The sequence below is a fragment of the Cohnella sp. SGD-V74 genome (assembly GCF_003001675.1).
In the GTDB taxonomy this organism is placed as follows: Bacteria; Bacillota; Bacilli; order Paenibacillales; family Paenibacillaceae; genus Cohnella.
The window spans coordinates 115,343-173,013 of sequence record NZ_PVYW01000017.1; the positions used below are offsets into that span (position 1 = coordinate 115,343).

The following is a 57,671-nucleotide window of genomic DNA, read 5'->3' on the forward strand; positions in this document are numbered from 1 at the left end:
CCAGCTCCGCGGTCAGCTCGCGCATTTTCTCCAAATAGCCCGGCTTCGGACGAATGCATCCGTTGTTGCACATGATCGGCTCCGAGATGACGGCGGCGATCTCGTCCTTGCGCTCGCGCAGCGTCCGCTCCAGCGCATCGAAGTCGTTCCAGGGAAGAAGCACGACGTCCTGTAAGCTGAGCTCGCTCTGCCCTCCCGTTCCGGGCGGCACGCCTCCCGCTGCGGCTGCGGCGGCGGCCTGCTTCATATCCGGACTCGGGAAAGAAGTGAAGATCGCGTCGGACCAGCCGTGGAAGTGACCGTGGAAGCGGACGACCTTCTGCCGCCCGGTATACGCTCGGGAGAGGCGCAGTGCCAGCATGACCGCTTCCGTGCCGGAGCCGCTCAGCGCCACCCGGTCGGCACACGGGAGCGCTTCGACGAGCAGCTTGGCGAGCTCGATCTCGCCGGTGTGCTGCAACCCGAACGTCGCGCCGCGCTTAAGCGCCTCGCCTACCCCTTCGGCCAGCGACGGATGGGCATGGCCGAGAATGAGCGGTCCGTACGCCAGCAAATAATCGATATACTCGTTGCCGTCCTCGTCCCGGACGCGCGGACCGCTGCCCGATACGGCGAACAAAGGCGTCGGCTTCATCGCCGCCCGAAGAGACGACGCAACGCCTCCGGCCAAATAAAGCTTCGACTCGGCAAGCAACTGACGAGACCTATCCGTTTGAATAGACATGAACGATTCCTCCCCCTATTTCGTACGCTTCGTTGTCTGTATCGGCCTTGCCCAAGCTGCCCCCGCTCTTGTTGCCGAAATCCAGCGGATAAATCGGCCTGCGGACGCTGCGGTACTCGAAATGCGCAAGGTTTGCGCTGCAGCATCCGGGCGAATCGACGTGAATGGCCCTTTTCGCGAATGGGCCGAAAGCGGTCTGCCAAGCGATCGCCGACTTGGCGACAAGGATATGGAAATCGTCCGGGTGCAGGCCAACGCTGCGAATGTGACCCAAATCCCAGGGCGCGACCCGCTTCTCCGTCAGCACGATCGTCAGCCGCCCGCATTCAAGCACAGCGGTGCGGCCCATGTCGGCCTGCTGGCCGGTCATGTAAGGCCCGATGTGGCGATACCTACCGTCGAACAGAAGCCTTACCGTTCCCGCTACCTCCACAGGACTGCCGTGAAGATCGTCGCTCTTCCCGCCGACCGCGCCTCTGAACGCCGCTCCGACTCCCGCTTCGTACGCGCGGCCGACCGCCTCTTCGTCGCGGATGACAATCAGCGCCTTGCGCGGAACGTTCGTCAGCCGCGCCAGCAGATGGGTGGCGTCGCCCGGCGCGCCGCCGCCGACGTTGTCCGAGCCCTCGGCCAGCACGATCGGTCCCTCCGGCTCGGCCAGCGCCGCCTCAATCGCATCCCGCGGCGGCAGATGACGCAGCGCGAATTCGTCCTTCAGGCGGACGGCCAGTTCGGCCAATTCCGCCGCGCAGCGCTTCGCCAGTCCGGGATCGCCGTCCGTCGTCACGACGAACGCCATCCCCGCGTCCGGCACATCGCTGTAAGGGAATCCTCCAGCCACAGTAACGTTCAGCACGCCGGGAGCGCCCTCCAGTTCGAACGCCCTGTCCATCAGCCGCTTCATGGCGCCTTCTTCCGTCATCATCGCCTGCGGCACGACGAGCATTCCGCTATGCGCATAGGCTCGCACTGGGGAAATCTCTCCGCGAATCCTGCGGACGAGCAGTCCGAACGCCTCCACGGCCCGCTCGTGCATATCGATGTGCGGATACGTGTCGTAACCGACGATCATGTCGGCCAGGCGCGCCATCTCCGGACTGATGTTGCCGTGCAGATCGATCGTCATGGCAATCGGATAATCGTCGCCAAGCCTTGCCCTCAGCCTTGCCAGACACTCGCCCTCGAAATCCGCGTACTGCTCCGACGCCATCGCCCCGTGCATAATCAGCACAAGCCCATCCGCGCCGGGATCGATCGAAGCCGCGACGTCCCCGATCAGCGCCTCGGCCGCCGCCGACTCGACCATCCCGCTCGGCGTAGCCGCCGTATACAGCCCGGGCGCAAGCGTCGCCCCGTGCTCCCGGGCCGCGTCGATGACGCCGCCCATCGAGGTGCGCGTCCCCCCGTACCGCAGACGGAACGCCTCCTCGCCAACGACTCGTTCGCCCGCAAAATTCGCGAGTCCCGTCCGTCCTGGGGCGAACGTATTCGTTTCATGATAAATCCCCGCCACGGCAATCCGCAGAGCCATTTCTCCCCACTCCCCGGCCACATTCATGTCTCCCACTTGGTTTTATTCATTAAAACCAATGTTTCATTATAGTGAACATATCATAGCCTCCATCCGCTTGTAAATGCTCATTTAACAAAAAAGCGGTCGACCATTGGAGAGTATCTACTCGCCGTGGACGCGGCCTATCCGATGTTTAATCTCCCATGGATAGAAAAACGCTCCGCAAGTCGAGCTTACGGAGCGATCGATTCGTCAAGTATTCGATTAAGCGCGGGCTGAAGACGGTCCGCAATCGTCTGGAACCCGAGGTCGGTCGGATGGACGCCGTCGACCGTATAATCGGCCTCCCGCTCTCCCAGCAGCTCCTCGCCGTCCTGAAAGTAAATCCGGTCGTCACCTTGCGCGCGCAGCAGCCGCACCGTCTCCGACGCGAACGCTCTAAGCTCCATCCTCTCGCGAAAATGCTCCGGCTTCTCGCCCTCGAACCCGTAGCGGATTTTGGATACGACCAGCACGGGAACCCGCGCATGCCGCTCTCGATAAATCCGGATAAACTCGGGAAGCGCAGCCTTGTACTCCGCAATAGAAACGTTGGCCTCGTAATCGAGCACGAGCAGCCCCGGGTTGTCGATCTCGGCGATCAGACGGGCAAGCTCCGACTCCCCTTTGCCGTTGCCGGAAAAACCGAGATTAATGAACTCGTACGGAAGCCTGCGGCTCAAAATGTTCGGATAAGCCATGCCCGGCCTGGAGGCGCAGCCTCCCTGGGTAATCGAGGTGCCATAGCAGATGATCCGCTTGTTCAACCGATAGGCGGAAGGGACGATCGCTTCCGCATCGGGATCGAGGCCGATCCAAACCTCTTCCACGCCTTGGTAGAGAGGAAAATGAATCGCCACGCTGCGCATCCGCCGATCAAGCCCTTCGTAAAGAATGCTCTCATACTCCCTCTGCGACGGGTCGAAAGAGGCGACGGAAATGAACGTCCGGCTTCCGAACTCTCCTGTATAGCAGTCGAAGCCGTTCTGGCCGGTCGCCGGCATATGGTACATATTGGCCGGTCCGGCAAGCCGGGTGCGGATGGAGAGCCGGGTCGAGTCCGTCCGGAAATGGATTTGGCCGCCGGCCGTGCAGTCCGCCAGCAGATCGACCGCCTCGCGAAGCGGCAGCCGGGAGTCGCCGGGCAACCGACGATACCTTCTCTCCTCCCCGAACCATGCAAATCCGGTCACCTCGAACGGTTGCTGCAGTGGAGACAACCAGCGCAATCGATCCGAACTTTGCTCCTTCAGGCTCATGTTGGGGTCCAGCCGAATCGCGTCGATCGGATGATCGGGCACGCCCATCCGTGATCACCTGCTCCATGTTTATTTTTGCGGAACGCGAGCAGCCGGCCGAAGCTTGGACGTCAAGTCCGTAAGCGCGTCGATAACGCGGACAACCCGCTGCCTTACTCCGGCATCCGTCGGAGAGCCGTCGGCTCCGAACTGCCGCGCGCTTCCGCCGAGGGACAGCCATTCGGGACTGTTGATGCCGTGCAGGTTGCGAACGATCGCTTGCAGCTGCGTCAGCGAGCTGACGCCGACCGCCCCGCCGGACGAGCTGACGGACAGCACCGCCTTGCCCCCGACTTCGTTCGAACCTAAATAATCAAGCGCGTTCTTGAGCACGCCGGAGATCGATCCGTGGTACTCCGGGGTCCCCAGAACGATGGCGTCCGCTTCCGCCACGGCGCGGATCATGAAGGATGCGCGCTCGTCCGGCGTCTCGTCGTCCGGGCAATAGAGCGGCACCGGTTTGTCGTAAAGGTCCACGAACGTCGTTTCGACGTTTTTGCTTCTGAACACGTCCTCCATATGTTTCAACAAGAGCGTGCTCGTCGCGTTTTTTCTGTTGCTTCCTGCGATCAGTACGATTTTCATCCTGCATCCATCCTTATTCTGCGATTTGGAAGTTCTTGCTTACAGATTACCATTCGCAAGAGCGTCGCAAATCGGCTGATCGTAGCTTGGCGCGTCCTTAATCCGTCGTACGACTTTAGTCGTAGATTCGTCGATTAGATCGGGTCAGATCAGATCATGCCAAGCCGTTCTTGACGGCGAACAGCGCAGCCTGGGTGCGGTCGGCCAGCCCCAGCTTGGACAAGATGTTGCTGACGTGCGTCTTGACCGTTTTCTCGGAAATGCCGCAAGCGGCGGCGATCTCCTTGTTGGACTGCCCCTGGGCGATCAAGCCCAGCACCTCCGCCTCCCGCTCGGTCAGCTTGTCGGGCATGGCAGCCGAAGGAGAAGCCGGCGCGGCGACATGGGACATCAACTGGACGGCCGCGTTCGGATCCAACTGCGGCACTCCTTGGGCCGCTTGGCGAATCGCCTCGGCGATCCGCTCGGGGTCCGTGTCCTTCAGCAAATATCCGTTTGCCCCCGCCCGGATGGCGGATACGACGTAATCCTTCTCGGAGAACGTCGTGAGCACCAGTACGGTCATCCCCGGATGCTCGCCGCGGATTTGCTCCGTCGCTTCGATTCCGTTCATGACGGGCATGATCAGATCCATCAGCACGACGTCGGGATTCAGTTCCCGCGCCAAAGCTATCGCTTCCCGGCCGTTGGCGGCCTCCCCCACAACCTCCAGATCGGGCTGCAAATTCAGAAAATATTTCAGCCCTTGGCGCACGATCGCATGATCGTCCGCCAAAAGCACGCGCCGCTTGGAGCCGGACATCGCGCTTGCCCCCCTTTCTTCTTCATTATATGGGAAGCCTGACGATTACCTTCGTCCCTTGACCGGGTCTGCTCTTGATCGTCACCGTTCCTCCCACGGACTCCGCTCTTTCCTTCATGGTCAGCATGCCGTATTTCAACGGGCTTGTCGACTCGCCCGCTTCCATTCCCGGGCCGTCGTCCGAAATCGTCATGCACGCTTCCCATTCGTTGTTGGACAGCTCGATCGAAGCCGCGGACGTGCCGGAATGCTTGCTCACATTGTTCAGCGCCTCCTGTCCGATGCGCCAGAATACGTTCTGCAATCGTTCCGGCAGCTCCTGGAACTCTCCGCAGCGATAAGACACGCGCAGTCCGATCTGTTCGCCGTACCGCTGCAAACCGGTGAGGAGACCCTCCTCGATCCCCGCCGGTCTGAGCTGACGGATCATTGACCGCATCTCTCCGATCGCCGATTGCGACAATCGTTGAATCTGCTCCAAAGCCTCCCGCGTCCCTTCGGAAGCGTCGGGAAGCGCTTGAGTCAACCCGCGGGCATTCAAGCTTAAAGAGAACAGCATCTGGGAGACCGAATCGTGAAGGTCCCTGGCGATGCGGTTGCGCTCTTCCCAGCGGGTCAGCTCACGGCTCTTCTCGTTCAGCCACATCGTCTCCAGCGTGAGCGCGATGTGCGCGGCCAGCGCCTCCAGCGCCCCCGCGTCGATCTCGTCGAATGCGTCGTATTCCGGACTGCCGGACGCCAGAACTCCCCATACCCTGCTTTTCAGCAAAATGGGCACCGCCGCTCCGCTTCGCCATTTTCCCCCGAACCGTCTGCCGGATTGCGACATATCGCCCCACATCATCGGCCGATGATGGTCGAGCACGCCCCGGATCGCTTCCTCGGGTACGACTTCCGGTCTTCCTTTATCCTCTCCGACTGCCCCTTCGCCCGCGTATACCGCGCCGCGCTTAAGGACGGAAGCTTCGTCGATATACAAAACAAGACCAGGCCACCCCATCCGCTCGCCGGACAACCGGATCATTTCCTCGATCGAGTCCTCCGCCGGCTGCATCGCCGCGAACTTCCGGGAGACCTCCCCCAGCCTGGTGAACAGATCCGCCCTTTTCCGCTCCTTGCCGAACAGGCGAATCCGGTGCAAAGCCGTCCCGATCTGATAAGCGATCCCCTGCAGCAGCTCAAGCTCCTCGTCAGTAAAACGGACCTTGCCGGGCGAAGCGACGTTGAGAATGCCGAACAGCTCTTCGCCGCTTCTTAACGGAATGGAAGCGTGATGGGTGATGCCGGCGGTATCCCCGCGGCGCAGGCGGATCGAGTCCTCGATTCGCTTGCAATTAAGTATGTTCACGGCCTGCCTCAGGCGCCCGTCGCGAAACTTTTCCACGCACCAGCAGGTTCCGCTTCTCATCGGTTTCCGGTCCTGAACGAGCAGCGCCGGAGGCAGATTGGCGTCCGCCGCGAACCGGTAGCGCCTCGCTTCCGGCTTCATCAGGAAAATCCAGCCCGTCTCCAGCCCCGTCAATTCCAGCAGCTTTCTCAACACGATGTCCAGCATAGGTTCCATCTCGTACGCGCCGTTAATCGTCTCCGCGATTCCTCTCAGCAGCTCAAGCCTCCGAATCGGAGTATGCTCCACATCGATCTCTCCTAGATTAAGACTACTTGCAGTATTCGCGAAAAGAGCGGGTTAATCCTCCCGGACATGCGAAAACGCCTCCCCGGACAAGTCCGGGAAGGCGCGAAACCGTTAGCGGCAAACGTTCAATAACCGAGCGCTTTGCGGGCTGCCGCCCATTTTTTGTTCAGCGCGTCGTAGGCGGCTTGCAAGTCTTTGGCGACGATCAGCTCTTGAATATACTTGCCTCCGAAGAAGTCGATCTCCGCTTTGTTGGCGATTTCGTTGAATTTCGGATCTCCGGCGACCTCCTCGAGGAAATTCGGATTGTGCGATTTGAATTCGGCCAGCTGCGGCACTTCCGGAACCGCGTTTTTGTCGACGGGCATGAAGCCGTTGGAGCCGACGTAGCCGGATTCCTTCACGAAAAACTCGATGTATTTGAATGCGAGCTCCTTGTTTTTGCTGTTTTTGCTGACTCCGATAAAATAGTCCGGACCGAGCGGCGCGTTAAGCTTGCCGCTGTTGTCGTACGGGAAAGGGAAGAAGCCGATGTCCTCGGACGCCGCTCCCGCTCCGATGACTTGCGGGATCGCCCAGTTGCCGAGGAAGTACATCGCGGCTTTGCCGGACGCCACCTCGCCTTTGGACATCTCCCAATTGTTCGTCGCGAGGTCTTTTTCCACCCAGCCTTCCTGCACGAACTTGCGCGCGATGTTCATCAATTGTCCCCAAGGACCGTCGATCGCGAACACTTCGTCTTTCGTCACGAACTGATCGAAGTAGAGCATGTCGCCGGCCACATATTTGACCGAGCCTTCCGCCCAGCTGCCGATCGGCCATTGCGCCCCGTAGTTCATGTACAGCGGGATGATGCCAGCGTCTTCGAGCTTCTGCGCCGCCGCGTAGAACTCGTCGAGTGTTGTCGGCGCTTTGTCGACGCCGGCTTGCGCGAACGCCGTTTTGTTATAGATGATACCCTGCGTGTTGACGCCTGTCGCAAGACCGTACCGCTTGCCTTCGTGCGCCTTCAAGTCCGCGAAATACATATCCTGCGTCAGTTCGTCCGGCAGCGGCTCGTAGTAGTTGGCCAATTCGCTGTTCGGCAGCGAGGCGTCGAGCATGTTCACGTCCCCGGCTTCTCCCGTCGTCAGGCGCACCTTGATGTCCTGCGCGTAGTTCGTCATCGCCTCGTATTCGATTTCCGCTTTCGGATACTTTTCCTTGAACTTCTCGGCGTACCGATCGAGCGTTCCGTCATTCAGCAAGTCGGTGCGATGGGTCAGCACTTTGAGTTTGCCGCCCAGCTCCTCCGCCGCTTGGCTCGGGCTGGCTTCGGCGCTCTTGCTCGGACTGGCGCTCGGAGAAGCCTGCGTCTCCGAATTGCCGCTTCCGCCGCCGCACGCGGCAAGAAGACCGGCTGCCAGAACGAACGTCAACCCCGTCGGGATCGCTTTTTTCATCTTCATCTTTCGTTCTACCCCCACTCGAAATGGTTTTGCGGCGGTCCGGTCCGGCTAAGGTCGTCCGGTCCGCGGTGTTATCGCTTACATTTCCTAATTATAAGCACTTTCCACTCAATGGAAATGTACTCTATTTGCTTTTATTGTCGCACTTTATGCTAACAAATGACTAAAATAGGGTGACAAATGAGGATGGGGGACACATGCTCGTGGGGCGGGCTTATTGGGTGAGCCTGCGGGGCGGCGGGGGCAATACGCACGCGGGACGGGCTTATTGGGCGAGCCTGCGGGGCTGCGGGGGCAATACGCACGTGGAACGGGCTTATTGTGAGAGCCTGCGGGGAGACGGGGGCAATACGCACGTGGGACGCGCTTATTGCGCGAGTCTGCGGGGAGACGGGGGCAATACGCACGTGAGACGAGCTTATTGCGAGAGTCTGCGGGGCGGCGGGGGCAATACACACGCGGGACGCGCTTATTGCGCGAGCCTGCGGGGCGGCGGCGGCAACATGCACGTGAGACGAGCTTATTGCGAGAGTCTGCGGGGCTTTTGGGTCTCTAACATCTTCAGACGAGAAAGCCCCCTCCATCGGACGAGGTCCGGGAAGGGGCTCTGCGAGGAAGCGATGATGAATCAGCGATTCAGAAACGCGTATTCCGGGCGCTTCATCAGCTCCAGATTGCGTTCGATCAGCTCGGAGCGCTGCTCGACGCAAGCGCGGGAGCGAAGCGGATCGGAAGGCGTGTTCACGCAATAGTCGACGAGTTGTTCGACCGACGTCTCCGCGACGTGGCAGCGAGTGTCGGAGGACGCGTAATAAATGTAGACTTTGCCGTCGTCGTCGGCAATGACGCCGTTGCAGAAGATGACGTTCGACACGTCGCCGACGCGTTCGATTCCTTCCGGAGCGATCAGATGTCCGCCCGGCGCGTAAGTGACTTTGTCCGGCGCCGCCAGATCCGTCATGAACGCGTAGACGACATAGCGCAGTCCGGCCGCCGTATTGCGCACGCCGTGGGCGATGTGCAGCCAGCCCCGATCCGTTCTGATCGGCGCCGGTCCTTGCCCGTTCTTCACTTCCTTGATCGTATGGTACGCTTTCGCGTCGACAATCGTCTCGCGGTCGATGACCGCCGGATTCATGCTATCGGACAACCCCCAGCCGATGCCCCCGCCGGCGCCCGTATCGATGAAGCCGTCCTGCGGCCGCGTATAGAATGCGTATTTGCCGTTCACGAACTCCGGATGAAGCACGACGTTGCGCTGCTGCGGGGACGGCGTCTTCAGGTCGGGCAGCCGCTCCCACGACTCCAGATCCTTCGTGCGAACGATGCCGCCCTGCGCGACCGCGCTCGACGTGTCGCCCTTCGGAGCGTCCGGATCTTTGCGCTCGGTGCAGAACAGGCCGTAGATCCAGCCGTCTTCATGCTGCACGAGCCGCATGTCGTACACGTTGATGTCCGGATCTTCCGTCTCCGGAAGCAGCACCGGGTATTCCCGGAACCGGAAGCCCCCCGTCGGCCGGTCGCTCTCCGCGACGGCGAAAAACGATTTGCGGTCGGCGCCTTCCACCCGCGCCATCAGCACGTACTTGCCGTTCAGCTTGATCGCGCCCGGATTAAAAGCGGCGTTGACGCCGAGACGCTCCAGCAGCAGTGGATTCGTCTCCGGATTCAGATCGTATCGCCAATGGATCGGCGCGTGCGCCGCCGTCAGCACCGGCAGCTCGTACCTCGCATAGACGCCGTTGCTAGCTGCGGGGCGGTTCTCTTGATGAATCAGCGCTTCGTATTCGGCTGCCGTCTCTTTCAACTTGGACATAAATTCGCTCATGATACCGATTCCCTTCTATTATGAGGATTGCGATTTCTTCAAGCGATTAAAGCACGCGCTCCAACCGCTCCAACGCTTCCATGCAGGCTCGGGCGTTGTGGTACGGACATTTCCAAGGACCGGCTTTGTCGTGACCCGGCACCGGCTCGCCCGTCCGCATTACCTGCCAATGCCATTCGCCATGCTCGCCGTCCCGGATAAAGCCGCGAATGAACGCCCAGCTCGCTTTCGCCGCATCGAGATACTTCTGTTCTCCCGACAACTGACAGGCGTTCAGGAATCCGACCATCGCTTCGGCTTGCGGCCACCAGTCCTTCGAGTCGTCGAGACGTCCGTCTCCGTGCAGTTCGTTAAACACGCCTCCGTCTTGATCCACGCCTTGCTCCAGCGTTGCCCGCGCCATTTCGAGCGCTTCCCGCCGAACCCGCTCCGTTCGCAGCGAATCGCCGAGCACGTCCGCGGCTTCGCACAGCAGCCAGCTTCCTTCGATGTCGTGCCCGTACGAGACGTCTCCCGACTTCGACACCCACTCATCGTCGAAAAAGAGCCGGAAATGGTGCGTACCCTTATCCACGATTTTGTCCAGATGAACGTCGATCAGCTCCGCCAGCTTGACCCGCAGCCCTTCCGGCTTCCATACCCGGTACAGGTTCGTGTACGCTTCCAGCACGTGCAGATGCGTGTTCATCGACTTGCGCTCGTTCAAGTCCTTGCCGCTGAGCGACAGGTCGGCCGTCTCCGTCCAATCCCGCGCGAGCGCTTCGACATAGCCGAGGCGAACCGGATCGTAGGCATGCTTCTCCAGCAGCCGGTACAGCTCTTCGGCCCGCACGAGCGCTTTGTCCGCGCCGGTCGCCCGATAGTACTCGGCTAATGCGTAGATCGCGAACGCCTGGCCGTACACCTGCTTCTTGTCCTGCGTCGGCGAGCCGCTGGCGTCGATCATCCAGAACAGGCCGCCGTGCAGCGGATCGGCGAACCGTTCCAGCGCCTCGTATGCGCGGTCCGCCATCTCCAGATAAACCGACTCCCCGTATATCCGGTAAGCCGACGCGAACGTCCATAGAATGCGCGCGTTCAGCACGAGCCCTTTGTCCGCATCGGCGACGATCGTCATGTCGTCGCGAATCTCGCCGACGAAGCCGCCGTGCTTGTCGTCTTGGGCGTGACGGATCCAGAATCCGAGAATATTGCTCTTCAACTCCTGCTCCAGCTCCGACCGCCACCGTTCGCGCTCCGCGGCTAGCTCCGCCTGATCCTCGCGAAGCGACTCGTTCGAATAATAATCCCGCACGATCGCTTCCGCCGGCTTGCCGTACATGCAGTAGTCGTCGTTGCCGTAAGCGTCCGACGCGTCATACAGCTTGGCCGGCCAATCCCACAGCATGAAGCCCTGCACCCACGGGCGCTGACGGCATGCGGAGAACATCGCTTCGTAATAACGCGCCTGCTCTTCCCCGGACGGAGCGCCGGGCAGCGACCAATCGTTCGGCTTCAAGCTGGAGCCGACGCGGCTCGGACAGCCCGCCTCCATGAAGAAAAACGGCTTGCCGTGCTTGCGGACGACCGCCTCGATCCGGTCCAACTGCGCTTCCCATTCGCCGACCGGATAGTAGCCGCTGGAGGAGATGACGTCGACCGCGTCCCACCACGCCAGCCGATCCTCCTGGTACTTATCGCAGTTGTACGTGACGATGCCGCTGTACAGGGCGCGCACGTCGGCAATCAGCTTCCGCCACTGCGCTTCCCTCGCGTCGGCCTGCACCATTTCGCAGCCGACGCACAGCATTTCGCAGCCCTCTTCCTCGGCTATTCGCGCATAATGCGCGATAAACGCGCCGTACGACGCGAACCACTCGGCCCAGCTCGGCTCCCCCGGCACCTCGTCGGCGAAAAAACCGATATGCGCGCGCCAGGTTCCGTCCGCGCAGTTGACGACCGGCTTCAAGCAGACTTTGAGCCCCAGCGCCTTGGCTCTCCGGATGGCGGCGCGCACCTCGTCGTCCGTAACGGTAGGCTCGTCGCGGAAATGGATCTCCGTCGACTGTGCCGTATCTTGAAGCGCGCCCAGCGCAAGGGCAACCCAGCTTACTCCGAGCTCCTTCATCCGTTCCATCGAGAACTCGGCTTCCGGTCCCGTCCATGTCCCGCGCACGCCCGTCCAGCCCCAGGTCATTCCGTTGATCGTCTCGTTCCAGGCGGACATTCGATCGGCTCCTCCTTTGTTAGGCAATTTTAATTTGTTAGCTAATTGTTTCTTTATTTATAATAACAAAACAATAAATTTAGATCAATTGCCGCATAAAAAATAACCTTGGAAGACGCAAACCAACCAAGGTTATCCACATTACGATTCACCGCTCGTTTCATCATTCCATTCGCGACACCGGAGCAAGCCCAGTCGACTGGCGCAGCACGAAATCTCCCGACAGCAGTATTTTTTCCTTCGGCCCGTCCGGGTGATCGATCCGCCACAGCAAAGTGTCCACCGCCCGCCGGCCGAGCGCTTCCTTGTTGACATGGACCGTGCTCAGAGACGGATCGGACAGCGCAGCTTCCTCGATGTTGTCGAAACCCGCCACCGAGCAGTCGTCCGGCACGCGAACGCCCGCTTTCGCCAGCGCGGTCATGACACAGAAAGCGAGGGAATCGTTGGCGCAGACGAACGCCGTCGGCAGCGAACCGGAAACCTTCATCTCCGCCGCGATAACGCCCAAGCGCTCCGTCAGCTCCGTCCGATTCTCTCCTTCCAGCTCCAGCAATGCCGGATTCTGATGAAGCGGCACGCCTTGCTCCTCCAGCATCGAGCGGAACCCGAGCCATCGATCGAAGAAGCTGCGGGCGTAACGAACGCTGCCGACGAACTGGAAGGAACGATGCCCGTTGCCGAGCAAATAATTCGTCAGCCTGCGCTCGCATTCGTAGTTGTTCATGAACAGGGCATCCGAAGGGATAAGCGCGTCCTCATGGTCGACGAGCACGAACGGAATGCCCAAATTGCGAACCTCGAGCAGCAGTTGGTTGGAGATCAGCCCGACGCCGACCAGGCCGAGCACACCGTCCGGATTGATCAGCTTCGCGAAGTTGTCGGTAATATGTTCGGTGACGATCATCATTCCGAGCCGCCGCTCCTCCAGCGCGCCCGCAATGCCGTCGATAATTCTGCCCCAATACAGCGACTGGCGGTTTTGCTCCCGTACGTTAGGGATGAGCACGATAACCGTATCTTTGTCTCCGGTCCGTTCCGCCTTGTCCGACTGCGCCTTCAGAGCGGCCGTCTTGGCCCGCTTCTGCGAGAAGTAGCCGAGCTGCGTCGCCGCCTGGATGATTTTTTCCCGCGTATCCCGGCTGACTCCGGACTTCCCGGACAGCGCCTTGGACACGGCGAACTTCGATACGCCGATATGATCGGCGATTTGCTGCATCGTGACTTTGCTGGACATCCGTTTGTTCACATCGCTTTCGACCGTTAGGCATAGATAACAAATTCATTTTTGTTATCATAACACAACTTTGTTCGTTAGCGAAGCTCGCTACTTGACCGCCCCGTTCGTCACGCCGGAGAAAATATAACGCTGCATGAGCAGGAACACGATAACAGTAGGAATGAAGATCAGCAGAATACCCGCCGAGATGACGTTAAGCTGCGCCGCGTTCGGACCGACGAAATCGTAGATGGCGGTGGACACGACTTTCAATTTCCGCGAAGGCATGTAGAGGAACGGAATGTAGAAGTCGTTGTAGATCGAGATCGTCTTCAGAATAATAAGCGTCGCGGTAGCCGGTCCGAGCAGCGGGAAGATGATCGACCGGAAAATGTTGAAATACGACGCTCCTTCGATCATCGCGCTCTCGTCCAGATCGCGCGGCACGCTTTTGATGAATTGCATGTAGATCGTAATTTGCAGCACGTCCGCTCCGATGTACAGCAATATCGGCGCCCATATCGTGTTGTACGCTCCGATCGCCTGAACGACGCCGAACGTGGCCACTTGCGTCGTGACGAGCGGAATGACCTGAATGAACAAGTACAATCCGAATATCGGCTTGCGGAGCGCGAAGTCGAACCTGCTCAGGCAGTACGCGACCATCGTTCCGATCAGCACGTTGCCGGCCAGCGAGAACAGCAGCACGACCGCGATATTTTGAAAGCCGAGCCCAAGCCGCCCGATCTCGAACACCCGAGCGAAGTTGTCAAAATTCAGCCAGTCTGCCGGGAAAGCAAGACCCGACTGGTAATATTCCACCTGAGTCTTGAACGCGCCGACGACGACCGAATAGATCGGAAACAGCACGATCAGAACGGCCATCGAGAGCGACAGGTACTTCAACGTCCGAACGACGGCGGATTCGTTGCGCTTCATGATCAGTCCGCCCCCTTGAACACGAATTTGCGCTGGACGAAGATGATGAGCATGACGATGAACAGCAGCAGTACGGCCATCGCCGACGCTTTGCCGAAGTTCTGGTACTTGAACGCCGTATCGACCGTCTCGATGACGAACGTGGACGTTCCGTTCGCTCCGAGCATGATGATGTACGGGATATCGAACGCCTCCAGCGCGCCGGTCAGCGTCAGGATCAGCATCAGCTCGATAACGCGCCGTATGCTGGGCAGCGTAATGAACCGGAAGCTTTGCCACCCGGAGGCGCCGTCGATGCTCGCGGCTTCGTACAGGTCTTCTGGGATTGACTGCAGAGCCCCGATGAAAATGACCATGGACAGGCCGAAATATTTCCACATCGAGATGAACGCGAGCGAAAAGTTGACGATGTCCGGATTGCCGAGCCACGCCTGCTGCCACGACCCGAGCCCGATCGCCTCCAGCACGACGTTCAGCGAGCCGTATTCCGCGTGATACAGGTTTTTGAACATGATCGCCGTCGCCACGCTGTGCAGCACGTACGGTAAAAACAGCAGCACCCGGAAAACGTATCTCCCTCTCAGCTTTCCGTTCAGCAGGACGGCAAAGTAAAGCGCGACTGCCGTCTGGACGAGCCCGCCGATGAAGTAGTAGGCGTTGGCGCGAAAGGCCCGGAACACTTCCGAGTTGGAGAAAATATCCCTGTAATTCGCCAGTCCGATAAACTTCTGATCGAACCCTACCCCGTCCCAATCGGTGAGGCTGAAATAAAACAGCGCCGCGGCGGGATACAGCGAGAAAGCCGCCATCAGCGCCAGCGGGAGGGTTAGAAACCCGAACAGGATGAGGTATTTCTGCGTTTTGTAGCTAAGGTTGAACATAGGCTTTCCTGCCCCCTTTCCGATGTCGTCCGCGGATGCACGATCCTGAGGAAACGCTTTCAATCCCCATCATTATAAAATGAAACGTTCAACCGTTTAAGGGAATACGTTTGTTTTCCTTGTCTTATTTTGGGATAATTTTCACCTAACTCTTCATCCGACTGTTCGCTTGGTCTTCATCTAACTCTGTCCCGAAACTCTTTAGGCGTGCTGCCGGTCGCTTTTTTGAACGCTTTATTGAAATAAGCCGGATCCGTGTAACCGACGAGTTCTCCGACCTCGTATGTCTTAAGTGACGGACGCTCGCGAAGAAGCGCCTTCGCACGCTCCATGCGCACGAAGATGAGATAATCGGTAATCGTCTCCCCTGTCTCCGTCTTGAACAGCTTGCTCAAATAACTCGGCGTGAGAAACACCGCCTCCGCGATTTTGCACAGCTCGATTTCCTCGGCATAACGTTTGGCGATATACGCTTTGACCGTCTCGACGACGCGGCTTTCTTGCCGCTGCTCCCGCAAACGGCGGAACTTCTCGTGAACGGCGGCGAAGAAAGCGGCCGCGCACGCTTGCCGGTCCGCGTAACGGCGCGGATCGAAGGCCTCCTTCTCGCCAAGCAGCGCGAAGACACCCTCGCAGCCTTCCCGCAGATCCTCCCAGGACGGATAAGCCCGCATCCACTCGCCCCACCATCCGACCAGCGCCTCATGCACGCCGTCCCAGTCCGATATCGACAACGCCGCCCGGCTCGCGCGATCGAACAGAACGAACGGATGAACGGACGGCTCGGCCGCTTTCTCCAGATGCAGAAAATCGGCGAACGCGTGTCGGCCCGGTTCGAACCAGGCGCGATGCAGCGCCGCTTCCGCCTGTTCGGCCGCCTTCGGCAGCCAGATCGGCCCGCGGAACGGCTCGCTGGCGCCGACGCGCACATGGCGCAGAACGGACATTCGCTGCATCAGCGTCTGCCCTTGCTCGCGGATCGTATCGTAATGGTCGGTCAGCCGAATCGAGACGATAACCGTCGTTCCGCCGCCGAACTCGAGCGACGTCCACGGCCGACCGACAACGTCCAGCGCGCCGTGCAGTTCCTTGAGAGGCGCGGCCGGCTCCGTCCTCACGCGCACGACCGCGTAAGCTTCGCGAAACAGCGGATGGTCCTGCAGCTCCTTCGCCGCTTCTTCCCGAAACTGTCCGGGCACCGCCTCTTCATCCGGCACGAGCAGCAGCCGGAGCCGTTTCTCGAAATCGGCCGCGCTGCGCTCGGCTTCCTCTTCGATCGCCGCATGCATGCGCGCGAGCATCTCGGACAGCTCCTGCGGATCGACCGGCTTGAGCAAATAATCTTCCACGCCGTAGCGCATCGCCTGTTTGGCAAACGCGAAGTCGTCGAACCCGCTGATGACCGCGCATTTTATCCCGGGAAACTCTCTGCGCAGCTTGTCGATCAGTTCGAGACCGCTCATGCCCGGCATTTTGATGTCCGTTATGACGAGCTCCGGCAAGATGCCCGCCTCAATCTTCTCGAACAAATCCGCCGCTCCCGAGCATGCGGCTGCCACTTCGTATCGCTCCCCCGCTTGTTCGATCAGCTTCGCAAGCCCGCCGCGAATTCGTTCCTCGTCGTCTACGACCGCAATTTTCATAACGTCTTCCCCTTTCCGATTCCAGCTTCCGCAAGAAATCTAACCGTTACAGTCGTCCCCGCTCCCGGCTCCGCATCCACCTGTAAGCCGTATTTCTCCCCGTAGCGCAGCTTCAGCCGTTCGTGCACGTTGCGAAGTCCGATGCCGCGGGGATCGTCCTCCTCGCCGGCGGCGGACATGCGGCTCCACTGCGGCTCGTCCAGCTTGCCCCTTAGCTGCCCGAGCGCTTCTCCGCTCATGCCCGCTCCGTTATCGGAGATGGTGAACCGATGTTCCTGCCCGTCACGCTCGTAGCGGATGCTGATATGCATCACCGGTTTGCCGTCCTCCAGCCCGTGGTACACCGAATTTTCCACGATCGGTTGAAAAAGCAGCTTCATGACCGGAAGACTGCCGTCGAACGGCTCCGCCGGCAGCGTCAGCGTAAACCGGTTGCCGTAACGGTAATTCAACAGCTGAACGTACAGCTTCAGATGTTCAAGCTCCTTCGCGGCGGGAACCGTCTCCATGCCGCCGCCGATGCTGTACCTTAACAGCTTGCCAAGCAGATGCGTCATATCGCTCACTTCCGCATCGTCGTTCATGACCGCGGTCATCCGGATCGATTCAAGCGTGTTATAAATAAAATGAGGATTGATCTGATTTTGCAGCGCCTTAAGCTCCGCCTCCTTGTTCCGTTGACCGGCCGCGTAGACGTCGTCGATCAGCGTTCGGACGCGAAGCAGCATCCGGTTAAACGCGCTTCCGACCAGTCCGGTCTCGTCCGGGCGGCGAACCGGGAACGTCACGTCCAGATTGCCGGACTGCACGACTTTCATCAGCCGCACGAGCGAGCGCAGCGGCCGCGTCACCGCGATGATGAGCACGAGCGAGATGAGCAGCGCGAGCAGCACCGCCGCCAGCGTCGTCGAGAGCGTCAGATTGCGCGTCTGAACGGCGCCGGCCATCAGTTCGCGTTCGGGCACCGTGATGATCATTTTCCACCCTGTCTCTTCCGACCGCTTGTAGATCGTCAGCATCCGCCGTCCGTCGACGACGGCATGGAAGCTTCCTTCCGGGCCGGACGCCTGCTCCAGCAGCTCCGCATGCGGATACGACTGGGTCAAATACTTCTTTTCGCTGTCGAAAATGACCCGTCCCCGTTCATCGACGATCAGCGTCGTTCCGATCGTTGTCTTGTCCAGATCGCGCACGATGTTTTCGATAACCGTAATGTTCGCGTCGACCGCGATCATGCCGAGCGATTCGAAGGAGGTGTCGATGATTTCCCTCACGACGGTGAATACGTACCGCCCGTTGTTCGGCCTCCCCGACACTTCCTGCGTGCTGACGAGAATCGGATAGCCGTGCCCCTCTCTCGCCAACTCCTTCCACTGCGGGTACATCTGCGCGAGATCGCCCCTCACGCCGCCAGATTTGAGCGCGAAATACGAGTGTCCGTACCGGTCGAACAAATAAACGGAATTCGTTCCTTGCTTGATGTTGTTCATGAAGTAAATGCTGCTCTCCGCTTCCCGCTGAATCTCAAGCCTTAGCAGCTCTTCTTCCGGCAAAATGCTATCGGGGACGGTCCGAGCGGCCGACTCCTGCCCCTCGGACCGTTCCGTCTCGTCGCGCTGCTCGTAAAAAGCGTTCGAACGCTTCAGTCCGGTGCGGATCTCGTCCAAATACGAAGGAATGATCGATATTTTTTTCATATCCTGAATATAGTCGTCCAGCTTCGAAATCATCGCATCGGACAATTCAGATACGTAACTGACCGTGTTCGCCTCGATCGAATCGGCATAGCGTTCGGCAGATATGTATCCGATCACCCCTACCGGCAGCAGCACGAGAAACAAAAAGACGATGAACAGCTTCCGCTCCATCCGTCTGGCCGGCCACTCGAACAGCTTGGCGAGCGCTCTGACAATCGTCGGCATAGGCGCACTCCTGTCCGCGAATGTTTTTTTCGTTTCTATCATAGCATAACTTTATGCTAACAAATGATAGATTTCGAGTCTCACGCCGCTCGTATCGGGATTAATATATATGAAAAGAAGTCGTCCTCAAGTCCGTTTTACGGACCGAAGGACGACTCTTGCTTATCTTATCCTATTTTCTCCACCTTCAGATTTGTGTGTGAAGGAATGATCTCGGGCTGCTTCTTCCACCTCATGGAATGCCCAATGCGTCTCTTTCACATCTGTAAACGCTGGTGTGCTCACTTCATACAATGGACCTCGGTCAAACATGCGGTTCATCGCTTTGACGGCTTCGGCGCGTGTGAGATTTCCGTTCGGACGGAACACTCCGTCCTCATAGCCATCCAGAATTCCCGCTTGCTTATTGGCCGCAATCTCCAATACCGCCCAATGACCTGTGATATCCGTAAATGCCGTAATACTGTCTTCCTCAGTTCCTAACCTAAATTGTTTATATCGCGCTGCGATTGCCGCCATTTCGGCGCGCGTGATCGCTGCGTTCGGGTTAAAATCCCCTGCAGCGTCCCCTCTCATCAAGCCTTGCCGCTTCACATATTCAATCGCTCCTGCCGCCCAATGAGAGGCCGATACATCGGAGAACGGGGCTGCTGCCGCTTTTTTCGAGTCATCAACCCCCAGATTTCTGGCGATCATCGCCGCGATTTCCGCTCGTGTCACGGTACGGCTTGGCCCGAATGTTCCGTCTGCATACCCTCGAATATACGCTTCGTGGAAATTCACAGCAGGCTCTTCCACATGAAGAATCGTGAACGTACTAAATTTGCTCACCTCAAACTCGATACCTGGCAAACCATTCTTGTATTCTACGATTTTCCCTTTTACTAGACGCTTCTCCCCATCACTGTGCTCAATGAAGACCTTGAGTTCATCCAAGAATGCTGCACGCTCCGCTGCATTCGATGGGAGCTGAACATCACGCAAAGGTAATATAAGGGTGACCGGCCGATTCGGCATGTTCGTTTCAATCGTCATAGGTCTTGCAACGACAGTCACCTTGGCATCCTTTGCCGATTCTCTAACTACCCGTTCCGATCTTGCACGATTCTCTACTTCTTGCCGCTGCGATTTTTCCTTCAACGGAATGACGCGGAAGTATAAATCCTCTTCAACAGTATCCATGGATCGATGCGGGATTAGAAGCCTTATATTTTCTGTGAATATTTCAAGGCTCACATTTTTATGAAACAATTCTCTTATTGCTTCTCTTAGAAGGTTAACACCAACTTGAGCGACTCTGTCCTCTTCGTCCGGAATCATGATGCGAGCCGTCGTTTGACCCGCTTCTGCAATACGCTGCGCCGCTTCTCTCGCTCGATCGGGCGTTAATGTGACCTCATCTCTTACTCTGCCGCTTGGCTCGGTAATACGGGTAATTTGCGTTTGCATGACCGTTGTAGCCGAGCCTACATCCCCTGTTTCTACCGGTACGTTGATGATCTGGGCGGCCGGCTGATCGGATGAGGATGAATCATCACTTGGCCTTGTAATGTCGATCGTATACCTTTTCATCTTTGTTCCATCGTAGGCTGTGACAACCACATCGATCGTATTTCGTCCCGCATGCAGCGGGACAGTTGTTGCAACGCCGCTTATCGCGCTTATCCCGTTCACTTCCAGACTTGCGCCCCCGCTTGCTGCCGTGGCTGTTACATCCACACTGTTTGCCGATCTTCTTACGTTAGTCCGATAGTTGACCGTATCTGCTGCGAACGCCGGGCTTAATGTCCCCTCACTCAGCGTCAAGCCGCTTAAATTGGCATTCACAACCCATTTCAAATAGGGATACCGTTCATTCTCTTCGATCTCCCAGATGTTATCGAAGTCCCAGCCGGCAAAAGTCGCTTGCTGCTTCATCTCGGCTGTAGACTTACCATAGGATCGCTGGCTTCCCATACTTGTTGTTTGGTTTGTCGTCTCTTTATCCCAGTAGGAATGATTGACCTTGCCGCCTATATTTTCACCGACTAAGCCGCCGATATAACCACTGCTGACATCCACCTTGCCGACTGCATAGGAGTTGCTAATTGTTCCATCTCTTCCACCATAAGTACCGCCATAAAGACCGCCAACCAAACCGCCTGTATAACTTTCAGAAGGGATGACATCGCCAGTTGCATAGGAATCGCTAATACTTCCGTCGCTTACTCCAACCAAGCCGCCTAGAGCAGCAATGCCTTCCACTGTACTGCTCGCATAGGACTGATTAATGTCTCCTGCATTGACACCGGCCAAACCGCCTAGAACATCACCGCCTGTCACCTTTCCACTCGCAGACGAGTAACTGATATTTCCGTTGTTATAACCGACCAAGCCGCCGGAATTACTGCGGCCCTCCACCTTACCGCTCACAGAGGAGTAACTGATGCTTCCGTGGTTATAACCAACCAAGCCGCCGACAAGATCGTAACCGGCTACCGCTACATTTACGTCCTCTAGTTTTATGTTGGAGATTTTACTCGCAGTATCCGTGTGGCCAAACAAACCGACAACATCTTCGCTGGAACGATTAATATATAGACCTGTAATCTTAAACCCCTTGCCGTCCAATGTACCGTTAAACCAATCAATCGGCGCCCAGCCTTCTCCTGTGTTATACGGCAGCACATCAAGGTTAATATTAGCACCAAGCTTGAAATGCGCATTCAGATGCTCGCGTATTTGATTGAAATGAGCTGCTGTTTTAACAATAAATGGATCGTCCGCTGTACCTGAACCAGTCCAAGGCGATCCCGCACCTTCGCGATCCGCTTGCAAATAGGGATAGCTATCACCCTCGTCGATCGCCCAGATGTGATCGAAATCCCAGCCGCCAAAAGTCGCTTGCTGCTTCATATCAACGGTAATCTTCCCGTATTCATCGCTGCTTCCGGCACTTGTTGTCCGGGTTGTCGTCTCTTTATCCCAGTAAGAAGCAGTGACGGTTCCACCCGCATTTTCACCCGCTAAGCCTCCGACATCGCCATGTCCTGTCACCTTGCCAACCGCATAGGAGCTGCTGATGCTTCCGCCATCGTTAGAACCGACCAAACCGCCTGCATGACCGTTAGAAGCGTTGACATCGCCGCTTGCATAGGAATCGCTAATATTTCCATCGTTTGCTCCAACCAAGCCGCCTGCAAAATTAGCGCCTTCCACTTGACTTCTCGCATAGGATTGACTAATGTTCCCTGCATTCGCACCGGCTAAGCCGCCTACCCAATCACTGCCTGTTACCGCTCCGCTCACATAGACATTGTTTATCGCTCCGCCATTCATCCCGACCAAGCCGCCAACACTAGAATTACCTGTTACCTCTATATTCTCAAGCCGTACATTCGAGATTTCAGCCCCGTTGCCAGCAACGCCAAACAGGCCGACCTCATTTTGACTAGGACGATTGATATGCAGCCCTTTAATTTTATACCCGTTGCCGTCCAGGATGCCGATAAACGGATCCGACGTTGTCCCGATTGGTTCCCAACCCTCGTCTGCGCCGTATTCCAAGCTAAGATCGATATCCCCGCCAAGCTCGAAATATGCATTCAGGTAGTTGCGCACCTCATTCAATTGAGCGGCTGAAGCAATAAGGAATGGATTGTTCTCCGTTCCCTTGCCTTCACCGCTCCAAGGAGGCGGTCCCGCTCTATTCAATTCCCATCTCAATATGGGATAGCTTCCACTTTCGGCTATCGCCCATGTTTCAAAGAAGTTTTCCCAAGTATCGGCAAAAGTGGATTGTTGCTGCATTTGCTCTGTCGTTTTTCCTTCACCGGCTGCGCTTTGATCTTGTCCAGAGGTCTGTATATCCCAGTAGGAATTCGTAACCGTGCCAGAGTTGAAACCGATCAAGCCGCCTATATTATTGTGACCTGTCACCTTGCCGCTCGAATAAGTATTGCTAACCACATTAGAATTATAGCCTACCAAGCCGCCTACATAATTGCCGCCGTCTACCTCTCCGCTCGCATAGGCGTGGCTAATATCTCCTGCATTTCGACCGACTAAACCACCGACCTCTTTATTGCCTGTCACTTTACCGCTTGCATTGGAATTGTTAATGGTTGTAAAGCTAAAATTATAGCCTACCAAACCGCCTACACTTTCAACACCGGTTACGTTGGCGGTTGCATAGGAGTCCGTAATATTTTTGCTGTTATCACCTATCAGCCCACCGACCGAATAATCTCCTGACACCTTGCCGCTCACAGATGAGTTGTCAATACTCCCTTCGCTATTCCATCCTACCAAACCGCCGACAGCAGCATAGCCTGTTACATCTACATCCTCTAGCCTAACATTGGAAATCACAGCCTGATTACTACTCACTCCAAATAGTCCTACATTCTCATCAGCAGGACGGTTAATATACAACCCCGTAATCTTGAATTCATTCCCATCCAGTGTACCGTTAAACGACGAAATCGGCTCCCAGCCTTCCCCTTCGTTGTATGGCGGTACATCCAGATTAATATCGGCACCAAGTTTGAAGTGTGCATTCGGATGCTCGCGCATTTGATTTAAATGAGCGGCGGTTGTAATTACATATGGATCGTCCACGGTTCCTTCGCCGTTCCAAAGAGCCGGATCGCTCATCGTGATTCCTAACAGCTGTGAAAGGTCTCCATAAACGGCAGAAGTTATCGATGGGGTATCATCCCCGGCCAAAGGCGAATCATCCGCTCTAACCGTGGATAGCGGCAGTATCGCAAACAATAACGTCGCTATAATGAGTAGGCTAATCTTTTGTTGTATCCTGCGTTGTTTTAACATCATTGTCCTTCCTCCGTAAACATATTTTTCTACATGGAACCTCCATTCTTGTTAGTTTAATCTGTCGGATGTTGCAAAACTGTGACAAACCGTTCGATAAAACCGGCCATAGCATCAGCTGCCGCAGCCGGACGTTCGCCTGTTCAAAAATTGATCAGTTCGACGCCTTACTATTCAATATAGGAAAGCATTCTATCGAACAGTGCTCAATAGCGGATTGAGATAGAAGCAAGGAAAGAGAGGATCGACGAATGGGGAGAAACAGACTTCCTTACGCTCGTCTCTGCGAAACGCGAGGATGCACGAAAAAGCACTACGCCAAAGGCCAGTGCAAACTGCATTACTTTCGTTCCTGGCGCAGCAAGAGTCGTTCGGCGAGCGCTTGCGAGGAAGAGGAAGCTTCGGCAAAATCCGGTTGATCGCAAGCAAGCTCGGGAAAATCGCGCACAAAAAAGCCGGCGGGTTCGCTCCGCCGGCTTCGTCGCCTTCCTATGAGCCGATGTATGAAGACCGGCGAATAGGGTATGATAATCATGTCGAACAATAGTGATTGTTCGACATTTTTTTGTTTAATTATCCCTTCTTTGTTACTCATTATAAACGACCGAATCTTTCATAACAATACATTTTTCAACACACCGTGCATGCTTTCGGCCACGAAATCCGGAGCGGCTTTCTTCATCAACTCAACCGTGTGCAGGTAGCGCTGCGTCGTATTGATCTGCACGTGGCCCAGCGTCTGCTGCACCTGTTGAAGCGATGCGCCGTTCAGCAGCGCCATGGTCGCATTCGTATGCCGAAGCCAATGGGGCGTCACCGGCTTGGAAATCCCGCACTCCCTGCTCGCCCTGTTCACGATGCGCTCTACCTGACGGGACGTAATCGGAAAGACCCGGCTTTGCCGGTTCACATGCGCAGATCCGCCATGCAGCTTCAGCCGGATGGAAGGGTCGTTATGCAGCTTCCATAACGCCTCCGGCATTTTCACCTGCCTCGTCTTGCCTCCCTTGCCGTCCGCGACGGTCAGCCACGCGCCGCTCTCCAGCGGGTCCGTAACCACATCGCCCCACCTCATCTGCACCAGCTCCGATACCCTCAGTCCCAGTATGACCATATAAAGAACCATCATCCATTCCCGTACGCTCTTGGCGCTCAAATAGGTCAGCAATTCGGTCAGCTCGCGCTGGGTCAGAAAATGATGCCCGCTCGTTACCCGCACCTTGGGCAGTCGGATGGACGAGGCGGGATTATGCGAGAACAACGCGATATTGGCGTCGCTCCCCCATCTGTAAAACGAGCGCAGCGGTGCGATCAAGCTGGCGATAGTCGAAGCGTTCAGCGGTTTGTTCCCGGACGTTCCCCGCAGCAAGGATGATTTGTATCGCTCCAGATCGTGCCAAGTGGCTTCGCCCAAAGGGGTTGCCCCGATGAACGATCGAAAACGGCGAAGCGCCCGTTCGTAATTACGGATCGTATTCGGCCGATGATACCCGGCCAGGAAGCTCTGGATCATCTGCTCTTCGTCCAACACAGCCGCTCCGTTCGAGAGCTTGCGGTCCGCATTCATGTCATTGGCTCCTTTCTATCGGTGAACTTCGAACAATCACTATTGTTCGACCTCGCTTGTCGGGCGGCTCCGCCGCCATAGAACAAGAAAGGAGGATTTGAAGGATGTCGAACCTGATCCGCTCCGAGCTTCATGCTCTTGGACTGCGGAAAGATCCCGCGACTTTCTCGCATAGCGTACGGGTAGGCCTGCTGGCTCAAGCCGCCGCCAGGCAGCTCGGAATGCCGGAGGACGAAGAACGGATGTTCACGGCCGCCTGCAGCTTTCACGATATCGGGAAGCTTCTCGTCCCGCAGGAGCTGCTCGTCAAACGACTCCCGCTCGACGAGCAGGAACGGGAGCGTATTCGCGAGCACCCGCTCCTCGGCGTTCGCCTTGTTCGCCGACTCGGCTGGCGGGACCCGAGAATGATCGCGACCGTGCGCTCCCATCACGAGCGCTGGGACGGAACGGGATATCCGGACGGACTCCGAGGCGAGAGCATTCCGCCTTGGGCGCGCCTGTGCGCCGTCTTCGATTCCTTCGACGCCATGGTCCAGACCCGCTCCTACAATCGGGTCAAGACGGCGGCGGAAGCAATGGACGAGCTTAGAAAGCAGAGCGGACTCCAATTCGACCCGGCCTCCGTCGAGCTGTTCTTCTCCATTCCGGAAATAGCGATTGAAAAAATACGGCGTTATCGTTAAGACGCCGAACCGAAAGCAGGTCGAAAACGATGAAACCAACCGTCACTCTCCGTCCGGGACAAACGCTGGCCAAGCCGGTGCTGAACAAAAACGGGATGGTCATGCTCGGCGCCGGAACGCAGCTGACCGACAAATATATCGAACGTTTGCGAACGCTGGGCATTACAGACATCTATGTCGAAGAAGACGCCTCTTCCAGGACTCAGGGAGCGGAGTCATCGCCCGCCGCTGCTTCATCCGCCTCCGCTTCGCAGGAGAGGCCGAACAGGAAGAGAAACTCCGCCGCTTCCAAAAAGGCGGTCGACGAAGCGTTCGCCAGGCTCATCGGCAATCCGCTCATCCGCCAGCAGCTGTCCGTGCCGATGCTCGGCGACCGCTTCGTGCGCATCTATCAGACGCTGCTGGAAGAGTTGTCCGATCATCGCTTCATTAAAGACAGGCTGACCCTGCTTCATATGAAGGACCCGATGCTGTTCGAGCACACGCTCAATGTCGCTACCCTGTCGGCAATTATCGGCTTCGCCAAACAATACTTCATCGAGCCGCTTCACGATCTGATCGTCTCTGCTCTGCTGTTCGACATCGGCATGACCCAGCTTCCCGACGAACTGCTGACCAAGAAAGGCCGGCTGACGGATTACGACCGAGGGCTTATCGAGCGCCATACGGTCGAAGGCTATCAGATGCTTGTCCATCGATCCGACTTGCCCGGAGCCGCCGCGATATGCGCCCTTCAGCACCATGAACGCTATGACGGCTCCGGTTATCCGTCGGGGCTCAGCCGTTCCAATATTCACGAGTTCGCCCAGATTATTGCCCTTGCCGACACATACGACGCGCTCGTGTCCCGGCGGCACCATCGCAGCTCCTACACGAAGAGGGACGCCGTCGAATTTCTGCTCGGCTCCGGAGATCGCATGTTCGACTTATCGCTTGTCAAGCTGTTCGTCGGCCACATCTCCATCTATCCAGTCGGAAGCCGCGTCGTTCTCAACAGCGGGCAGACGGCGGTCATCACCTCGGTCGATTCCTCTCTCGTCCAGCGTCCGATCGTCAAAATTATCCGGGAAGGGGACGGAACCCCCGTAACATCCCCCTATGAGATCGATCTGAGGGCGCAGTTCGATCTGGTCATCGTAGACACGGCCCTGTAACCATGCAAAAAGACCGTTCCGAAATCAGGAACGGTCTGGTCATGTTGTTCGTAAGCAGGCTGCGGAAGATCCGGTCATTTTCGGCGGCTCAGCTACCATGGGACAGAATCCGTCCTTTAGGCCTGAAGCTTTGCGCCCCCGTCTTTCGAGCGGGTTTGCCGTTATCGGTATGTCCTCGGTCAAATACACGATCATTATACCTACAAACGTCTTCCTATTCAATACTTTGGTAGGAAGACTTTGGTAGGACAGCAGAAGATGACCTCCCCGGCCGCCAAGCTCAAGGGGTCATCTTCTGTTGCGGCAATAGCGATTACTCGTCGTTGAGGATCGCGATTATTCCGTAAACACCCGTTTCACCGCTTCCAAATAACCGTATCCGTGCAGGTCGTCCGGCTGCAGGTAGCTGGTCTCCGTCCATTCGTTCCAGCTGTTGATCGTAACGAGCGGCGCCCGCTCGGGATGGGAATCGAGATACGCTTTCGCTTTCCGCAAGGCGAGTTCGACTTTCTCCGGCGTATTACCCTTCACGATGCCGGGGCGAAACTCCTGGAACCTCGGGTTATTGTCCCATCCGATCGAGACGTGAGGGAAATACGGGATGTCGAAAGCTTGATCGATGCGCTCCCATTCCTTCTCCACGTCGGGCAAAATGTCCCCGTACTCCCTGTCGATGTCGACAAAGTGAACGAATTGATAGTGCGTGAGGCTGTCAAAGCCGAGCAGCCGGGCCGTCTCGCTTGTCGTTGCCGTCTGTCCCCCGTCCACGCCGCTGAGATTGAAATTCGTCTCCCGCCACATCGTCAGTTGGAGGTGAAGGCCCGGAAGACCTTGCGCCACAGCACGGCCGCGAAACCATTCCAGCGCCTCACGGGTCGCCTCGGCTCCGCCCAATCCTTTCATTAGATTAGCCAGATCGTAGACCATGAACACCGGCTTGCCGTCAAGCCGATAGTAGGACGGATGGGAGAAATAACGCTCGATCAACCGGTCGGCGATCTTCTCGAATTCCGCCCGATCGACCGCCGCGTTCCAGATAATATTGTCCTGATCACCGGACAGCCGAATATCCCACGTGTTGTTGACGTCGTGATTGGCCCACATCAAATAAAACTTCACCTTGTCGTTGTTGCGGGCTTTCAAGTAACCGTCGTTCAGGCATTGTTCCAGAAACGGGCGTCCGTCATACCAGTACCAGTCGTAGATTAACACGTTGACGCCGTGGTCCGCCGCCGCCCGGATCTGCATCTCCATAACGTAAGGATCGGCTTCGTTCACGTATCCCCAGAGCGGCCGGCGGGGCCAATCGTGGCCAGGGAACTTCCTTACCGCGTTCTTGACGGACTGCCATTCCCCGATCCCTTCCGGCCAGAACATCCGGGTTCTCGGCTCATCTCCCGTGTACGCCGGCCACACGTAGGCGGCGACGTCGTATCGATTGCTCATCATCCATCCTCCATACGAATCGTAATTGTGTTGCCGAATCTAGCCTTTTACACTGCCCAAAACGATCCCCTTCATAAAATACTTCTGGAGAAACGGGTACACGGCCAGGATCGGAGCCGCCGCGATGAAGATTTGGGCGGATTTCAACGTTCTGTCCGATATTTGCGACAACAGCTTGAGCTCCTCCTGCGATGCGGATACGAACAAAGACATATCGCGGCTGGCGATAATCGTCTGCAGGTACGTTTGCAGAGGGTACTCCGAGGGGGAGCGCATCAGAATCAACCCGTCGAACCAGGAGTTCCAATGTCCCACGCACGTGAACAGCACCAGTGTGGCGAGGGCCGGAACCGACAGCGGCAAATAAATCCGGCTCAGCACCGTCCAATGCCCTGCGCCGTCCATGACTGCGGATTCCCCGATCTCCTTCGGCACTTGGCGGAAGAAATTAAGCAAAATGATGACATTAAACACCGGAACGGCGCCCGGCAATATTAATGCCCAGAGAGACCCCATGAGACCGAACTGCTTGATCGTCATGTACCATGGGATCATCCCGCCGCTAAAGATGATAGTCACGAACAAGTACCAGGCATACGCGTTCCTGCCGTACAGCTCGCCCTTTTCTTTGGACAGCGGATAAGCGGCGAAAATCGTAAGCAGCATGTTGATCGCCAGTCCCAGGCCGACGCGCTCCAGCGTAACGACGAACGAAGTCAGAAACTGCGGCTTGGTCAACGCATACTGGTAGGAGCTTAGATTGAACTCGACCGGCCACAGGGTGACTTGCCCGGACGCCGCCGCGGTGCTGGAGCTGAAAGATACAGCCAGCACATGGAGGATCGGGAAGACGCACAGCAGCGCGGCGCCAATCAGAAACGTATAATTAACGGTTTCGAATATTCGGCCTCTCAACGTTTGATAGGAATGCAAGTGCGCTCGCTCCTCTGCTTAAAAAATACGATAGCCTGCAAACTTGGAGGCAAGCCTGTAACCCGTCACAATGAACAGAAACGACACGACCGACTTGAACAGTCCGACCGCCGTAGCGACGCCGTATTGGCTGTTCTGCAAACCGATGCGATAGACGAACGTGTCCAAAATGTCTCCCGTCTTGTACACGATCGGGCTGTACAGGTTGAACACCTGCTCGAACCCCGCATTCAACACGTTGCCGAGGCTAAGCGTGGCCATAAGCACGATGATCGGCATCATCCCCGGCAGCGTCACGTGGAAAACCTGGCGAACGCGGCTGGCTCCGTCCATCACGGCGGCTTCGTACAACGACGGGTTGATCGAAGTGATGGCGGCCAAATAAATAATCGTGCCGTAGCCGAATTCCTTCCATACGTCCGTAGTCACGAGAATATAAGGAAACATGCGCTCGTCCGCCAGGAAGAAAATCGGCTTGATTCCGATCGCGTTCAGCAAGCCGTTGACGATGCCTTCGCTGGGGGACAAAATATCGATCAGGATGCCGGAGAGAATGACCCACGACAAGAAATGCGGAATGTAAATGAGCGTTTGGATGGTGCGCTTGACGAAGCTTCTGCGGATCATATCCAGCAGAATAGCGAAGACGACGGGGACGATCAGTCCCAATACGATTTTGAGCAGCGCAATAAAGACGGTATTCCAGAGCACCTGCAGCGTGTCGGGCATTGCGTACATGTATTTGAAATTGTCGAGTCCTATCCATGGGGAATGAAAGAAGCCCTTAGTCGGATTAAAATTCTGAAATGCAATCACGATTCCGATCATCGGATAATAGCTGAAGGCCGCAACCAACAGGATGCAGGGGAGCATCATGACGTGCATTGGCAGCTGCTGCCGGATTTTCGCGGTTTTGCGAGAGCGAGCCTTGGCTGCACCGCCGCCCGGAACTACGGATTCGGTTAAAGCCATTCCCTTCATCATTCCTCTCCTCAAGCTCCGCCGGCCGATCGAAGCGGACCTCTTCGGCCGGCGGAGCAGGCGTGCCTACTTGGCCGCGTTGACTTCCTTCGTGATGTCGTCTCCGCCAAGCTTTTTCCACTTCTCCACGTAGGAGTCGAATTCGTCCAGCGGCGCCGAACCCATGATGATCTTGGTGAATGTCTCGCTCCTCATTTGATTCAGCGTCGCTCCCTTCTGCGTCATCGACTCCGTGTCTCCCTTGATGTAGCCGTTTTTCAGGAACAGGTTATTTCGATCGTAATGGTCGATTACGCTGAAGGCGCTGTTGTCCGGACCGGCCCACCCATTGGAGCTCCACAACGTGTTGTCTCCGGCCTTATATTTCTCAATGTTGCCGACATTGTCCTTAATCCAGTAATTTTCGAGTACGCTCTGATCGTTCTCCTTGAAATACTTGCTCACGTTCTGATGAATGAACAGGTTCTGCTGCGGGAAGAACGTCGTCATGACGGCCAATTGATAGAATTGATCCGGATAGGTTTCCAGCTTGCTGTCCTGTCCGTGGTAGATCGGATCGAAGTCGGGGCTGAGCGCCGGGTCCTTCGCGTAGAAATAGTTGTACAGCTTGATAGCGGCTTCCGGGTTTTTCATCTTCTTGTTCACGACGTAGAACGTGGCGGACGATCCGTTGATCATCGGTTTGGCCTGCTGTCCGTCGGCGGATACGATCGGGTACGCTTGCCAATCGGCATTCGGGTCTTTGTTCTTGGAGTCCTGCAGCGGCCAGAACGGCAGGAAGTGCTGACCGAAGACCATGCCGATTCTGCCCGCCGTTACCGCCTCCGCGACCTTGCCCCCGTCTTTGACGGAAAATTCCGTATCGATATAGCCGTTGCCGTACATTTCCGCCACTTTGCCGAGAGCGGTCCTGACCGCCGGTTGAACGCCCCCGTAGACAAGATTGCCGCTGCCATCGTCCAGCCACCCGTTGGCGTATCCGGTATAGCCTTCGAAGAAACCGTCCAGCGAGGCAAAGCCGCCGAACAGATCCTTCTGGAGCCCCAGGCCGAACGTATCGTTCTTCCCGTTCCGATCCGGATCGTCCTTCGTAAACGCTTCCACGATGTGAAGCACGTCATCCATCGTTTTCGGCGGCTCCAGATTCAGATTTTTCAACCAGTCCGCGCGAATCCATATCATCGAAGCTCCGTCGATCGCGCCGTTAATTTGCGGCAGCCCCATGAGCCTGCCGTCCACCGTTGCCTGCGACAGGCCGATACGCTGGTCTGCCTCCATCATCTGCTTCGTGAAGTCGGAAGCGTACTGATCAAACAATTCGGTAATGTCCATGGCGACGCCCGTATCCACCAGCATTTTGAACTGTCTCGAATTGACCGGGATAATGTCCGGCAAGTCGTTGGAGGAGATCGATACGTTCATTTTTTGTTCCAGCTGTGCACCCGGCACGGTCCACAGGTAATTGATCTTAATGCCCAGATCGTTCTCGTAACCGCGCGTCCACACGTTGTCGCTCAGTACGTCCGGCTTGATCGACACCGATTTTTGCACCTGATCGCTTAATCCCATCACCGAAGTCACGGTAATCGGCGGGTCGTATTTCGCTTTCGGATCGGCAGGCTGCTCCGCGCCGGCAGTCGATGCGCCGCCGGCTGAGGGAGAGCTTGCCCCCTTATGGTTGTCGTCGTTCGAACCGCTGCACGCGGCAAGCGACCATGCCATCATGCCGATCATCGCGACCGACAGCGCTTTATGAAGTCGTTTTGTTGTCATGCCCGTTCCCCTTTTTATCCGTCGTTGAGTTACAGCGGCCGACTGCAATTTCATTGTAAATAAACTGTAAGCACTTTCATATCTTCATTTCTTTACAGTTCATTCATTTGTTTACCTGTTGGCGGCATCTCTGTAATCCTGCGGTGTAAGGCCCGTTATTCGCTTGAACGAACGAGTGAAATTCGACGAGGAACCGTACCCCAGCGCTTCGGCGATGTCGTTGACCTTGATGTTCGGATCGGTCAGCATTTGCTTGGCCCGTTCCACTTTCACGTTCTGGGCGTATTCGGATAGATTAAGGCCGGTTTGCTGCTTGAAGAAACGGGACAGATAGCTCGGGTTAAAATGAACGACTTCCGCCAGCGACACCAGCGAGACGTCCTGATGGAGATGCGCTTCGATATAACTCTTGACCTTGTCCACGATTTCCATCGCCCGTCCTTCCGTCCTCAGCATCCGCAGGGACGGGTCCAGTTCCACGGCCAGTTCCTCGACGACCTCGACGATTTTGTCGTAACCTTCGGTCTTCAGCACGTAACGTTCGGCCCCATGCTCCAGAGCGCCGTAGGCATAATCGAACTCCTTGTAGCCGGTCAGAAAAACGACCTTGCATGCCGGCCAATGCCGCTTGGCCTGCTTCAGCAGTTCGATTCCGTCGATCCCCGGCATGCGAATGTCCGATATGAGAAGATCGATTCGCATCCGACTGATCAGCTCGAGCGCGTCTTTGCCGGAATAGGCGCGGTGAACGTCCAGCTCCCACTTCTCGTTTTCCTTGAATTCCTCGTACAGCCCGTCCGCGATGATCGGCTCATCGTCGACAATAAGCAATGTAAGCATGAACATCCCTTCCTCCCCGAATTTATTCGCCGACCTCAAGCCGGATCGCGACGACCACGAAATCCGGGCCGTTGACGATCCGAATTCCGCTTCGCTCGCCGAAGCGAAGCCGGATTCTTTGATGAATGTTGAGCATCCCCGTCGTCTCCTTCTGACCGAAATCCGCCGCTGTCGCCTCGTCCGTGACCGACAGAAGCGCCTCTTCGCTCATCGGCTCGCCGTTATTGGCAACCTCGATTCTTATTCCGCGCGGTTCGGGGATAAATTGGACATGAAGCACCCCGTTCTCTTCCATTTTCTCCAGCCCGTGTTCGAAAGCGTTCTCAATGATCGGCTGCAAAATGAGTCTCGGCACCGCCAAGCCTGCGTATTCGGTCGGCAGCTCGCCGAATTCGACCCGTATCCGGTTCGAGAATCGTTTCTCCTGGATGTCGCAGTACACTTTGGCATGATTGACCTCCCGCTCCAAAGTGACCTCGTCCGACGCGTTGCGGCTAAGGAACTGGAAGTATTCCCCCAGCTGCAGTTGAAACTTCATCAGTTCCTCGTATTTGCCCCTTCGCGTCATCGTATACAGAAGAAAAAAGCTGTTGTAGAGAAAATGAGGATTGATTTGCGCCTGCAGCTGCTTCAGTTCCGCGCGCTGCACCATAATGGTCTGCCGGTAATTCTGATCGATCAGCGAACGCAGCCGGACGAGCATCGAGTTGAAGCGATGGTACAGGACGCCGAATTCGTCTTCGAACGGGTGTCCGATCGTAAAGTCCAGATCTCCCGTTTCGAGTCTTCTGAAGCCGTCGAGCAGCTTGCGCAGAGGACTGCGGAGAAATCGAATAATCGCCAGCGAGAACAGCACGGCGATCAGCATGACGGCGGTCGTCAATATCCAGAACCAGATTTTATGCTTGTCCAGTCCTGCGAAGAAAGCGTCCTCCGGCAAATAACTGACGAGCGTAACCCCGAGATAAGGCGACGTATCGAAAATGTACAAATAGGACTTGCCTGCGATTTCGACCGTCCCGCTGCCGCTCTCCCGATCGTCGATCAGCGACCTGATGCGTTCTTCGGCCAAAGTCGCCTGCGTTTTCGACAGCAGCAGCCGTTTGCCGGAATCCAGCAGGAAGGAACCGCTGTCCTTATCCGCGTTAAGGGAGCCGAGCGAGGCTTTCAATTGCGGCAAGGACAGCTTGACCAAGACGGAATATAGAGGGGGAGAGCCGGACGTGCTGTAATTGGGCGGAAAAAAGGCGTTAAGAAACAGATGATTGTCTTGATAAATCAACTGAGAAGGCGTTGAATCGTCGAACAGCTGCATCCGCTCCAAGTCAGAGGGCTGCATTTCGCCGATGCTTCCTTCGGCGGGAATCGCACGTTGAATCGACGGGATATATGCGGTAACGTTTTCGATGTATACGCTTCCGTTTTTGATCGCGCTTAATCGCTGCTGCAGCTTGATCATGTAATAACCTCTCTCGTACGCGTTCATGAACGGAACGTTGTTGGCGAGCAGGTTAATATCGTCGTTGTACAGCGTATCGGATTGAACGAGCTTCATGCCTTGAATTTCTTTGGAGATCTTGTCCAAATAATACGACATTTGCGCCGCTTTGGAATTGGAGATCTCCTCCTTGATCGCGTTTAAGCCCCACATGTACATGTTGATCCCGATCGCGTACAACGGCGCCATAATAATCAAGAAAGTAAGAATAAGCCTTATCAGTATCGACTTCCGCCAAAAGGCGAATATTCTCACGCCATCGTCCCCTTTGTGCCGCTGAATGTTAACGTTCCTGTATTATAGGATCAGTTCTCCGCATTCATCAAGAGCGAAAAGCGTCCGGCATCGGTATAACATGCTCTTGTTGGATGATTTGTGGCAAACCAAAACCACTCTGTAGAGAGTGGTTGGTGGAAGGAATCTATTCTTTTCTCGCTTGTCTTAAAACCGTATCCCTAAGTCTTTTCCTAAACTTTTATAGTGGTTTAGTACGATTTGAATTATTGAATTGCTTTGTTCTAGAAATTTAATGTCCTGTTCATAATCTTTTATCTGCTGATTTTGCTCTGCAACTTGCTTCTCAATATTTGTAATTTTATTACGAATATAATTCAACTCATCTTGATCCTTTGCAAACTCTACTTCTTTTTTAGCAATTAACAATTGATCGTTGTATTTACTAATTTGCAAATTGTTGTTTTCAAGCTCTCTTTTATATCTATCAATTTTTGAATCAATTTGCTTTTTATGATTTAAAATGTCTGTGTACTCGTTCATAAAATCTTGTTGTGCAAATCCGCTGCTCTTTAATTTTCCAAAATAATTACCTGAAGTATATTCAAGAACAATTTTTGATTTAGAATTTTCTTTGATCTTAAACCCAAGCATCCAACTAGCCTGTTTCAATGATATGTAGGTTGTATTATCAACAACTATTGCGCCTTTAGGAGCACCCATATTTTCAATTTCTATATTTTTTTCTGCTGTAACCTTTTTTCCAAGAACTGATTTTATTTGTTCGGCAGAGACAGAAAATGATATTGCTAATAATACCCCGGATATGAATCCAACTATTAAATAGCGCAATGATTTTTTATCCATAAGAAATCCTCCAGTTATTATTATTTCTACGCATATGTACTGTTTGAAAGCATTGGAACCATTGCGTAAAAGTCCAAAATCATACGCCAATTGCTCCATTCTATAGCACATTTATAGCTTAATCTTCGATGATTATCAACAAAATTTTACAATCATTCAAAAATACGCCGACAAAATATGGTATAATCCTCCATACAACAGTATAGGCTTTGAGGGCGGTCGGCTAGTCTCCCGGAAGGGAGGTGATGCCATGGAGGTTAAAGACGCTTTGATGTTGATGATCGGTTTTGGTGCGCTAATTATCGCGTTGCTGACACTGGTTGTCGCAATCGTCACAGCGTTTAACCAAAAGAAATAGACCGCCCTCAACCCAGGGATAACGGTCTATTTCCAATCACTTATCCGCAAGCCTACCGCCCTTAAAAGCGGCTGTTGTGGGGAGTCGTGTTAGCGCACGGCTCCTTATTACATTTACCCTATTGACTATAGTCAATAGAACTTCTGTCTAAAGTATACCACGACGATTTATTCTGTAAACAGAATTTAAGCAACAAAAACCATATGCGCAACCCATTCGCATGAGGTCGAGCTTCTCAACCCCGAATCAACGTGACCTTAAACACGCTTCCCGAGTCGGAACTCGTCTCCAGTTCAACGGTCCCCTGGAAAAGTGCAAGCAAATGGCGAACAATCGACAGACCCAAGCCAGCGCCGCCACTTCTGCGCGCTCGTGACGAGTCGATTCGATAAAACCGCTCAAAAACCAGCTCCCTGGACGGAGCAGGGATTCCTTTTCCGGTGTCCGAAACCTGAACTGCAACCTGTCCATCTTCATGCGATACTTGCAGCGTAACGTTTCCATTCGGCCGATTATACCGGATGGCGTTGTCCAGCAAGTTGCGAAAGATCAGGAATAAGAAGCTTTCTTCCCCCCTTACCAAGGCCATACAGGGCTCCATCAAATGAATCGTCACCCCATATTTGACTGCCACCGGTTCCATAAATGAAGTTACGTCCACGAGAATGTCGGCAAGCTCAACAACCTCGTGTTCGCTATGCGACCGATCGTACGTTCCGTCAGCCAGCAGCAACAAATCCTCCGTTAACGACTCCAACCGTGAAAGCGTCCGCTCCGTTGTCTCCTTGTACTCTCTCCATTCGCTGGGATCAATACCTTCGCTGTCTCCGGCCACTTCCAGATTCGTGCGCAGGATGGAAAGCGGCGTTCTTAATTCGTGCGCGGCCGCGGAAACAAAACGGGCCTGCTGCTTAAAAGAGTGTTCCAGCCCATCCATCATCGTATTGAATGCGATCCCGAGCTTCTTCAATTCATCGTGAAGCTCGTCGATTTCCAGCCGTTTGTGAAGGGTGGCTGACGTTATTCCCGCAGTTGTCTCACTCATCCGCTTCACAGGCTTCAGAACAATCACGGCGAGCCATTGCGCGCTAACAACCATGGCTGCTAAAGCGACAAGCAAGCTGATTATGCGCCCTTGCAGCTCTGGTACAATCCTGTAAGTCGAGAAAAAAGACTCTATCGCCGCATAGAGAACAATCATGATCGCCAAATGAACAATCGCAAACAGCGTCAATCTGGAACGCAGGGAAAGACGGCTCCATCGTCTCATTTCGTTTCCTCTTTCTTTCCGGCTGCGGGCAGAGCCCATTTATAACCGTAACCCGGAACGGTTTGAATCGCCTTTTCTCCTGCCTCCGGATCATAGTGCGAAAGCTTTTTGCGCAATGAATTGATGTGAACCCGAACCGTTGAGGAAAGGGGATCCGCATGAATATCCCACACGTGCTCAAGAAGCCGCTCAGACGAAATGACCTCGCCGGGATGCAGCATCAAATATTCTAGCAACCCGAATTCTTTTCTCGTTAATGAAAGAAGAACGTTGTCGAACCAGACTTCCTTCGTTTTCGAATCGAGGGTAAGCTGTTCGAACTGCAGGACCGGGCTTTTCACGGACGAACTCCGGCGAAGGAGCGCCCGGATGCGGGCAAGCAATTCATTGAACACAAAGGGTTTACGAAGGTAGTCGTCCGCACCCGAATCGAGCCCTTCCTCCACTTCGTCCGGATGGCTGCGCGCTGTCAGCATGAGGATAAAAACATCGTTATGATGCGAGGACTGGCGAATGCGTTGGCATAGCGAAATGCCATCCAGCTCCGGAAGATTGATGTCAAGGAGAATAACGTCATAATCGTTGGTATCCGCGAGCTCCCACCCGGTTAACCCGTCAACCGCGAGGTCCACTGCATAACCTTCCCGCCTTAGTCCCTTGGCTAGTGCCCGTGAAAGATCCTCCTCATCTTCAACAATGAGGATTCGCATACCACCACTCCTTCCATGACAATGACACTAGATTATCACACATTTTTCCGCGAAACGAGGAAAATCATGCAGTCTTTCGGAGCTTCGCTTACTTAACAAGGATTTAACAGCTCGACCTTTATAATCAAAGCAAATCTTCCTTTGGCATGGAGGAGGTTTAACAGAAGGGACAGAAGGAGGAGGTTTTTTGTTGATTGAAGTGGTATCGGCTGGACCGGGGTGTTCCATTTGTCAAAAAGCGCTGAAGCTTGTTAAGCAAGCAGCGGAGGAATTCCCGCAGATCGAGACTCGGGAGTTAAATGTGGTGGAGCAGTTTGAACGTCTCCAGGAACTGAACATTTTCAGCGCTGGAGCGATTCTTATTAATGGAAAAGCGGGATTTGGCTCTCCGCCCTCGCTAGCTAAGCTTCGTGAACGTGTGTACGAATTGCTCAAACCTGAAGAGAATCTACAAAATTAAAGGAGACACAAATGGAAGATTTATATCATTTCACGATCACGGGCGGAATTTCCGCCGCTACCTATATCCTTGTATTTGTCGTCGGAATCGTGAGCGCGGTTTTGGCCTGCTATTTGCCCGTGCTTGCCATGTTTGCGGGTTATGTCCAAAGAGGGGCAGCCGGCGATAAAAGAAAAGCCTTCCTGATCGCGATCAACTTTATCTCGGGCATGGTCGTCACTTCACTGTTGACTGGTTTGATATTTGCGCTGCTCGGACAACAGTTCCTGCCTTTTGTTGAGAAATATCGTTTGCTAACCTGGGTTCCGCCCCTCTTCGACATAGCGGCTGGACTGCAGTTGCTTGGCGTCATTTCGTTCGCGATGCCTGCTTTCCAGAAGCCGCTCAGCCGGCCGGAACTCCCGCCAAGCAACGCGGCCGCTTTCAAACTGGGGATTCCTTACGGACTTGTCATTTCGCCCTGTGCCATCCCCATCTTTTTTGCGCTGATTAGCTATATTGCACTTCAGGGAAGTCCGCTTCACGGAGCGCTGCTCCTGACGACCTATTCGTTAGGAAAAGGGGTGATCCTCATCGCTGTTGCCGTCTTTTCCATTTCCATTCTGCGCAAATTCGCAAAATGGGGCGGCCCTGTCAAAAAAATCGCCGGCTACTTCTCAATCATAATTGGCATCGTTCTTCTGATTGTTGGATTTATGAAATAAGTGGGAGGAGAATCATTCATGTCCTTAAATCAAACGCTGGAAGAAATGAAACAACAGTTTATCGCCCAATCGCCCGCAGAAGTCCAGGCCGCGATGTTCCGTTCGATCCGGGAGCAGCAGCAGTCGGGAATCCCGTATGGCCTGCAGGAGGGGCAGAAGGCGAAAGATTTTACGCTGAAAAATGCGATGGGCATCCCCGTCCACTTGTATGAAGAATTGGCCAAAGGACCTGTCGTTCTCACCTTCTACCGCGGAGGCTGGTGTCCTTACTGCAACTCGCAGCTCCGGGCGTATCAGAAAGTGCTGCCGGAAATTGAAGCACAGGGCGCCAGGCTTATCGCCGTTAGCCCGCAAAGCCCGGACAACACGCTTTCCCAGCAAGAGAAGGAAGAGCTGCAATTCCAGGTCCTGAGCGATACGAACGGTCTGGTCGCCGCCTTTTACAATATTTTGTACGATGTGCCGCCCTATATTCAGGAGATGATGACGAATCTGTTTCAACTCAATCTGGCCGAATACAACGCGACCGATCGGTGGATTCTCCCCATCCCCTCCACCTTCATGATCGACGAATCGGGCATTATTCGTTCCGCGTACGTCAACCCGGATTTCATGAAGCGCCCGGATCCCGAGGATATTCTGCATGAGCTAAGGAAGCTGTGAGCTGCCCTCGACACGACTCCAGACAAAGGGGCTGTGTCATAAGCAGGGACGTACAAGATTATCGATGAAAAAAGAAGGGCATCTATCTCCTGGAGACTGCCTCATACGGTCCTGAAATCACCTATTCACGGGTTTACCGTTCCCATTTCAGGATCGTATAGCATCGGAAGGAGATAGATGCCCATTACCTGCATCCATCGATAATCGTTCGGTACGTCTCTTTTTACTTATGGGAAGCCCCTTTGCTTTCTACTTAATGAGTTGATGCTCTCTTGCCGTCTTGATCCAGTCGGGAAACTCCTGAAGCAGCTTGGTGTAAAGACTCGTTTCATCCATCTTGGAGATATTGTTAATCTTGAAAAAGTTAGCATTGTCCACGAATCTTCCGCTTAAGTTGTCCAGCTTTTCAAGGAACTGAAATCCGGCGCTTCCGATTCCAACAAACTGCCAGAAGATCCCCAATTTCGATGCAGCTCGAATCGCTTCCTCTGTCTGCGGCTTGTCCTGGTTATCCCCGTCCGTAATGAAAATAACGAATACCGGTTCCTCCAGAGGTCCATTGATTGCAGAGGCTTTACGGAAAAAGCCCTTTTTCTCCGTCGTATATTTCTTGACAATCCGATTAATCACGCCAGCGTATCTCGTTTCACTCTCGAGAGGGTAACTTTTAACGATTTTATTATCCACATATCCGTAGAAATTAGACTCTACCAGTTCTCCGACTTCATAGTCACGCTGCCCAAATAAAAAAATGTCGATAGCCTGATTGTCGTCAAACTTAACGCCCAGAGCCAAAAGTTCTTCGACTACCTTTTGAACGGTTCCGTTTTTGAACGTAGACGCCATTGAACCGGATATATCCAAAGCTAACGCCACTTTCGCCTTCTGATTTCCAAGGCGCAAGACTGGACGCAACATCATTTGCCTTTTTCTTAAGTTCAATGAAGTTCTTCTTCGCCAGATCGATACTCATTGAAAACGTCCTCCGCATTTCATCTATTGGAAACAAGTCTTACAGTTCATTATATTGAACGCTTTTCTTTATGGCAATGAGGGCGGTATGCAGCAGTCAGGCTTGGTAAAATGCTTTTTCAAGAACAGACTGAGGAATCCCCCCCCCTCTCCCCAAAGGATTAAATCCCTCGGAGGGATGACCAGAACATTATCTGCACAGCCATTATGCTTCATCAGTTACATTCATGATATAATATTTGTAAGCATAGATTGGTGTTGATTGCTATGCACGATCTGCTGGATCCTAAAAACGATTTCGTATTTAAACGCATCTTCGGCAGCGAAGAAAATAAGGATATCTTGCTTGCTTTCCTCAATCGTACCTTTACGGAAGCTGGAGAATCTCCTCTGACCGAAATCATCTTGATGAACCCTTACACAGACAAGGATTCTCCTCGAGACAAGCAATCCATATTTGACATCCAAATTTTACTGGAGCAAACAATACTCAGATCAGCTTGAAGAAGGTCAGTCATACAAGAAGCTTCGAAAATGTGTGACCATCAATATCCTGAATTTCACCATTCTACCTAATGATCGTTACCATAGCGTTTTTCATCTCCGAGAAGACCAAAGCGGAATCACCTTCATTGATGACATCGAGATACACATCATGGAACTATCGAAGCTGAATCAACAAAACATACCTGATGAAGGCGGTTTGCTCAATTGGCTGCTGTTCCTGAAAAGTGAGGATACAAAAAATTGGGAGGTGTTGAAGGTGAATGAACCTACTCTGGGCAAGGCGATGACCGCGCTTGAATTTTTAAGTCAAGATGCCGAAGCACGCAGGCAGTACGAAATGAGACAAAAGGCGCTTCATGATGAAGCTTCAATGATTGAAGGCGCACGTACAGAGGGCGAGACTAAAGGAAAATTGGAAATCGCCCAGAATTTGATTCAAATGGGCATGGATATTTCAAAAGTAGCTCAAGCAACCGGGTTGTCCGTCCAAGAGTTAAAGAAACTGCAAAAGACGCATTAAACTGCACAGATGAGGCCAACAACGTACGGTGAGCAAGAGCATCTCCTGAAGCGATCAGATCGCTCTGGAGATGCTCTTTTTTCAGCTTGCTACCACGGAAGCATTTCAAACGTTTCCCCCCGCTCCTCTTCCCTGGCTCTCAAAAAACGCAAATAAAAAAAATCCCCGGCCACACAAGGGATTTCAGCTTCTTAGTTATGGTGCGGTCGAGAGGACTCGAACCTCCACGGTATTGCTACCGCCAGCCCCTCAAGCTGGTGCGTCTGCCATTCCGCCACGACCGCATATGATGAACGTCGTCTGAGTAAGGATACTGCCTTCCCAGAGAAATACTGGTGAGCCATGTAGGACTCGAACCTACGACACCCTGATTAAAAGTCAGGTGCTCTACCAACTGAGCTAATGGCTCTCATGGTGACCCCTAGGGGATTCGAACCCCTGTTACCTCCGTGAAAGGGAGGTGTCTTAACCACTTGACCAAGGGGCCATTATAGGCCATTTGCCCTTGCGCTTAGCGCTGTCCGTTTCAGACGACAAAAATTATTATATCTGAAACAATCGCCTAAGGCAAGTCCTTTTTCGGTCAAAACGCACTTTTTTTTATTTCTTTTTTCGAGCCCCTTCCCCGGTTCCATTTCTGCCAAAAGAGGGGAGCAAATCCGCCGGATGTCGGCATCCCGACGGTCGATCAACGCTGATCAAACCATGCTCAGGCCGACCGCCTGCAAAGCCTATTTTGCCCCAACGCCGCCTGAACAATCAAAAAGAGCCCTCCGGCGCAAGGCCGCGGGCTCTCCTTAAGTCGTCTTTTATGAATTCCATGGGTGGCGGGGAGAGAGGGATTCGAACCCTCGCACGCATGACACGTCTACTCCCTTAGCAGAGGAGCCCCTTATAGCCACTTGGGTATCTCCCCATGGCTCCCCGAACAGGACTCGAACCTGTGACAACTCGATTAACAGTCGAGTGCTCTACCAACTGAGCTATCAGGGAAAGTTCAAAAGCGACAAGTAATAATTTATCATGACGGCGATATTAAGTCAAGCCTTTCGCAGAAGTTTTTTTCACTGTCTCTCCACCGCCTTTTTCTGTAAAAAAATCGCCCCACATTTAGGAAATTCGTTGACTTCATGCTCGCCCTTATGATATTTATTGATTAATAAATCATTGCAGCCGCAATCGAAGAAACCGGAGTCGATGCCCCCTTGAGCCCTAATGAAGAAATCGCAGCAAGCCGTAAAGAGCAGATCTTGCAGAGCGCAGCAGCCTTGTTCGCTTCCCAGGGCTTCTACAAAACCACGACCGCGCACGTCGCGGAAGCTGTAGGCGTAACCCAGCCGTACGTATTCCATTTTTTCAAGTCGAAAGAACAGCTTTACTTGGCCGTCTTGGAGAAGGCGTTCGACCGAATGATGAACCAGTTTTTCACGGTCAACGCACCTCCCGATCAGCTCAGCACGGAGATGGGCCGCCAGTTCGAGCTCTTGCTCCAATCCCACCGCAACGAAATGCTGCTGCTCATGCAAAGCTTCACGACGCCGGAACCGGCCGTCAGAAATTTCGTGAAGGAAAAATATTCGTTCGCCTACGATCGGCTGGTGGAACGTTTTGTGAAAGCCGGCGTTCCCAATCCGCAATGGCAGGCGAGCATGTTTATCAGCTTGGGACTGATCGGGACGCTGGCCGAAGTGTTGGAATTGCCGAAGCTGGCGCCGTGGTGCGACTCCGAGTAATCGGAGTTTTCTTTCGCCACTCATTTATTTATCAATAAATAAAGTTATCAAAAAGGAGAGATCACATGTTCACAGCTTCGCGAATCCGTCTGTTAGTCGTCACCTGTATCGCCCTGTTCATGGCCATGCTCGACAATCTGGTCATCGGCGTCGCCCTGCCGTCTATTCAGAAAGATCTGAACGCCACCATGTCGGACCTCGAATGGTTCATGAACGCCTACACGCTTGCTTTCGCCGTACTGCTCATTCCGTTCAGCGTACTTGGAGAATCGATCGGGAGGAAAAAGGTGTTTCTTGCCGGTGTCGTCGTCTTTTCGCTCGGATCGCTGCTGTGCGGCCTCAGCGAAACGTCGCTGTCGCTGATTCTGTCCCGCGCGCTCCAAGGCGTCGGAGGAGCGGCTATCGTCCCGCTGAGCCTGACGCTGGTCAACTCCGCCTTCCCTCCGGAGAAGAGAGCGGCCGCCATCGGCCTATGGTCGGGAATTTCCGGGCTCGGCCTCAGCGTAGGACCGCTTGTCGGCGGCCTTATTATGGAGGGAGCGCCTTGGCAGATGATTTTCTACGTGAATGTGCCGATCGGCATTCTCGCTGTCCTGTTCGGCTTTAAATGGCTCGCAGAGTCCCGCGGCGTCCGCAAGCCGCTCGATCCTGCCGGAGTGCTTCTGCTTGTCTCCGGGCTGTTCGGATTGATATTCGGATTGGAGAGAGGCAATTCGGAAGGGTGGGGAGCGCCGATCGTCGTCGGTTCGCTTGCTCTTGGAGCGCTGCTGCTCATTCTGTTCTACTTCTGGGAAAAAACGCGCAAAGTGCCGTTTGTACGCTTCGATCTGTTCCGCAGCCGCGCATACTTCTTCTACACGTTCGCAGGCTTCTGGATGAACGCAGGGGTGTTCGGGGCAATCTTCCTGCTTACTTTGTTCCTGCAGCAGGCGCAGGGCTTTACGCCGCTGCAGGCGGGCGTGCGGGAGATGGCGTGGACGACGATGACGATGATCGCCGCGCCGCTGGCCGGTCTCGCCATCAGCCGTCTGGGCAATCGCAACGTGCTGATAGCGGGGCTTCTGTTCCAGACCGCCGCTCTGGCCTGGTTCGCTCTGCTCATCCAGGCGCGCGGCGTCGACTTCCCGTTCGTCGCGATGCTCGGACCGATGATGCTCGCCGGTACCGGGATGGGCCTCAGCTTCACGCCGCTCTCGCACGGTCTGATCTCTTCCGCCCCCGAAGACGCGGCGGGGGAAGCAAGCGGCGTCGGCAACGCCACAAGGGAGCTCGGAGGCGTATTCGGCATCGCGATCGGCGGACTGATCTTCCAATCCGGCTCGGCGATTCGATCGCCGCAGGATTTCGCCGATCATATCGTGCCCAGCCTTGGCGCCGGGTCGCTGATGATGGCGCTCGCGCTGCTCGGCATCGCGATCTTCGTGCGCGGCCGATCGACAGCGGCGCAATCCGCACCAAGCTCCGCCAACGAATCGCCCTCCGCCGTTTAATCGCCCAGCCGCCGCGCTCCCGCGTCGTCCGCGGGAGCCGCATGAAACAGCTTCAGCTTGCCCCTGCACTTGCCGCACGCGTACTTCCGAGGGTCCGTGCGGCGCTTGCGGGGGTATTGCATGCCGCAAGCCTGGCACACGAGCAAATACTTCACCGGAAGGCGTCTCGCCGCCCCGGGAAGAGCGCGGCAGTGCCTGGTCGCGCCTACCTTAACGAGCAATTGCTTGAAGTCCGCGTCGCGATGCTGGAATCCTTTGCGCTGCAAATGCAAATGATAATGGCACAGCTCGTGCTTGATGATCGCTTCCGTCTCTTCCGCCCCGTACGCTTCAAGCTGATGCGGGCTGATCTCGATATTGTGGCTTTGCGTAAAATAGCGGCCGCCCGTCGAGCGAAGCCGCGAGTTAAAGGTAGCTTTGTGCAGAAACGGCCGGTCGAAATATTCCAAGGACACGCGCTCGACCCACCGCTGCAGTTCTTGATCCCTCATGCCGACAATCCCTCCCCGGCCCTGCAATTCACGTCTCGGAAACCGCCCGTCCGAGCTTGGCCTACTTGAATTGTAGCCCCGTATTGGGCTACACTGTCAAGTAGAAATGGTTGAGGGGAGACTGCGTTACATGCCTGAAATGTCCTACGTTCTTCTGCAGCACGAGCAAGGAAATCTCGATTTCGTCGAGATGCCCGCTTCCCACGCTTACCAGCTAAGCGCCTTGAATCTGCGCCTTCATAAAGAGCTGTCCAAGCTGACCGCGGACAACGTGCCGAACCTGCCGAGAGCGATAGCCGAATTTCGCGCGCTCGATCTGCTCGACGAGAAGCAATCTCCGATCGGGGGATTGCATTACGTGAACGAGCTGGAGCGCACATTCGCTTCGATTCGCGAAGGCTCCTATCCGCTGATCGCGCTGCTGACCGAGATCCGCGCTCTTCAAGCGCAACTGGAGCAGTGGTACGAGGAAGAGGATCTGCTCTAGCCCAGCACAAATCCGATTCGGACCTGCACGGTCATCCGCCCAATCCCATATGCTAGCAATACAGCATGAGATGGGAGGAGGACGATTTTCAATGCCTCAATGGCTTTGCAACCAGTTAATGTCCGCTTTTCAGAAGAAAGACCGCAGGCAGATCCGTCTGCTGAACGATTGCTGGTTTTATTATCGGGGCAAACCCGACAAATCCAAGGATACGAAAGATACCGCAGGCTCCACCCCTTGAATTCACGAAAAAAGGATCCTCCGCAGCCGACGAGCGGCGAACGGAGAGATCCTTTTTTAGCGTAGCCAAGCAAAAACGCCTTCGTCGTCCTCAGGACGGTGAATGTGTTTTGTCGGAGACGATTCAGATAAGGATAGCGAATTTTATACTTGCTGAATCGTTTAAAAATCGAATTCATTCCATCTGACGACCTCGTCCACCGTAAGCCGAACCGAAGGATGGCCTTCCTGGGCGGCTTTGCCGATGGCGATCAGCATGATCGGCACATAACGCTCCCCGATCTTGAACTCCTCCACGAACTTCTGCGCGTTGTAACCGCCCATAGGAACGGTATCGTAGCCTCTTGCCTTGGCCGACAGCATAATCTGCATGGAGACGAGCCCTCCGTCGGTGTAGACGATTTTGCGCGCGATTTCAGGCGGCAGGTTGCCGTAGATTTTCGTGGAATTGGCGATGAACATGTCCCTGGTCGCTTCCGGCATATAACCGGCTTCGTAAGCCCGATTGTAGATCGTTTCCCCCAGCTTGTAGCTTTCCACGTCGCCCAGAACGGCGATGACGGCCGAAGCGTCGACAACCTGCTGCTGGTTGTTCGCGATCGGCAGCAGCTTCTGCTTAAGCTCCGGAGAGTCGATTACGAGAAAACGCCAAGGCTGGAGGTTGGAAGAGGAGGGAGCTTTAAGCGCTTCGGCGAACAAGTCCTTCAATTCGTCTCTGGAGATGGTAAAGGACGGGTCGTAATGGCGAACCGAACGGCGTCCTTGAACGACTTCGGCATAGCTCGGAGTCTGGGTCTGCACCGCTTGCGTAGTTGACATGGGTATTTCCTCCGTTTTCTTAAAAAAGTTAATTGTGCAATCATTAGCACAGTTATAGGTTTGAAACTGTTTCGAATAATGCACAGTATATTCTTCTTCAATTCGATTGTCAATATGTCGGCGCTCCTGGGAATTGCCGTCCCGATAAGCACGCGCAAAAAGCCTCGCGAGCCGGTCGGAAAGACCGGTCGCGAGGCGCCTACCTTTATATCACGAACCCCACAGAGCCAGACGTTCGTTCAGAAGCTGCTGCCGAAGCTGTTCGGCTTTCTCGACTCCTGCGGCTTCGATTTCCTGCAAATATTTGTCCCAGAGCGCGTCGAATTGCTCAGGCTTGGCGAGAATCGCCTCCGGAATGCGTTTCCAGGTAATGTTCTTAAGTTTCTCTTCCAACACGACCAGATCGCTCTCGCTCGGAATCGGAATGTTCCAGAGCGCGCCCCACGGCTTCATCTTGAACTCTTCCTCTTTCGGGAACAGGTCCTTCCAGATCGTCGCGCCGTAAGCGGAGAGAACTTCCTTCTCCACGTCGCTGTAATCGTTGATGAGCTGTTCCGGGAATCTCGTCGTGAAGTAGTTGCCGGTCGAGTCCTGAACGCCGTCGCCGTAGTGGGCGCTGAGCAAATTATAGTTGCCAATTCCGGTTTCTTTCTGGAAGTTGATGGCGTCGTTCACTTTGCGGTCGTTCACTTCGGCCGGAATGACGCGCTTGCCGTTCTCGACGTTGTAATGCTTGCCTTCGATTCCCCAGTTTACGAGCACTTGACCTTCGTCGGAAGCCAGGTAGTCCAGGAACTTGATCGTGCGCACCGGGTCCGGATTGTCGACCGAGATCGCGACGCCGGAGCCTCCCGTGAAGCCCGTCGGCCAGAATGCCGTATGTTTGTACTCTTCCGACAGCGTGACCGGATAGTGACCGTAAGCTTGGTCCATCTTGCCTTCCGCTTTCAGCGCTTTCTGACCGTCGTCGAAGCTCCACTTCTGGTCGATCAGGCCGAGCACGCGCCCGGTTGCGATTTTCGCCTTGTATTGGTCGTACTTCTGAACGAACGATTCTCTGTCGAGCAGACCTTCGGCGTTCATGTGATTCAGCCAACGGAAGTACTCTTTTTCTATCGGCCGGCGGAAGTGGTACGTCACTTCGTGCGTATCGATGTCCACGTAATATTCTCCGTCGTCGGAACCTCCCGTCGACGCGAACGCGGGGTTCGTGACGCCGATGTACATCCGCCAGTCCTCGGCGATGAGCGAGAGACCGATGTTCGGGTTGCCGTTCGCGTCCTTAGGGTATTTCTCCAGATAGGCTTTGATTGCGTTCTCGAAGTCCTTGACCGTGCGAATCGTCGGGTAGCCGAGCTCCTTGACAACGCGATGCTGAAGCTGCATGCCCCCGCCGGCTTCGAAATATTGTTGGTTGATGCCGTCGTAGGACGGAATGACGTAGATCGACTGATCCGACTCGCTGTATTTCAGCCGGTTCATCTGACCTTCGAACAGCTTCTTCAGATTCGGAGCGTGCTGCTCGATCAAATCGGTCAGGTCGAGGACGGCGCCCGCGTCGACGAACTTGCTGATGCTCGTTTTCGCGCTGATGAGGTCCGGATAATCGCCGCTGGAGGCGATGAGCGCCGACTTCTGCACGGCGTCGCCGACGGCGAATTCCGCCTTGAGCGAAATGCCCGTTTTCTCCGTGATCGCTTTTCCGAGATCGTCCTGCATGTTCGCCCAGTTCGGGTTAACGTCTTCGCTGTAATAGGTGAGCGTAAGCGGTTGAAGCTTCTCCTCCGACGGGGAAGCGGACGCCGAACTCGAACTCGGTGCGCTCGGGGAAGCGCTCGGGCTGGACGATTCCTTGTCGTTGTTGCCGCAAGCGGCCAACAAGCCGGACACAAGCGCCGCGCTCAGCATCAGGCTCGGCCATTTTCTCTTTGTTGCCATGTTGTATACCCTCCTCGATAATGTACGAATGCAATATGCGTATAACGGGGCTGGCCCGCTGATACCGGTTTCAAATCCGCTTCGGAAAAAGGCGCGGAGCGTATGGCTCAGCCTTTGACCGAACCGAGCGTCAAGCCTTTGACAAAGTAGCGCTGCAGGAACGGATACACGAGCAGAATCGGCACCGAGACGAAAATCGTAATCGCCATCTTGACCGAGTCCGGGGACACGGTCGACATGACCTGGGTCATGTTCTGCGTGCGGTAGTCGCCCGAGTTGTTCGTCGTGCTCTGCAGCACTTTGACGAGCTCGTATTGCAGCGTCGTCAGATGCTCGCTCGAGCCGTTGTACAGATAAGTGTCGAACCACGCGTTCCATTGGCCGACCGCCAGGAACAGGCCGATCGTGGCGAGCGCGGGCTTCGTCATCGGGAGAATGATCCGCCAGTAGATCGTGAAGTCGTTGGCGCCGTCGATTTTGGCCGATTCCTGCACTTCGTACGGAATGCCGTCCATGAACGACCGGACGACGAACACGTTAAACGCGCTGACGATGCCGGGAAGAACATAGACCGCGAACGTGTTCATCATGTTCAAATCTTTGATCAGAATGTAGAAAGGAATGAGTCCCGCGGTCACGTACATCGTGATGGCCAAGTACGTCGACACGAATTTGCGTCCTTGAAAATCCCGCCGCGCCAGCGTGTACGCGATCATCGACGCGCTGATCAAGCCGAGCAAGGAGCCGACGAGCGTTCGCAGCAGCGAAATTTTGAATCCGGTGGCCAGCGTGTCGTACGTGAAGATCGCTTTATAGTTTTCGAGCGTGAACTGCCGGGGGAAAATCGTAATGCCTCCCCGCACGCTGTCAGTCGAATCGTTCAGCGAAATGGCCAGCACGTTGAGAAAAGGATAAAGCGTGACGATCGACGTAACGATAAGGACGGCGTAGATGAGAGCGTCGACGATCCGTTCGGATCCGGGGACGCCTCTGCGAATGGCGCGAGCGTTCATGGTGTCCCCTCCTAGAATACGCTTTCTTTCGTGAAGCGCTTGAACAGTCCGTTCGCCGTGAAGAGCAGAAGCACCGCGACGACCGAGTTGAACATGTTGATCGCCGTCGCGAACGAGATCCGGTTGATCTTGATGCCGTATTCCAGCGCGTACAGATCGAGCACCTTCGAGTAATCGACGACGAGATTGTTGCCGAGCAGGAATTGCTTCTCGAATCCGATGTTGATCAGGTTGCCGATCGACAAAATCATCAGGATAATGATCGTCGGGCGAATGCCGGGCAACGTGATGTGCCACATCTGCCTTAATCGGCTCGCTCCGTCAACCTTGGCCGCCTCGTACAGCTCCGGAGCGACTCCGGCCATCGCGGCCAAGTAGATGATCGCGTTCCAGCCCGTTTCCTTCCAGACGTCCGACAACGTGACGATGCCCCAGAAATATTCTCCCTTCGCCAGCCACTGAACCGGCTCGTTCAGCAGGCCCGTCCACATCAGGAAATCGTTGACCGCGCCGTTGTCCGTCGACAGCATCTTCGATACGATGCCCGCGACGACCGCCCAGGATACGAAATGGGGCAAATAGGAAATCGTCTGCGCCGTTTTCTTGAACGCCATGTTCTTCACTTCGTTGAGCAGAAGCGCGAACACGATCGGAATCGTAAATCCCGCGATCAAGGACATCACGCTCATCGCAAGCGTGTTGCGCATGACCAGATAGAACGTTTCGTCCTGGAACAGCATTCTGAAGTTGTCGAAGCCGACCCAATCGCGCTCCCATACCGCGAGCTTCGGATTGTACTTCTGGAACGCCATCAACCATCCCCACAAAGGCAAATAAGTGAAGACGAACGCCCAGGCGACGAAGGGCAGCGACATTAAGTACAAGTACCGGTTCCTGAACGCGCGGCGGAGCGCGCCTCCCTTGCCGGGCGCTGCAAGCGGTTGCGCGGCCGGTTGATGATCGGGCATCGCTTTCATGTGTTTCCCTCCCTGCTGTATGAATCCATCATAATGAAAACGCATTCTTTCCGCTACACGGAGGATTCGTTGAATAATCATATGAAAATTAGAGGTCGCGAAAATCGGACACGTGAAAATCCGATATGTACAAGTCCCGAACGCAAACGTGCAGAAAAAGAAAAGGCCGACTCTCGGGTCGCCGTAACGGCCCGGGAGTCAGCCTGCTGCTCGCGCCGCCCTCGCTCGGCCGTTCCTCAGCGGGATTCGGCGGCGTTTTTGCGGTATGCGACGGGAGACAAGCCTACGTATTTGCGGAATTTGGCATGAAAATAATCGACGTTCGCATAGCCGACCTGCTCCGCGACCTGGTACACCTTCATGCCTTTGCGGAGCATTTCCTTCGCTTTCTCGATTCTGACCTTGTCCAGGTAGGTGTTGAAATAATCGCCCGTGGCGTTCTTGAACAGCTTGCCGAGATACGAGCTGTTGTAGCCCAGCACCTCGGCCAGCGCCTCCAGCTTCAAGTTGTCCGCGCTGTTGCGGTGGATCAGCTCGATCATGCGCTGCACCTGCTTGTCGGGCCCGGCTCCGGCGACGCTCAGCTTCTCCGCCGCCTTGCCGCAGATCGAGGCCAGGCGGGCGATCAGCCGCTCATACCGATACTCCTCGGACAGCGAAGCCAGCTCCGAATCGAGCGATTGCACGTATTCGCGAATTTCCGGGCGGGACTGCGCCAGCTTGGACAAAGCTGCCGACATTCGCGCCGCGAAGCCGGTCTTGACCTCCTGCTCGGACGCGCCCGCTCCCAGCCAGACCGCGCCGAGCCGGCGCAGCGCCGCTTCGGCGACATCGGGGTTCGCCGCGTCGAGCGAGAGGAGCAGCTTCTCCTCCAGTTCGGTCGCGGCGGTCGCGTCCGCCGCGCCGTCCGGCAGCTTCGGTTCGTCGAAGACGATGCTCCCGCCGGCGAACAGAAACCGGCGCTTCATCAGCTCCCGCGCCTTCTCGAACGACCGGACCAGTTCCGCCGACGTCTTAACCGCCCCGCCGGACGCGACGTCGAAATCCGTCCCTTCGCACGCTTCGGCGATCAGGCGATACACCTTGCTCCCGGTCGACGACCGGTTGGACGCTTCCTTCAGCACGATGCCGAGATACGGCTCCGCGGAGAACACGATCCCTTCGTCCGACTGATCGAGCTTCTCCGTCAGTCTCCGCTTGATGCGGGCCACCGCCGAAGCGTCCGGTTCGCCTCGGCTCAGCAGCTTGACGAGCAGCACCTCGTAAGACGGCCAATTCAGGTCGGGCGCGGTGCCCCCGGCATCCCCTTCCCCGGACAGCAGCTTCTGGATGGCGTTCTCCCGCCCCCATCTTCCCGCCGCTTCCGCGCGTTCCTCCTGCAGAGCGCGCTTGACCTGCTCCAGATGCTTGGCCAGCTCATCCTCGTCGATCGGCTTGAGCAAGTAGCCGTCCACCTTCAGCTTCAGCGCCTCGCGCGCGTATTCGAAATCCGCATGCCCGCTCAGAATAAGAAACCGCGGGCAAGGACGACACTTCTCCTGAACGCTGCGCAGCAATTGCAGGCCGTCCATTCCCGGCATGCGAATGTCCACGATCATCAGCTGGGGCGCGGCTTCGGGAAGCTTCCGAAGCGCTTCCAGCGCGTCGGCTGCCGCCTCCGTCACTTGGAAGCCGTGCTCCTGCCAATCGATGATCGTCCGAAGTCCCTCCCTGATTAACGGCTCGTCATCCACGATCATGACCCGATACATGTTCCGTCCCCCTCTCCAATGGAATGCAAAAGCTGATGCGCGTTCCCCGATGTTCTTCGCTCTCGATCGTCAGCCCCGAACGCTCTCCGTATGTCATAACCAGCCTGTGCTGGATGTTATGAAGGCCGATCCTGTCCGCTTCCTGGCTCGCGAGCGAGCGAAGCACGTCCTCGCGCTTCGCCGCGGACATCCCGATGCCGTCGTCTTCGACGACGACCCGCAGAAGCTCGCCCTCCGGGTATGCTCTCACGACGACCGTGCCTCCCTCCACCGCTCTCTCCAGTCCGTGCACGACCGAATTTTCGACGAGCGGCTGGATCAGGAGAGGCAGCAGGGACGCCCTCTCCACGGAAGGATCGAGATGAAGCTCGTAATCGAGCCGGTCTTCGTGCCGGAACTTCTGGATTTCCAGATAACACCGCAAAATCTCGAACTCCTCGGCCAGCGCGATTTCTTTGCCGGTCAGCTCCAGGTTTTTCCTCATGAGCTTGCCCAGCATTTTCACCGTCTGGGAAATCTCCTTTTCCCCCTTCAAATGCGCCTTCATCCGGATCGACTCCAGCGCGTTGTACAAGAAGTGGGGATTGATCTGGCTCGCGAGCATCTTCAGCTTGATCTCGTTCTGCTTGCGCTCCAGCTCGCGGGTCTGCTCGTGGGAGGATTGGACCTCGTCCATCAGTTCGCGAATGCTGCCGACCATCTGATTGAACTGCCGTTTGATCTGCCCGATCTCGTCGCTGCCGTCCACGGTCAGCTCCGTATTGAAATTGCCCATCGACACTTTATTGATCTGTTTGCTGAATTTAAGCAGCCGGTTCGTGAGCACGGTGCAGATCGAGTAGATCAGGACGAGCGAGACGACGAACACGACGGTCATAATTTGAAAGCCGATCGTGCTGATCCGGTTCGCCTCTTTCATGATGCTCTCCACCGGAAAGACGGAGACGACTTTAAGCCCGTTGTAGCTGTTCTCCGGCTTAAGCGCGTCGACGATCACCTGGGAGCTGACTCCGCCGACCGCCAGCTCGTACTTGCCCGGTTCCAGAGAAGCGATCTGCTCCCCCCAATCCAGCTCGTTCAGCTTCTTGCCGATCATGCCGGGACGGTTGGAAGCGACGACGACCCCGCGTTCGTCGGCCAGCGCGATCTCCGGTTCCTCCTGCGCCATAATCGCATTCAGCTCGTTCGTATTGACGTCGACCTGCAGCAAGCCGACCGAGCGGGTTTTCTGAAAATAGACGCTGCGAACGAGACTGAGCATGCTGGACGAGGATCGCGATTCGTTCGGGAAGTAATACCAGCCCAGCCTTCCGGTCTGGGCGATCGCCGCTTGGTACCAGAACGTCTGCTGCGTTTTGGCGTCGAGCGGGGTGAATTCCCAGTTGTCGATGAGCGTCGGGTTATCCGCGTACACTTTGACCCTCGTGATCTCGGAATTGAAATCGAGAAATACTTTGAATTTGGTATAGCTCCAGTAAGCGTCCACGACCTGGAAAACGTTCTGGTAACGCGTCGTCGCGATGTCCTCCATATCGGTATCCACCGAAAGCTGGTTGGAGAGCAGCATCGGCACGCCGAGCATCTCCTGCACGCGGCTTTTGACCCGTTCCACCGTGCTTTCCGACTGCTCGGTCGCCCGTGTCAGCGCGGTCTGACGAAATTCGTGAACGACGAAAAGCCCTACGATCATGAAGGGAAGGATGAAGAAAAGCATATACGACCACACCATTTTGTTGCGCAGTTTCATGTCGTTGAATCTTCTGGCGTATCCCTTCATCGGCCCTCCCCCTTTCACTACTAGTTATAGGCGAGCGTTCGGAACAATGCAAGCGGTTTCCTGATGTTCATATGATTTTATGTCGAATGTTCCGGGTATTGCGAGCCTTGCCGGAATGATAGAATGAACGGAAACTATCGGCTTGCGCCGTCGAAATGGAGGAACTTCCTTGTCCGCAACCGACTATCCGTTCCGCAATCCAGACCTCCCTTTGGAGACCCGCGTCCGGGATTTAGTAAGCCGACTGACGTTAGGCGAGAAAATCAACCAGATGTGCCAATATCAAGACGAGGTTCCCCGCCTCGGCATCGCGAAATACAAACACGGCACCGAGGCAGCGCACGGGATCGCGTGGCTTGGGGAAGCGACCGCGTTCCCGCAGCCATTCGGCCTGGCGTGTACCTGGGACGAAGAGCTGCTGCGAGAGGTGGGCCGAGTAATCGGTACGGAGGCGAGAGGCTTCTTCGCGCGCGATCCGGCTCTGCACGGACTGACGCTGTGGGCGCCGACCGTGGATCTGCTGCGCGACCCGCGGTGGGGCCGCACGGACGAGGGCTACGGCGAAGATCCGATTCACGCGGGAAAAATGGCGGCGGCGCTCGTGCGCGGCATCCAGGGGGATCACCCTTTTTACCTGCGCGCTGTCGCGTCTCCGAAGCATTTTATCGGCAACAACAACGAGGTCGGGCGCGGCGAACGGTCCGTCAGCATCGACCCTCGCAATATGCGCGAGTCCTACTTGAAGGCGTTCGAGATTCCGTTCCGCGAAGGCGGCGCGCAGTCGATGATGACGTCGTACAACTCCGTCAACGGCGTGCCCGCCAACCTGAATCCGGACATTAACGGAGTCGTCAAGCGGGAGTGGGGCATGGACGGGTTCGTCGTCAGCGATGCCGGGGACGTGCTCGGGACGGTGAACGACCACAAATACGTGCCGGATTACAAGCAAGCGGTTGCGGCCTCAATCCGGGCCGGCATCGACAGTATTACCGACGACCACGATATCGTGAAGCAGGCGATCCGCGACGCGCTGAAGGAAGGACTGCTGGAGGAGAGCGATCTCGACAACGCCCTTCGCAACACGTTCCGCGTGCGGATGCGGCTCGGCGAATTCGATCCTCCGGAGCGCAACCCTTACGCCTCGATCGGCGAGTCGGCCATTCTCGCGCCGGAACACCGCGCCGTATCGCTGGAGGCGGCTCGCAAAAACGTCGTGCTGCTGAAAAACGACGGCTCTCTTCCTCTGTCGGTTGGGTCGGGTCGAGCGAGGGAGTCTGACGGGTCGGCTCGTTCGGGCCCCCGTATCGCCGTCATCGGGCCGCTGGCCGACATCGTCTATCGGGACTGGTACAGCGGGACTCTGCCGTATACGGTCACTCCGCTTGAGGGAATCCGCTCGCGCCAGGAAACGTCCGGAGGCAGCGTCACTTATGCGGAGGGAATCGACCGCGTGCGGCTGTCCGTGAACGGGCGATACGTTCGCATACGCGAGGACGGCAAGCTGGCCGCCGACAGTTCGGCCGTGCAGGCGGAAACGTTCGCCGTCGCGGATTGGGGCTGGCGCTCGCATACGCTCGTCGCCGCAAGCACGGGGCTGTACGTAACGACGGACGATGCGCATCTGACGGCTGATTCGAGGGAAATTTTCGGCTGGTTCACCAAGGAGACATTCCTCATCGACCGCTGCGCGGATGGCGAGCGCTGGCGCTTGCGAACTTGGAATGACGCAGCCGTGGGCGTTGCCGGAGACGGGGAGGACGCCGGTCTGCTGACCGTCGATGGAGCCGAAGCGGAGGAACGTTCGACGCTGGGGTCTCCGGAGGAGCACGGCGCGTCGGAGCGCATGCGGTCCGACGTCGCAGCGATTCGCCCGGCGCTGTTCAACGCGGAGCTGGCGACCGACGGCTTGCAGGAAGCGCGGGAAGCGGCGAGCGAGGCGGAAGCCGCCGTCGTGTTCGTCGGCAACCATCCGCTCGTCAACGGCAAGGAGACGATCGATCGGCCCGGATTGGAGCTGCCCGAAGCGCAGCTTGAGCTGATTCGCGCGACGGCCGAAGCCAATCCCAACACGATCGTCGTTATCGTCGGCAGCTATCCGTTCGCGCTCGGCAAGGCGAAGGAACTGGCGAAAGCCGTTCTGTACACCTCCCATGCCGGTCCCGAACTGGGCAATGCGATCGCCGACGTCCTGTTCGGCGACGTCTCCCCTGCAGGAAGGCTGAACATGACATGGCACCGGTCGGTCGAGCAGCTTCCCGACATCATGGAGTACGACTTGATCCGAGGGCAGCGCACGTACCGCTACTTTGACGGAGAGCCCGAGTTCCCGTTCGGTCACGGACTGACGTATGCGGAGTTCCGCTATACGGAACTCCGTCTCGAGTCGGGAGAAGTGCGGGAAGGCGGCTCGGTCGGCGTCGAGGTCGAGGTTCGCAACGAAGGATGCATCGACAGCGACGAAGTCGTCCAGCTCTATGGAGCGGCCCGTTCGTCACGGGTGAAGCGCCCGATCCGGCAATTGCTCGCGTTTAAGCGCGTGCGCATCCCTGCTGGCGGCTCTATTACCGTATCGTTCCGCATAGCCGCATTGGACTTGGCGTTCTGGGACGTGACCCGCGATCGCTGGTGCGTCGAGACCGCGCAATGGACGCTGGCCGCCGGTCCTTCTTCGGCGGATTGGAGGCTGGAGACGACGCTAGACGTCATCGGGGAAACGGTGCCTCCGCGCGATCCGACTCTGCGTACTCGCGCGATGAATTACGACGATTGCTCCGAAGTTTACTTGGACGAGTGCGCGGAGGGAGGCACCGCCGTGGTCGCCAAGCCGGGCGCGTGGCTGCGGTTTGAGGATGCGTTGTTCCGGGGCGGGATCGTTCAGTTCGAGGCGCGTATCGCGGGAGATCCGGACGGCCGTGTCGGACTTCGGCTCGACGGACCGGACGGGATTGCCGAATTCGCAGCCGTCGAAAGCTTGCCCGGCGGGCCGAACGGGGGTGCCGCCTTCGGGGCTGGCGAAGATCCAGCTGGCGCTCCGGAGCCGGCGAATACGCATGGCTGGCGCACATTAGTTTGCCCGGTCTCCGTACCGTCTGGACGGTATGACATAACCCTCTCGCTCGGCGAAGGAATGGCCTTGAGCTGGTTCAGATTCGCTTAAGCTTATTTAGGAAAACGAAAATAACCCTCCCAGGTTCGCGCCACGGAAAGGGTTATTTTCTAGTTTCTACTGGAGGTTTCCCATCCAATTTGTCTTGTCCTACTTATTTATCCGCCGCCGCGCTCGCGAAACTGCCGGCGCGTTCGGCGATCTGTCCGAT

45 protein-coding genes, 5 tRNA genes, 2 pseudogenes and 1 riboswitch (2 of these 53 running past the window's edge) are annotated in these 57,671 nt (G+C 55.7%); of the genes and pseudogenes, 12 read left to right on the forward strand and 40 right to left on the reverse strand.

The window, feature by feature from the left end; genetic code table 11:
* The 17 genes and pseudogenes from B0G52_RS23910 to B0G52_RS23990 all read right to left on the reverse strand — a co-directional run.
* Window positions 1-724: the 5' portion of an aspartate aminotransferase family protein gene (locus B0G52_RS23910; protein WP_094047926.1), read on the reverse strand. The gene continues 593 nt to the left of window position 1, outside the view; the window shows 724 of its 1,317 coding nt (coding positions 1-724); the start codon lies at window positions 722-724; its stop codon lies off the left edge, out of view.
* Window positions 705-2,282 (reverse strand): M81 family metallopeptidase, encoded by a 1,578-nt coding sequence (locus B0G52_RS23915; RefSeq protein ID WP_233162989.1) that lies wholly within the window; start codon window positions 2,280-2,282, stop codon window positions 705-707. Before B0G52_RS23915 ends, B0G52_RS23910 begins: the two co-directional genes overlap by 20 nt.
* Window positions 2,283-2,470: 188 nt before the next feature.
* Window positions 2,471-3,583 (reverse strand): SGNH/GDSL hydrolase family protein, encoded by a 1,113-nt coding sequence (locus B0G52_RS23920; RefSeq protein WP_094047928.1) that lies wholly within the window; start codon window positions 3,581-3,583, stop codon window positions 2,471-2,473.
* Between the two features lie 21 nt (window positions 3,584-3,604).
* Window positions 3,605-4,159, reverse strand: a complete 555-nt coding sequence (locus B0G52_RS23925) for an NADPH-dependent FMN reductase (protein WP_094047930.1) — start codon at window positions 4,157-4,159, stop codon at window positions 3,605-3,607.
* A gap of 154 nt (window positions 4,160-4,313) precedes the next feature.
* Window positions 4,314-4,961: a response regulator gene (locus B0G52_RS23930; RefSeq protein WP_094047932.1), complete on the reverse strand. Its 648-nt coding sequence runs from the start codon at window positions 4,959-4,961 to the stop codon at window positions 4,314-4,316.
* A gap of 25 nt (window positions 4,962-4,986) precedes the next feature.
* Window positions 4,987-6,597 carry a GAF domain-containing sensor histidine kinase gene (locus B0G52_RS23935; RefSeq protein WP_094047934.1) on the reverse strand — a complete coding sequence of 537 codons (1,611 nt, stop codon included), beginning with the start codon at window positions 6,595-6,597 and terminating at the stop codon, window positions 4,987-4,989.
* A 125-nt stretch (window positions 6,598-6,722) separates the two neighbouring features.
* Window positions 6,723-8,045 carry an ABC transporter substrate-binding protein gene (locus B0G52_RS23940; protein ID WP_233162991.1) on the reverse strand — a complete coding sequence of 441 codons (1,323 nt, stop codon included), beginning with the start codon at window positions 8,043-8,045 and terminating at the stop codon, window positions 6,723-6,725.
* 628 nt (window positions 8,046-8,673) lie between these two features.
* On the reverse strand, window positions 8,674-9,873 hold the full coding sequence (locus B0G52_RS23945; protein ID WP_094047936.1) for a glycoside hydrolase family 130 protein: 1,200 nt from the start codon (window positions 9,871-9,873) through the stop codon (window positions 8,674-8,676).
* Between the two features lie 46 nt (window positions 9,874-9,919).
* The gene (locus B0G52_RS23950; RefSeq protein WP_369827119.1) at window positions 9,920-11,167 is read right to left on the reverse strand and encodes an AGE family epimerase/isomerase; all 1,248 of its coding nucleotides are present in this window, start codon (window positions 11,165-11,167) and stop codon (window positions 9,920-9,922) included.
* Window positions 11,150-12,079 (reverse strand): annotated as a pseudogene (locus B0G52_RS36290) (glycoside hydrolase family 113); the annotation flags it as partial. The gene B0G52_RS23950 and the pseudogene B0G52_RS36290, both read right to left, overlap by 18 nt.
* A 163-nt stretch (window positions 12,080-12,242) precedes the next feature.
* Window positions 12,243-13,316, reverse strand: a complete 1,074-nt coding sequence (locus tag B0G52_RS23955) for a LacI family DNA-binding transcriptional regulator (RefSeq protein ID WP_094047938.1) — start codon at window positions 13,314-13,316, stop codon at window positions 12,243-12,245.
* A gap of 90 nt (window positions 13,317-13,406) precedes the next feature.
* Window positions 13,407-14,237, reverse strand: a complete 831-nt coding sequence (locus B0G52_RS23960) for a carbohydrate ABC transporter permease (RefSeq protein WP_094047940.1) — start codon at window positions 14,235-14,237, stop codon at window positions 13,407-13,409.
* A 2-nt stretch (window positions 14,238-14,239) separates the two neighbouring features.
* Window positions 14,240-15,118: a carbohydrate ABC transporter permease gene (locus B0G52_RS23965; protein WP_094047942.1), complete on the reverse strand. Its 879-nt coding sequence runs from the start codon at window positions 15,116-15,118 to the stop codon at window positions 14,240-14,242.
* A 176-nt stretch (window positions 15,119-15,294) separates the two neighbouring features.
* Window positions 15,295-16,761, reverse strand: coding sequence for a response regulator (locus B0G52_RS23970; RefSeq protein WP_094047944.1), 1,467 nt, complete (start codon window positions 16,759-16,761; stop codon window positions 15,295-15,297).
* The gene (locus B0G52_RS23975) at window positions 16,758-18,683 is read right to left on the reverse strand and encodes a sensor histidine kinase (protein WP_094047946.1); all 1,926 of its coding nucleotides are present in this window, start codon (window positions 18,681-18,683) and stop codon (window positions 16,758-16,760) included. Before B0G52_RS23975 ends, B0G52_RS23970 begins: the two co-directional genes overlap by 4 nt.
* 162 nt (window positions 18,684-18,845) lie before the next feature.
* Window positions 18,846-23,498: a GLUG motif-containing protein gene (locus B0G52_RS23980; protein WP_094047948.1), complete on the reverse strand. Its 4,653-nt coding sequence runs from the start codon at window positions 23,496-23,498 to the stop codon at window positions 18,846-18,848.
* Window positions 23,499-24,108: 610 nt separating this feature from the next.
* The gene (locus B0G52_RS23990; protein ID WP_094047952.1) at window positions 24,109-25,062 is read right to left on the reverse strand and encodes a tyrosine-type recombinase/integrase; all 954 of its coding nucleotides are present in this window, start codon (window positions 25,060-25,062) and stop codon (window positions 24,109-24,111) included.
* Between the two features lie 104 nt (window positions 25,063-25,166).
* Between B0G52_RS23990 and B0G52_RS23995 the strand changes: the two genes are divergently transcribed.
* Together B0G52_RS23995 and B0G52_RS24000 are read left to right on the forward strand one after the other, a co-directional pair.
* Window positions 25,167-25,748 (forward strand): HD-GYP domain-containing protein, encoded by a 582-nt coding sequence (locus tag B0G52_RS23995; protein WP_094047954.1) that lies wholly within the window; start codon window positions 25,167-25,169, stop codon window positions 25,746-25,748.
* A gap of 29 nt (window positions 25,749-25,777) precedes the next feature.
* Window positions 25,778-26,902 (forward strand): HD-GYP domain-containing protein, encoded by a 1,125-nt coding sequence (locus tag B0G52_RS24000; RefSeq protein WP_094047956.1) that lies wholly within the window; start codon window positions 25,778-25,780, stop codon window positions 26,900-26,902.
* 79 nt (window positions 26,903-26,981) lie between these two features.
* A riboswitch (cyclic di-GMP riboswitch) is annotated at window positions 26,982-27,072 on the reverse strand.
* Window positions 27,073-27,238: 166 nt separating this feature from the next.
* On the opposite strand, the gene B0G52_RS24005 is transcribed toward B0G52_RS24000, so the two are convergent.
* The 7 genes from B0G52_RS24005 to B0G52_RS24035 form a co-directional block, all read right to left on the reverse strand.
* Window positions 27,239-28,348 (reverse strand): glycosyltransferase WbsX family protein, encoded by a 1,110-nt coding sequence (locus B0G52_RS24005; RefSeq protein WP_094047958.1) that lies wholly within the window; start codon window positions 28,346-28,348, stop codon window positions 27,239-27,241.
* A gap of 39 nt (window positions 28,349-28,387) precedes the next feature.
* Window positions 28,388-29,281, reverse strand: a complete 894-nt coding sequence (locus B0G52_RS24010; protein ID WP_198960717.1) for a carbohydrate ABC transporter permease — start codon at window positions 29,279-29,281, stop codon at window positions 28,388-28,390.
* A gap of 18 nt (window positions 29,282-29,299) precedes the next feature.
* Window positions 29,300-30,166, reverse strand: a complete 867-nt coding sequence (locus B0G52_RS24015) for an ABC transporter permease (protein ID WP_233163003.1) — start codon at window positions 30,164-30,166, stop codon at window positions 29,300-29,302.
* Window positions 30,167-30,328: 162 nt separating this feature from the next.
* Window positions 30,329-32,035 (reverse strand): extracellular solute-binding protein, encoded by a 1,707-nt coding sequence (locus tag B0G52_RS24020; protein WP_158223842.1) that lies wholly within the window; start codon window positions 32,033-32,035, stop codon window positions 30,329-30,331.
* Window positions 32,036-32,146: 111 nt separating this feature from the next.
* Window positions 32,147-32,875 carry a response regulator transcription factor gene (locus B0G52_RS24025; RefSeq protein ID WP_094048081.1) on the reverse strand — a complete coding sequence of 243 codons (729 nt, stop codon included), beginning with the start codon at window positions 32,873-32,875 and terminating at the stop codon, window positions 32,147-32,149.
* A gap of 22 nt (window positions 32,876-32,897) precedes the next feature.
* Entirely contained in the window at window positions 32,898-34,628 is a 1,731-nt protein-coding gene (locus tag B0G52_RS24030) for a sensor histidine kinase (protein WP_094047962.1), read from the reverse strand.
* A 186-nt stretch (window positions 34,629-34,814) separates the two neighbouring features.
* Window positions 34,815-35,474 (reverse strand): coiled-coil domain-containing protein, encoded by a 660-nt coding sequence (locus tag B0G52_RS24035; RefSeq protein ID WP_094047964.1) that lies wholly within the window; start codon window positions 35,472-35,474, stop codon window positions 34,815-34,817.
* A 250-nt stretch (window positions 35,475-35,724) separates the two neighbouring features.
* Between B0G52_RS24035 and B0G52_RS35345 the strand changes: the two genes are divergently transcribed.
* Window positions 35,725-35,832: a putative holin-like toxin gene (locus tag B0G52_RS35345; protein WP_198960718.1), complete on the forward strand. Its 108-nt coding sequence runs from the start codon at window positions 35,725-35,727 to the stop codon at window positions 35,830-35,832.
* Between the two features lie 235 nt (window positions 35,833-36,067).
* Here the strand turns inward: B0G52_RS35345 and B0G52_RS24040 are convergent, their stop codons facing one another.
* Both B0G52_RS24040 and B0G52_RS24045 read right to left on the reverse strand, forming a co-directional pair.
* Window positions 36,068-37,102: a sensor histidine kinase gene (locus B0G52_RS24040; RefSeq protein ID WP_158223843.1), complete on the reverse strand. Its 1,035-nt coding sequence runs from the start codon at window positions 37,100-37,102 to the stop codon at window positions 36,068-36,070.
* On the reverse strand, window positions 37,099-37,812 hold the full coding sequence (locus tag B0G52_RS24045; protein ID WP_094047968.1) for a response regulator transcription factor: 714 nt from the start codon (window positions 37,810-37,812) through the stop codon (window positions 37,099-37,101). The genes B0G52_RS24040 and B0G52_RS24045 overlap by 4 nt, the downstream gene beginning before the upstream one ends.
* A 199-nt stretch (window positions 37,813-38,011) precedes the next feature.
* On the opposite strand from B0G52_RS24045, the gene B0G52_RS24050 reads away from it, so the two are divergent.
* Genes B0G52_RS24050 through B0G52_RS24060 form a run of 3 tightly spaced genes read left to right on the forward strand, consistent with a single transcriptional unit; the run spans window position 38,012 to window position 39,639 of the window.
* The gene (locus B0G52_RS24050) at window positions 38,012-38,272 is read left to right on the forward strand and encodes a thioredoxin family protein (protein WP_233163005.1); all 261 of its coding nucleotides are present in this window, start codon (window positions 38,012-38,014) and stop codon (window positions 38,270-38,272) included.
* 11 nt (window positions 38,273-38,283) lie between these two features.
* Entirely contained in the window at window positions 38,284-38,976 is a 693-nt protein-coding gene (locus B0G52_RS24055; RefSeq protein WP_094047972.1) for a cytochrome c biogenesis CcdA family protein, read from the forward strand.
* An 18-nt stretch (window positions 38,977-38,994) separates the two neighbouring features.
* Complete coding sequence (locus B0G52_RS24060) at window positions 38,995-39,639, forward strand: peroxiredoxin-like family protein (protein ID WP_094047974.1); 645 nt, start codon at window positions 38,995-38,997, stop codon at window positions 39,637-39,639.
* Between the two features lie 249 nt (window positions 39,640-39,888).
* Here B0G52_RS24060 and B0G52_RS24065 read toward each other — a convergent pair whose 3' ends face one another.
* The gene (locus B0G52_RS24065) at window positions 39,889-40,581 is read right to left on the reverse strand and encodes a VWA domain-containing protein (protein ID WP_233162993.1); all 693 of its coding nucleotides are present in this window, start codon (window positions 40,579-40,581) and stop codon (window positions 39,889-39,891) included.
* Window positions 40,582-40,878: 297 nt separating this feature from the next.
* On the opposite strand from B0G52_RS24065, the pseudogene B0G52_RS24070 reads away from it, so the two are divergent.
* Window positions 40,879-41,638: pseudogene (locus B0G52_RS24070) on the forward strand (Rpn family recombination-promoting nuclease/putative transposase).
* Between the two features lie 198 nt (window positions 41,639-41,836).
* Here the strand turns inward: B0G52_RS24070 and B0G52_RS24075 are convergent.
* The 5 genes from B0G52_RS24075 to B0G52_RS24095 form a co-directional block, all read right to left on the reverse strand.
* Window positions 41,837-41,922, reverse strand: a tRNA-Leu gene (locus B0G52_RS24075).
* Between the two features lie 49 nt (window positions 41,923-41,971).
* Window positions 41,972-42,047, reverse strand: a tRNA-Lys gene (locus B0G52_RS24080).
* A gap of 3 nt (window positions 42,048-42,050) precedes the next feature.
* Window positions 42,051-42,125, reverse strand: a tRNA-Glu gene (locus B0G52_RS24085).
* A gap of 338 nt (window positions 42,126-42,463) precedes the next feature.
* Window positions 42,464-42,554: transfer RNA gene (locus tag B0G52_RS24090), tRNA-Ser, on the reverse strand.
* Between the two features lies 1 nt (window position 42,555).
* Window positions 42,556-42,631 (reverse strand) — tRNA-Asn (locus B0G52_RS24095).
* 212 nt (window positions 42,632-42,843) lie between these two features.
* On the opposite strand from B0G52_RS24095, the gene B0G52_RS24100 reads away from it, so the two are divergent.
* Window positions 42,844-43,371: a TetR/AcrR family transcriptional regulator gene (locus B0G52_RS24100; RefSeq protein WP_094047976.1), complete on the forward strand. Its 528-nt coding sequence runs from the start codon at window positions 42,844-42,846 to the stop codon at window positions 43,369-43,371.
* 65 nt (window positions 43,372-43,436) lie between these two features.
* The gene (locus B0G52_RS24105; protein ID WP_094047977.1) at window positions 43,437-44,861 is read left to right on the forward strand and encodes an MFS transporter; all 1,425 of its coding nucleotides are present in this window, start codon (window positions 43,437-43,439) and stop codon (window positions 44,859-44,861) included.
* On the opposite strand, the gene B0G52_RS24110 is transcribed toward B0G52_RS24105, so the two are convergent.
* Window positions 44,858-45,352 (reverse strand): SprT family protein, encoded by a 495-nt coding sequence (locus B0G52_RS24110; RefSeq protein WP_094047979.1) that lies wholly within the window; start codon window positions 45,350-45,352, stop codon window positions 44,858-44,860. The two genes, B0G52_RS24105 and B0G52_RS24110, sit on opposite strands and share 4 nt — an antisense overlap.
* Window positions 45,353-45,482: 130 nt before the next feature.
* Between B0G52_RS24110 and B0G52_RS24115 the strand changes: the two genes are divergently transcribed.
* Both B0G52_RS24115 and cmpA read left to right on the forward strand, forming a co-directional pair.
* Entirely contained in the window at window positions 45,483-45,839 is a 357-nt protein-coding gene (locus B0G52_RS24115; RefSeq protein ID WP_094047981.1) for a hydrolase/acyltransferase, read from the forward strand.
* A gap of 91 nt (window positions 45,840-45,930) precedes the next feature.
* A complete protein-coding gene (cmpA, locus tag B0G52_RS24120) occupies window positions 45,931-46,080 on the forward strand; it encodes a cortex morphogenetic protein CmpA (RefSeq protein ID WP_094047983.1) in 150 nt (49 codons plus the stop codon).
* A gap of 161 nt (window positions 46,081-46,241) precedes the next feature.
* Here the strand turns inward: cmpA and B0G52_RS24125 are convergent, their stop codons facing one another.
* From B0G52_RS24125 to B0G52_RS24150, 6 genes are all read right to left on the reverse strand, one after another.
* Window positions 46,242-46,898 (reverse strand): nitroreductase family protein, encoded by a 657-nt coding sequence (locus tag B0G52_RS24125; protein ID WP_094047985.1) that lies wholly within the window; start codon window positions 46,896-46,898, stop codon window positions 46,242-46,244.
* 210 nt (window positions 46,899-47,108) lie between these two features.
* Entirely contained in the window at window positions 47,109-48,836 is a 1,728-nt protein-coding gene (locus B0G52_RS24130) for an ABC transporter substrate-binding protein (protein WP_094047987.1), read from the reverse strand.
* 107 nt (window positions 48,837-48,943) lie between these two features.
* A complete protein-coding gene (locus B0G52_RS24135; protein ID WP_094047989.1) occupies window positions 48,944-49,849 on the reverse strand; it encodes a carbohydrate ABC transporter permease in 906 nt (301 codons plus the stop codon).
* Between the two features lie 11 nt (window positions 49,850-49,860).
* Window positions 49,861-50,826 carry an ABC transporter permease gene (locus B0G52_RS24140; protein ID WP_094047991.1) on the reverse strand — a complete coding sequence of 322 codons (966 nt, stop codon included), beginning with the start codon at window positions 50,824-50,826 and terminating at the stop codon, window positions 49,861-49,863.
* Between the two features lie 236 nt (window positions 50,827-51,062).
* Complete coding sequence (locus tag B0G52_RS24145) at window positions 51,063-52,577, reverse strand: response regulator (protein WP_094047992.1); 1,515 nt, start codon at window positions 52,575-52,577, stop codon at window positions 51,063-51,065.
* Window positions 52,552-54,354 carry a sensor histidine kinase gene (locus B0G52_RS24150; RefSeq protein WP_094047995.1) on the reverse strand — a complete coding sequence of 601 codons (1,803 nt, stop codon included), beginning with the start codon at window positions 54,352-54,354 and terminating at the stop codon, window positions 52,552-52,554. The genes B0G52_RS24145 and B0G52_RS24150 overlap by 26 nt, the downstream gene beginning before the upstream one ends.
* A gap of 271 nt (window positions 54,355-54,625) precedes the next feature.
* Here B0G52_RS24150 and B0G52_RS24155 point away from each other — a divergent pair, with 271 nt between their 5' ends.
* Window positions 54,626-57,511: a glycoside hydrolase family 3 protein gene (locus tag B0G52_RS24155; RefSeq protein ID WP_094048083.1), complete on the forward strand. Its 2,886-nt coding sequence runs from the start codon at window positions 54,626-54,628 to the stop codon at window positions 57,509-57,511.
* A gap of 103 nt (window positions 57,512-57,614) precedes the next feature.
* Here the strand turns inward: B0G52_RS24155 and B0G52_RS24160 are convergent, their stop codons facing one another.
* Window positions 57,615-57,671: the final stretch of an RrF2 family transcriptional regulator gene (locus B0G52_RS24160; RefSeq protein WP_094047997.1), read on the reverse strand. The gene runs 408 nt beyond the window's last position; 57 of the gene's 465 nt are visible here — the last part of the coding sequence; its start codon lies off the right edge, out of view; the stop codon is at window positions 57,615-57,617.

Excerpts from the sequence above, each read along its gene's own strand:
- cmpA (WP_094047983.1), top strand. The coding sequence starts at position 45,931 with ATGCCTCAATGGCTTTGCAACCAGTTAATGTCCGCTTTTCAGAAGAAA.
- B0G52_RS23975 (WP_094047946.1), bottom strand. The coding sequence starts at position 18,683 with ATGCCGACGATTGTCAGAGCGCTCGCCAAGCTGTTCGAGTGGCCGGCC.
- B0G52_RS23960 (WP_094047940.1), bottom strand. The coding sequence starts at position 14,237 with ATGAAGCGCAACGAATCCGCCGTCGTTCGGACGTTGAAGTACCTGTCG.
- B0G52_RS24005 (WP_094047958.1), bottom strand. The coding sequence starts at position 28,348 with ATGAGCAATCGATACGACGTCGCCGCCTACGTGTGGCCGGCGTACACG.
- B0G52_RS35345 (WP_198960718.1), top strand. The coding sequence starts at position 35,725 with ATGGAGGTTAAAGACGCTTTGATGTTGATGATCGGTTTTGGTGCGCTA.
- B0G52_RS24040 (WP_158223843.1), bottom strand. The coding sequence starts at position 37,102 with ATGAGACGATGGAGCCGTCTTTCCCTGCGTTCCAGATTGACGCTGTTT.
- B0G52_RS24025 (WP_094048081.1), bottom strand. The coding sequence starts at position 32,875 with ATGCTTACATTGCTTATTGTCGACGATGAGCCGATCATCGCGGACGGG.
- B0G52_RS24035 (WP_094047964.1), bottom strand. The coding sequence starts at position 35,474 with ATGGATAAAAAATCATTGCGCTATTTAATAGTTGGATTCATATCCGGG.
- B0G52_RS24055 (WP_094047972.1), top strand. The coding sequence starts at position 38,284 with ATGGAAGATTTATATCATTTCACGATCACGGGCGGAATTTCCGCCGCT.
- B0G52_RS23995 (WP_094047954.1), top strand. The coding sequence starts at position 25,167 with ATGTCGAACCTGATCCGCTCCGAGCTTCATGCTCTTGGACTGCGGAAA.
- B0G52_RS23980 (WP_094047948.1), bottom strand. The coding sequence starts at position 23,498 with ATGATGTTAAAACAACGCAGGATACAACAAAAGATTAGCCTACTCATT.
- B0G52_RS24045 (WP_094047968.1), bottom strand. The coding sequence starts at position 37,812 with ATGCGAATCCTCATTGTTGAAGATGAGGAGGATCTTTCACGGGCACTA.
- B0G52_RS23940 (WP_233162991.1), bottom strand. The coding sequence starts at position 8,045 with ATGAAGATGAAAAAAGCGATCCCGACGGGGTTGACGTTCGTTCTGGCA.
- B0G52_RS23990 (WP_094047952.1), bottom strand. The coding sequence starts at position 25,062 with ATGAATGCGGACCGCAAGCTCTCGAACGGAGCGGCTGTGTTGGACGAA.
- B0G52_RS24110 (WP_094047979.1), bottom strand. The coding sequence starts at position 45,352 with ATGAGGGATCAAGAACTGCAGCGGTGGGTCGAGCGCGTGTCCTTGGAA.
- B0G52_RS23955 (WP_094047938.1), bottom strand. The coding sequence starts at position 13,316 with ATGTCCAGCAAAGTCACGATGCAGCAAATCGCCGATCATATCGGCGTA.
- B0G52_RS24150 (WP_094047995.1), bottom strand. The coding sequence starts at position 54,354 with ATGAAGGGATACGCCAGAAGATTCAACGACATGAAACTGCGCAACAAA.
- B0G52_RS24130 (WP_094047987.1), bottom strand. The coding sequence starts at position 48,836 with ATGGCAACAAAGAGAAAATGGCCGAGCCTGATGCTGAGCGCGGCGCTT.
- B0G52_RS24105 (WP_094047977.1), top strand. The coding sequence starts at position 43,437 with ATGTTCACAGCTTCGCGAATCCGTCTGTTAGTCGTCACCTGTATCGCC.
- B0G52_RS23965 (WP_094047942.1), bottom strand. The coding sequence starts at position 15,118 with ATGTTCAACCTTAGCTACAAAACGCAGAAATACCTCATCCTGTTCGGG.
- B0G52_RS23945 (WP_094047936.1), bottom strand. The coding sequence starts at position 9,873 with ATGAGCGAATTTATGTCCAAGTTGAAAGAGACGGCAGCCGAATACGAA.
- B0G52_RS24115 (WP_094047981.1), top strand. The coding sequence starts at position 45,483 with ATGCCTGAAATGTCCTACGTTCTTCTGCAGCACGAGCAAGGAAATCTC.
- B0G52_RS24155 (WP_094048083.1), top strand. The coding sequence starts at position 54,626 with ATGTGCCAATATCAAGACGAGGTTCCCCGCCTCGGCATCGCGAAATAC.
- B0G52_RS24015 (WP_233163003.1), bottom strand. The coding sequence starts at position 30,166 with ATGCACGTCATGATGCTCCCCTGCATCCTGTTGGTTGCGGCCTTCAGC.
- B0G52_RS23920 (WP_094047928.1), bottom strand. The coding sequence starts at position 3,583 with ATGGGCGTGCCCGATCATCCGATCGACGCGATTCGGCTGGACCCCAAC.
- B0G52_RS23930 (WP_094047932.1), bottom strand. The coding sequence starts at position 4,961 with ATGTCCGGCTCCAAGCGGCGCGTGCTTTTGGCGGACGATCATGCGATC.
- B0G52_RS24060 (WP_094047974.1), top strand. The coding sequence starts at position 38,995 with ATGTCCTTAAATCAAACGCTGGAAGAAATGAAACAACAGTTTATCGCC.
- B0G52_RS23970 (WP_094047944.1), bottom strand. The coding sequence starts at position 16,761 with ATGAAAATTGCGGTCGTAGACGACGAGGAACGAATTCGCGGCGGGCTT.
- B0G52_RS24020 (WP_158223842.1), bottom strand. The coding sequence starts at position 32,035 with ATGACAACAAAACGACTTCATAAAGCGCTGTCGGTCGCGATGATCGGC.
- B0G52_RS24125 (WP_094047985.1), bottom strand. The coding sequence starts at position 46,898 with ATGTCAACTACGCAAGCGGTGCAGACCCAGACTCCGAGCTATGCCGAA.
- B0G52_RS24135 (WP_094047989.1), bottom strand. The coding sequence starts at position 49,849 with ATGAACGCTCGCGCCATTCGCAGAGGCGTCCCCGGATCCGAACGGATC.
- B0G52_RS24145 (WP_094047992.1), bottom strand. The coding sequence starts at position 52,577 with ATGTATCGGGTCATGATCGTGGATGACGAGCCGTTAATCAGGGAGGGA.
- B0G52_RS24000 (WP_094047956.1), top strand. The coding sequence starts at position 25,778 with ATGAAACCAACCGTCACTCTCCGTCCGGGACAAACGCTGGCCAAGCCG.
- B0G52_RS24140 (WP_094047991.1), bottom strand. The coding sequence starts at position 50,826 with ATGAAAGCGATGCCCGATCATCAACCGGCCGCGCAACCGCTTGCAGCG.
- B0G52_RS23925 (WP_094047930.1), bottom strand. The coding sequence starts at position 4,159 with ATGAAAATCGTACTGATCGCAGGAAGCAACAGAAAAAACGCGACGAGC.
- B0G52_RS23915 (WP_233162989.1), bottom strand. The coding sequence starts at position 2,282 with ATGAATGTGGCCGGGGAGTGGGGAGAAATGGCTCTGCGGATTGCCGTG.